Genomic DNA, 57671 nt, shown 5'->3' with positions numbered 1-57671 from the left:
CGCCGGCGATCAGCTCCGCGTAGTTGAAGTCGTCGCCCGTGTACATGCGCACGCCCGGCGGCAGGCGCCGGCGCATCGCGATCTCCTTGTCCTTGTCCAGCAGCGAGATCTTGATGCCGTCCACCTTGCTGGCGTGCGCGGCGATGATGCCGATCGCGGTGTCCATCGCGGCATCGACATCCTTGCTGCCCCAGTAACCCGCCAGCGCCGGGTCGAACATGTCGCCCAGCCAGTGCAGCACCACGGGCTGCTTCGCCTGCGACAGGATGCGGCCGTAGACCTTCTCGTAGTCCGCGGGCGACTTCGCCACGCGGGCCAGCGCGCGCGAGGCCATCACTATCAGCTTGCCGTCCAGCTTCTCGATGGCTTCCATCTGCTGCTCGTAGGCGCGGATCACGTCGTCGACGTTCTTCGCGTCTTCGGGCGCGAGGTGGTCGGTGCCGCAGCCCGAGGCAACCAGCGCACCGGGGACGTCGCGCGCCGCGTCCAGCGAGCGGCGGATCAGTTCCAGCGAGGTCGGCCAGTCCAGGCCCATGCCGCGCTGCGCCGTGTCCATGGCTTCGGCCACGCCCAGGCCCAGCGACCACAGGCGCTGCCGGTAGGCGATGGTCGCGTCCCAGTCGACCGCGGCCTGCAGCCAGGGATCGACGGCGGCCAGCGGGTTGGCCACCACGTGGGCGGCGGAGTAGGCGATGCGGTTGAACTTCACGCCCTGGGCGGGCTGCACCGGGGTGGAGCCGCGCAGCGTGTAGTTCTCCAGCGCGCCGGCCGGCGTGGGCAGTTGCAGGGTCGAGGCCATGGCGCGCGTCCTCAGAACTGCAGGGCGGGCACGTCGACGAAGCGGCGTTCCTTCCAGCTTTGCAGCGCGGCTTCCACCAGCTGCACGCCCTTGGCGCCTTCGGGAAGTGTCCACTTGTAGGGCGCGTCTTCCACCACGTGGCGGATGAAGGCTTCCCACTGGATCTTGAAGCCGTTGTCGTACACCTGCGTGTCCGGCACGTCCTGCCACTGCTCGCTGAAGTTCATGGTGTTCTTCACGTCCGGGTTCCACACCGGGCGCGGCGTGTTCACGCGGCTTTGCGCCTTGCACGACGTGAGGGTGGCGACGGCGGAGCCGTGCGTGCCGTCGACGTGGAAGGTCACCAGGTCCTCGCGGTTGACGCGGGTGGCCCAGGACATGTTCAGCTGCGCGATCACCGGCTCGCCGTTGTGGCCCACCAGTTCGGCGATGGCGTAGGCGGCGTCGTCGGCGGTGGCGGTGTAAGGCTTGCCGTCCTCGTCCCAGCGCGTCGGGATGTGGGTGGCGCCCAGGCAGGAGATGGACTTCACTTCGCCGAACAGGTTGTCCAGCACGTAGCGCCAGTGGCACATCATGTCCAGGATCATCCCGCCGCCGTCTTCGGCCCGGTAGTTCCAGCTCGGGCGCTGGATCGGCTGCAGGTCGCCTTCGAACACCCAGTAGCCGAACTCCAGCCGCAGCGACAGCATGCGGCCGAAGAAGCCGGCGCGGCGCAGCATGTCCAGCTTGCGCAGGCCGGGCAGGAACAGCTTGTCCTGCACGGCGCCGTGCTTGAGGCCCGACTTCTCGGCCAGCTTGGCGATCTCCACCGCCTCGCCCAGCGTGGTGGCGATCGGCTTCTCGCAGTAGACGTGCTTGCGCGCGCGCAGCGCCTTGGCCAGCAGCTTGGGGCGCATCTGCGTGGTGCCGGCGTCGAAGAAGACGGTGTCGTCCTGGTTCGCGAGCGCCGCATCGAGGTCGGTGCCCCAGCGCGCGATGCCGTGCGCCTTGGCCAGCGCCTCGATCTTCTCGGCGTTGCGGCCGATCAGGATCGGGTCGGGCATGACCTTGTCGCCGTTGGAGAGCGTCACGCCGCCCTGGTTGCGGATGGCGACGATGGAGCGGATCAGGTGCTGGTTCATGCCCATGCGTCCGGTGACGCCGTGCATGATGATTCCGAGACGTTGGGTGGGCATGGCTGCTCCTTGCTGGCTGGCGGTTATTGCTTGTGCACTTCGAGGCCGGCGGCCTTGACCAGTGCGGCGTTGGTCTTGATCTCTTCGCGCAGGTAGGCGTCGAACTCGGCGGGCTTGAGCGTCCAGGCGTCGGCGCCCAGGGCGGCGAAGCGTTCCTTGACCTCCGGCGTGGCCAGCGCCTTGACCACTTCGGCCTGGAGGCGGTCGACGATGTCCTTGGGCGTCCTGGCCGGCGCGAACATGCCGATCCAGAAGTTGAACTCGGAGCCGGGCACGCCCGCTTCGGCGGTGGTCGGCACGTCGGGCAGGGCGGCGGCGCGCTTGGGCGAGCCGACGGCCAGCGGCACCAGCTGGCCGGTCTTGATCTGGCCGATCACCGGTGCGATGGGCGAGAAGTAGTAGTCGACGCGGCCGGCGGCCACTTCGGTCACGGCTTCGGCGGAGCCCTTGAAGGGAATGTTCTGCGCGTCGATCTTCGCGGCCAGCTTGAACTTCTCGGCGTTCAGGTGGGTGGCGCTGCCCTGGCCGGCGGAGGCGAAGTTCATGCTGCCCGGCTTGGCGCGCGCGGCGGCCAGCAGCTCCTTGAGCGACTTGATGTTCTTCGAGGGCGCGATCACCAGCACGTTGGGCGTCGAGGAGATCGGCGTGACGGGCGCGAAGTCGGCCACCGTGTCGAAGGGCAGCTTGGCGAAGGTGTGCGGGCTGACCGTGTGCGAGGACGAGTGGATCATCAGCGTGTAGCCGTCCGGCGCGGCCGTCGCGACCGCGGCCTGGCCGATGGTGCCGCTGGCGCCGCCCTTGTTCTCGATCACGAGCGTGGTGCCCATGCTCTGGCCCATCTTGTCGCCGATGGCGCGGGCAATGATGTCGGTGGTGCTGCCGGCGGCAAAGGGCACGATCACGCGGATCGGCTTGCTGGGATAGCCGGACTGGGCAAAGGCGGCGAGCGGCAGGGCGAAAGCGGCGGCTGCAAGCGCACGGCGGGAAAGCTTCATCGGTCTTGTCTCCTGGGTTAATTCACTGTTTGGTGAATTATGGGGCGGAGCTTTGACGCATGCAAGCCCCGCGGGCGGGGTCGGGAATTAGCTGCGCAGCAGGTAGCCCAGGATCACGTCCGTCATGTGCGACAGCCGCTCGCTTCTCGCCTTGGGCGTCATCAGGTCGCGCCCGAAGATGGCCGACAGGGTGTGCGTGTTCGAGAGGTAGAAGTAGGCGATGCCGGCGATCGACACGTAGAGCTGCACCGGGTCAACGCCGCCGCGGAAGGTGCCGTCGCGGCGTCCGCGTTCCAGCACCGCCGCCAGCGTGTCCACCAGCGGCGAGTTGAGCTCGCGCGCCTTCTGCGAGCCTTCGAGGTGGCGCGCCCGGTGCAGGTTGGCGCTGTTCAGGAGCGTCATGAACTCCGGGTGCGCCAGGTAGTAGTTCCAGGTGAACTCGATCAGGCGGCGCACCGCCTGCGCCGGTTCCAGGTCCAGCAGGTGCAGCTGCGCCTCCTGCTCGCGGATGTCGCGGTAGGCCTGCTCCAGCACCGCCTGGAACAGCTTCTCCTTGTCCTCGAAGTAGTAGTAGATGAGGCGCTTGTTCAGGCCGGCCCGTTCGGCGATGCGGTCCACCCGCGCGCCGCCCAGGCCGTGCTCGGCGAATTCGTCCCGGGCCGCTGCTAGGATGGTGCTCTGGGAGCGGTCCGCATCGCGCGTGCGCTCTTCGGTGGCGGGGCTGGGGTCTCGAGCCATGTCCAGATAATTCACTAATCAGTTAATCGAGTCAAGCGCATGAACCCGTCCACACAGCTCGCCGGCCACCTGATTGTCGAGTGTCTCGTTGCACAGGGGGTGAGCCACGTGTTCGGCGTTCCGGGCGAGAGCTACCTGGCCGTGCTCGATGGCTTCCACCAGTATCGCGACAAGATCCGCTTCGTGATCAACCGGCAGGAAGGCGGCGCAGCCTACATGGCCGAGGCGGCGGGCAAGTTGTCGAACCGGCCGGGCGTCTGCTTCGTGACGCGGGGGCCGGGCGCCACCAACGCCTCGATCGGCGTGCACACGGCCTTCCAGGACTCGACGCCGATGGTGCTGTTCGTCGGCGACGTCGCCAGCGACCAGCGCGACCGCGAAGCCTTCCAGGAAGTCGATTACGGCGTGTTCCTGGGCCCCAGCACCAAGGGCATGGCCAAGCGGGTGGAGCGCATCGACGACCCCGACCGCATTCCCGAGTACGTGAGCCGCGCCTTCGCCACCGCCATGAACGGGCGGCCGGGGCCGGTGGTTCTGGTGCTGCCGGAAGACATGCTGACGAAGGAAACGGCGGCGCGTCCGCTGCCGCGCGTGGAAGCCGTCGAGGCCTGGAGCGATCCCGGCGCACTGCGCACCTTGCGCGAGATGCTGCTGGCGGCGAAGAAGCCCTTCGTGATCGCCGGCGGCGGCGGCTGGACGCCGCAGGCGGCGCAGGCGCTGCAGCGCTTTGCCGAGAACTGGAAGCTGCCGGTGGGCAACGCCTTCCGCTTCCAGGACTGCTTCGACAACCACCACCCGCAGTACGCGGGCGACGTCGGCATCGGCATCAATCCGAAGCTGGCCGCACGGGTGAAGGACAGCGACCTCATCCTCGCGATCGGCCCGCGCCTGGGGGAGATGACCACCGGGGGCTACACGCTGCTGAAGCCGCCGAAGGCCCAGCAGAAGCTGGTGCACATCCATGCCAGCGCCGAGGAGCTCCATCGCGTCTACCAGGCCGACCTGGCGATCAACGCCACGATGAACGCCGCCGCGCGCTCCCTCGAGGTGCTGAGCGCGCCACCGGAATTGCCCTGGGCCGACTGGACCGCCGCGGCCAACGCGGATTACCAGGGCAACCTGGTGCCGCAGAAGCTGCCGGGCGACATCGACATGCCGGCGATCGTGGCGCTGCTGCAGAAGCACCTGCCCGAAGACGCGGTGCTGACCAATGGCGCGGGCAACTTCGCGTCGTGGACGCACCGCTTCTTCAAGCACCATGGCCTGGCCAAGGGCCACAAGACCCAGCTGGCCCCCACCAATGGCGCGATGGGCTACGGCGTGCCGGCGGGCATCGCGGCCAACCTGCTGACCGGCCGCATCGCCCTGACGATGGCGGGCGACGGCGACTTCCTGATGAACGGGCAGGAGCTGGCGACGGCGGCGCAGCATGGCGCGCGCTCGATCATCGTGCTCTTGAACAACGGCACCTACGGGACGATCCGCATGCACCAGGAGCGCGAGTATCCGAAGCGGGTGCACGGCACGGCGCTGGCGAATCCGGATTTCGTCGGCTTGGCGAAGGCCTACGGCTACCACGGCCAGCGCATCACGAAGACCGCGGAGTTCGAGCCAGCGCTGCTGGCGGCGATCGAGCGCCAGCAGGGCACGCTGATCGAAGTGATGCTGGATGCGGAGGTGATCACGACGCGCGGGACGCTGAGCGGGATCACGGAAGCGGCCCTGAAGAAGAAGGGGTGAAGCCGCGGTTCGCCTGCGGCTCACCACGGCCTACGGTGGGTTCGAACGCGCAAGCCGGGGTTGCCACCCCGGCCTACGGAATCCCACTATGGTGCCTCGTAGGCCGTGGTGAGGAACGAACCGCGGCTGCCCGCCCTACAACGTAAACACGAACCCGTCGACGACCGCCCCTGGCGCCGAAACGCTGCGCAGGTGCCGCGATCCGTAGGTCGCGTTGTCCGGCACCAGCTCCGCCCGGTCCGTCAGCGCCACCAGCCCGCTGCCGAACATGCGCAGCAGCGAATCGTCGAAGCGCATCACCGAGATCGGCGCGACCGGCACGCCGTCTTCCACCCACAGGCAGGCAAAGCGCGTCATGCCCGTCATGCGGCAAGCCTGGCGGTCGCTGTAGTTCAGGTAGTGCAGGTCGCTGAGGTAGACGCCGGTGCCCAGCACCTTCAGCGCATCGGCGGCGGGCAGCGATCCCGGCGCCATCGCCAGCGCCTCCGGGCCTTCCTCCGCGTTGCCGTTGCTGGCCAGGCCGTACTCGCGGGCGCTGCGCGGCGACACCAGCGTGCCGGCCATGCGGCCCTCGGCGACCAGCGCGACCTGCGCGGGCTTGACGAAGCCGTCGTCCTGGAACGCAGGCGCCAGGCCGTTGGCGATGTCTTCCGTGAGCCGGACGGCGGGATGGAACTGCTGCAGCCCGCGCTGCAGCTGCACCAGGGTGCTGACGCCGGTGCGGGCCGCGCGCTCGCCGAAGCCGCCCCAGGACAGCGTGGCCAGCAGGTCCGCCACCGCCACCGGGCTGAAGCAGACGCGGTACGCGCCCGGCGCCAGCGTCTTGCGCGGGCGGCCCAGCACTTCCAGCTGCGCCCGCGCCCGCTCCATCCGCGCCGCCAGCTCGCGCGCGCTGAAGGCGGCGCCGGCGTAGGAGGACTTCACGGCCAGGTCGGCCTCGCGGTACAGGCACCACTCGAAGTGGAAGCTTTCCACCGCATGCCAGTTGCGCTGGCCGCGGCTGTCGGCGTAGCCGCGCACCATGGGCCCGGCAGCGTAAAAGCCGACGAGGTCGGTGCCGGCGCCGAGGCGCGTCACTTCCGCGATCAGTTCCGCCGGCGTGGGCAGGCTGCCGGTTGCCACGCGCTCGGTCGAGTGCACCGTGTCCGGCAGCAGCAAGAAAGGGTCTTCCGGCACCAGCGGCAACTGCCGCGCCAGCTGGTCCCGCTCGGCCAGCAGCAGCTTCAGGTCCGCGTCGGCATCGCCCGAAAGCGCGCAGGTGGAACTGGCGCGGCGCGAACCGGCCACCACGCTGACGGTGCCATAGCGCTGCTGCACGTGCGTCGCCTGGCGCACCAGTGCCTTGTTGAAGCGCAGGAAGTCCGAGTCTTCCGCCGAGAAGGAGAGGCTGGTGCGATCCAGCCCCGCCGGCAGCGTGCAGACGCCGGCGGCCAGTCGTTCGAAGTAGTCACGCATCAGGCGGCTCCCCCGAACACGGACACGCGCTCGAACTTGCAGGCCGGCGCAGCATGGCCGACGCGGATCACCTGGTTGGGCTCGCCCTTGCCGCAGTACGGCGTGCCCATGACCTGGAAGGTGCTCGCATCGCCCACCATGGCCAGGGAGCGCCAGAAGCTGGCCGAGATGCCGCGGTAGTTGGGCCGCTTGACCACCTCCGCCAACTGGCCCTTGCGGATGCGCTGGCCGTACTCGCAGCCGAACTGGAACTTGTTGCGCGAGTCGTCGATGCTCCAGGAAGCGTTGGTGCGCATCAGCACGCCGTCGTCGATGCTGGCGATCATCTGCTCCAGGGTGGAGTCGCCGGGCTCGACGTTGAGGTTGGCCATGCGGTCGATCGGCGCGCGGTTCCAGCTGCTGGAGCGGGAGTTGGCGACGCCGGCGATGTCGGACCGCAGGGCCCGCGCGCGGGCCTGCGACAGCGTGCCACCCAGCGGCCGCTGCAGGATGCCGTTGCGGATGATCCATTCGCGCCGCGCCGGCGTGCCGTCGTCGTCGAAGGCGTAGCTGGCGAACTGCGCGCTGACGTCGGGCGCGAAGCTCACGTTCAGCAGCTCGCTGCCGTAGCGGTAGTGGCCGAACATGTCGAGCGTGACGAAGCTGGTGCCGGCGAAGTTGCGCTCGTCGCCGAGGATGCGGTCCAGCTCCAGCGGGTGGCCGATGCTCTCGTGGATCTGCAGCATCATCTGGTCGGGCATCAGGAGCAGGTCCATCTCGCCGCTGGGGCAATTGGGTGCCTTCAGCAGCTCGAGCGCCTCGCGCGCGACGCGCGGGCCGTCCCCGGCAAAACGGGCGCGCTCCAGCACTTCCAGGCCGCCTTGCTGGCAGAAGCCGTTGTACTGGCCGGCGGCGGAGCGGGTCTGGGTCTCGCCGCCTTCGCTGGCCACGACCGTGAGGCCCGGCACCACGAAGTCCCAGTGCTGCTCGACGCGGCCGCCGTCGCCGGTGAGGAACAGCTGCTCGGTGCGGGTGGTCCACAGCGACGCGCTGCGGTCCACGATGGCGGCACCCAGGTTGGCGCCGGCGCACACGGCGCCCAGCAGCTCGTACTTCTCGGCCAGGCCCAGCGTCTCCACCGGGCGCTGCGTCGGCGACGCGTAGCGGCCTTCGGCGGCCTGCGCCAGCGCTTCGCGGCCGTCGACCAGGCTGTGCGGTGCGCAGGCCAGGGCGAGTTCCTTGGCCTGCGCAAAGGCGGCGCGCAGGCCGGCGGCGCTGAGGTCGCTGGTGGCGGCAAAGGCCTGGCCGCCGCCGGCGCAGACGCTCACCATGGCGCCGGCGTCGCGCTGGCGCCAGGGCGCTTCCGGCGCGTCGCGGCGCACGGTCAGCTGCTCGGCCTGTTCGCTGACGAAGCGCACCGACCAGGCCTCGGCGGCGGGGGCGGCGTCCTTGGCGATCCGTTCGAGATGATTCATCGGTCAGGGTCCTGAAACGAGAAAGGGCCGGTTCGCACCGGCCCTTCGAGAAGCGAGGCGAAGCCTGGCTTACTTGACGTGCTTGCCGATCAGGCCAGCCATCTCGAACATGGAAACCTGCGCCTTGCCGAAGAGTTCCTTCAGCTTGGCATCGCCGTTCACCATGCGCTTGTTGACGTTGTCCTGCAGCTTGTTCTTCTTGATGTAGGCCCAGAGCTTGCTGACGATTTCCGTGCGGGGCAGGGGAGCCGAGCCCACGACGGCGGCCAGCGCTGCGTCCGGGGTCAGGGGCTTCATGAACGCCGCGTTCGGGGTGCGCTTCTTGGCCGGGGCCTTCTTCGCAGCCGCCTTCTTCGCCGGGGCCTTCTTGGCAGCGGCCTTCTTCGCCGGAGCCGCCTTCTTCGCGGGAGCCTTCTTGGCCGCCGGCGCCTTCTTCGCCGGAGCCTTCTTGGCAGCGGCCTTCTTCGCCGGAGCCGCCTTCTTCGCCGGCGCCTTCTTCGCCGCCGTCTTCTTCGCAGTTGCCATGATCTGTTTCCTTCTAGAAGTTTAAGAACCACCAATGGAACTGCACTCCACTGGCACTGCGGATGCTAATGGAGAACGCGGCGCCGTAAAAGCGAAAAACGCGTTTTTTCATTGGGAAATGTTGCTTTTTCAGCGAGGCGCGGAGGCCGTTTTCCCTCTGAGGATCAGGAAAACGCCAATGAAGATCACGCCGCAGGCGAGCCATTCCCCTCTGGAAACGGCTTCTTTCCCAATGAAAACACCGAGCGCGAGCGCGATCACGGGGTTCACGAACGCGTAGCTCGTGGCCACCGCGGCACTCGCATTCGCCAGCAGGTAGAGGTACGCGCTGAAGGCGACGAGCGAGCCGAACACCACGAGATACGCCCACGCCGCGAGTGCCGCCGGCTGCGCGGGCCACGCGAACTGCTCACCCATCGCGAGAGAAACGAGCATCAACACCGCGCCGCCACACGACATTTCGCTCGCGAAGCCCATGGGGCCGGGGGCCAGCGGCAGCTTCGTCGTGGCGAGCACGGAGCCGAGCGACCAGGCGAGCGCCGCGCCCGCGATGCAGGCGAGGCCCGCCGGCGCCGCGGAAAAACTCGCGCCGCGCACGAGCCACAGCACGCCGGCCAGGCCCACGGCCATGCCCGCGAATTCCAGGCGGTGCGGCCGGCGGCCGAACAGCAGGCCCCAGCCGCAGGTGAGGATCGGGATGACGGCGATGAAGGCGGCGACCAGGCCCGAACCGATGTGCACTTCGGCGCTCGCCGTGAGGCCCATGCCGCCTCCCAGCATCAGCGCGCCGACCACCAGCGCGTTGCGCCATTGCCTGGCGGTGGGCAGCGGGGCGCGGCGCCACAGCATCAGGCCCATCAGCAGGCCGCCCGCCGTGAGGAAGCGGGTTCCCATCTGGAAGAAGGGCGGGAAGCTGTCCAGCGCGTAGCGGATCGCCAGGTAGGTCGAGCCCCAGACCAGGTAGCAGGCGAGCAGGGCGGGCAGCAGCAGCGGCGGGGCGGCCGGAGCGCGGCCGGCGGAGGGGAACGGGGTGGCGGCGGTCGTCATGGGCGGTGATCGTAGGGGGACCGTGCCGCCCCGGCCATGCATCATTCAAGGTCTGCAGTAGCATGTCGCCTTGTTTTTGAAGGTTGAAGCCCATGGCCACCGAAGTTCCCGAACTGGACGCCTATGACGCCCGCATCCTGGACGAGCTGCAGCGCGATGCGCGGATCTCCATGGCGGAACTGGGACGCAAGGTCCACCTGTCGCAGCCGGCGGTGACCGAGCGGGTGCGCAAGCTCGAGATGGCCGGCTACATCAAGGGCTACCGGGCGGTGGTGGACTACCAGCGCCTGGGCTACGGCATCCGCGCGCTGGTGCGGGTCGGGCGTGCCGAGTACGCGCGGGTGGTCAAGCTGATCGAGCAGACGCCGGAGGTGGTCAATGCCTTCAACGTCACCGGGGAGGACAGCTGGATCCTGGAAATCGCGGTGATCGACGTCGAGCACCTGGATGCGGTGGTGACGAAGTTCTGCCTGCTGACCGAGACGTCGACGGCGATCGTGTTGAACGTGCCGCGGGAGAATGCGAAGGTGTTGCCGGCGAAGCGGGAGGACATCAAGCCGGTGTTGAAGAAGGTGACCGGGCGGTAGGGCGCTAGCGCCGCACCGGCGCGGTCGCCAGGAGCACCCCCGCCAGCGCCGCCAGGAAAGCCACCAGCTGCAAGCCGCCCAGCTTTTCACCCAGGAACACCACCCCCACCACCGCCGCGCTCACCGGCAGCATCACCGTGAACACGCCGGCCTGCGCGGCCGGCACGACCTTCAGGCCGGTCATCCACAGCCACACGGTCCACACGCTGGCCGCCAGGCCGTAGAACAGCAGCAGCAGCCAGGTGCCCGGCGCGACCGCGCCGAAATCGAAGTGCAGGGCGCCCCACAGCCCCATCGGCGTCACCAGCGCCAGGCCCCACAGGTTGATCAGCGAGGTGATGCGCTTGGGCCCGAGCGCGCCGGTCAGCGCCTTGCCGATCACGGCATACGAGGCCTCGCACACCACCGCCGCGAACACCAGCAGGTTGCCCAGCCAGGCCAGCTGCACTTCCCGGGCAGAGCCCGCCGCGTGCGGACTGGCGACGGCCAGCAGGCCGATGCCGGCGGCGGCGCAGGCGATCGCCGTCCAGATGCGGCCCGAAATCGGCTCGCGCAGGAAAGCCCAGCTGAGGAGCGCGACGACGGCCGGGATCGCCGCCATGATCACGCCGGCCGACACCGCGCTGGTCATGCTCACGCCGAACAGCATGCAGATGGAGAACAGGAAGTTGCCGAGGAAGGATTCGAGGAACAGCAGGCCGCGCGTGCGCGGCGTCAGCGGCGGCTCGTTCGCCGGCTTGCGCAACCAGGGCAGCATCGCCAGCGCGCCGATGCCGAAGCGCAGCCACGCCAGCAGGAACACGGGGATGGCTGCCACCAGCGGCTTGGACAGCGCCACGTAGCTGCCCACCAGCGCCATGCTGAGCGCGAGGCAGGCATAGGCCGCGGGGCGGCTGGGAACGAGGCTCATCGACAATGGCGCCAGCAGAAAAGTCCGCCGCATCATGCCTGAAGCCCCCGAGCGCCTCGTCTTCGTCTACGGCACCCTGCGCCGCGGCGGGCGCAACGACATCAACCGCCTGCAGCCGGCGCCCGGCTACGTCGGCATGGGCGAGGTGCGCGGCCGGCTCTACCACTTCGACTGGTACCCGGGCCTCACCTTGGGCGGCGAAGAAGCGGTGACCGTGGTCGGCGAGGTCTACCGCATCACGCCGGAGCTCGAGGCCGTGCTCGATCGCATCGAGCAGATCGTGCCGGGCAACGACAGCGAGTACTTCAAGCGCGAGGTCGACGTGCTGGTGGAGGGCGGCACGCGCAGCTGCCTGCTGTACGAGATCAATGCGAAGCGCGTCATGGGCCGCACGCCAATCGGGCACGGCGACTGGATCCTGTTTCACCGGATGTGACCAGCGTTTCGCATCGTGAGATTCCTTGATGGTGCGCCGCCGCATTTTTTCTCGATACAAGAAACAGGTTTCCGCATTGCGGAAAGAAGATCGTAAGCCGTTGATTTCAAATGAAATAAAAATATGTCTTGTATAAGACATAAGAGCTGCAAAAGTCTTCTACAAGACTGCAGAATTCACTCCAGGCCAAACGATTCGACATCAACCCTGGAGAAGAGCAATGAGCAACTGGACCCACCTGACGCGTGAACAGCAGATCGCCCAACTGGAGAAGGACTGGGCCGAGAACCCGCGCTGGAAAGGCATCAAGCGCGGCTACAGCGCCGCCGATGTGGTCAAGCTGCGCGGCTCCCTGCAGATCGAGCACACGCTGGCCAAGCGCGGTGCCGAGAAGCTGTGGAACCTGATCAACACCGAGCCCTTCGTCAACACGCTCGGCGCGCTGACCGGCAACCAGGCCATGCAGCAGGTCAAGGCCGGCCTCAAGGGCATCTACCTCTCCGGCTGGCAGGTGGCGGGCGACGCCAACAGCAACGGCGAGATGTACCCCGACCAGTCGCTGTACTCGGTGGACTCGGTGCCGAAGGTGGTCAAGAAGATCAACGCGACCTTCGCGCGCGCCGACCAGATCCAGTGGCAGGAAGGCAAGGGCCCCGGCGACGAGGGCTACATCGACTACTTCGCGCCCATCGTGGCCGACGCGGAAGCCGGCTTCGGCGGCGTGCTGAACGCTTTCGAGCTGATGAAGGCCATGATCGAAGCGGGCGCCGCCGGCGTGCACTTCGAGGACCAGCTCGCTTCCGTCAAGAAGTGCGGCCACATGGGCGGCAAGGTGCTGGTGCCCACCCGCGAAGCCTGCGCCAAGCTGATCGCCGCGCGCCTGGCCGCCGACGTGATGGGCACGCCCACCATCCTGCTGGCCCGCACCGATGCCGAAGCCGCCGACCTGGTGACTACCGACGTCGACGAGACCGACAAGCCCTTCCTGACCGGCGAGCGCACGGTCGAAGGCTTCTACCGCAGCAAGAAGGGCCTGGAGCAGGCGATCAGCCGCGGCCTCGCCTATGCCGAGTACGCCGACCTGATCTGGTGCGAGACCGGCACGCCGGACCTGAAGTTCGCCAAGGACTTCGCCGACGCGATCCACGCCAAGTTCCCCGGCAAGCTGCTGGCGTACAACTGCTCGCCTTCGTTCAACTGGAAGAAGAACCTCGACGACGCGACCATCGCCAAGTTCCAGAAGGAGCTGGGCGCCATGGGCTACAAGTTCCAGTTCATCACGCTGGCCGGCTTCCACAGCCTGAACTACTCGATGTTCGAGCTGGCCTACGGCTATGCCCGCAACAACATGACCGCCTTCGTCGAGATGCAGCAGAAGGAGTTCGCCGCCGCCGACAAGGGCTTCACCGCGGTGAAGCACCAGCGCGAGGTGGGCACGGGTTACTTCGACGCGGTGACCACCACGATCGAAGCGAATGCGTCGACTGCGGCGCTGAAGGGATCGACGGAGGACGAACAGTTCTTCGAGGATCACAAGAAGGCGGCCTGATCGGCCGTTTTCCGGAAAAGCCCCGCTTGCGGGGCTTTTTTTCGCCTTGCCTTTTCCGCCGCCCTCCGTACAGTTGGGCTAACTGCCATGGAGGGAGTCCAGCATGAGCGATTCGACGGAAGAAACGACGGGCGCCTTCGACGCCAGCGCGCTGCAGCAGAACCGCTGTCCCGACTGCGGCGGCAGCGGCCAGCTGCACTTCGACAGCGAGAACATCAACGAGAACTTCGAGGTGGAAAAGCAGACCGTCATCACCGAGTGCCCTCGCTGCGGCGGCACGGGATACGTCAAGGCGAGTTAGAATGGAACGTATCTCCTGAGCAACAAGAGCGAGAAAGGCAACCCGGTTATGACACCGCGAACTACTTTCGAAAGGTCCACGGCCCGCTAGCGGCCGCGTAGTCGCGTGCACTGAGTTGCTCCAACCCAACGAAAAGCGCGGCTGCCCCCGCGCTTTTTTGTTGTCCGTTCTTCGCTTTCCACCATGATCCAGATCACGCTCCCCGACGGCTCCCACCGCCAATTCGAAAACCCCGTCACGGTGGCCGAAGTGGCTTCCTCCATCGGCGCCGGCCTGGCCAAGGCGGCGCTCGCCGGCAAGGTCGACGGCAAGGTCGTCGACACGGCCTACCGCATCGAGAACGATGCCAAGCTCGCCATCCTCACGGCCAAGGACCCGGAAGGCCTGGACGTGATCCGCCACTCGACGGCCCACCTGCTGGCCTATGCCGTCAAGGAGCTGTTCCCCGAGGCGCAGGTCACGATCGGCCCGGTCATCGAGAACGGCTTCTATTACGACTTCGCCTACAAGCGGCCCTTCACGCCCGAGGACCTGGCGGCCATCGAGAAGCGCATGGGCGAGCTCGCGGCCAAGGACGAACCGGTGACGCGCCGCGTGCTGCCGCGTGACGAGGCGGTGGCGCATTTCAAGTCCATCGGCGAGGCCTACAAGGCGGAGATCATCGGCAGCATCCCGCAGGGCGAGGACGTGTCGCTGTACGCCGAGGGCAAGTTCGAGGACCTGTGCCGCGGCCCGCACGTGCCGAGCACGGGCAAGCTGAAGCACTTCAAGCTGATGAAGGTGGCCGGCGCCTACTGGCGCGGCGACCACCGCAACGAGATGCTGCAGCGTGTCTACGGCACGGCCTGGGCCAGCAAGGAGGCACTGCAGCAGTACCTGACGATGCTGGAGGAGGCCGAGAAGCGCGACCACCGCAAGCTGGGCCGCGAGCTGGACCTGTTCCACATCGACGACGTGGCCCCGGGCGTGGTGTTCTGGCATCCCAAGGGCTGGGCGGTCTGGCAGCAGGTCGAGCAGTACATGCGCCAGGTCTACAAGGACACGGGCTACCAGGAAGTGAAGGGCCCGCAGATCCTGGACAAGAGCCTGTGGGAGAAGACGGGCCACTGGCAGAACTACCGCGAGAACATGTTCACGACGGAGTCGGAGAAGCGCGAGTACGCGCTCAAGCCGATGAACTGCCCGGGCCACGTGCTGATCTTCAAGTCGCAGCTGCGCAGCTACCGCGACCTGCCGCTGCGCTACGGCGAATTCGGCCAGTGCCACCGCAACGAGCCCTCGGGCGCGCTGCACGGGATCATGCGGGTGCGCGGCTTCACGCAGGACGACGGCCATGCCTTCGTCACGGAAGACCAGATCCTGGAGGAGTGCGTCGCGTACACGGCGAAGCTGCAGCAGGTCTACCGGGATTTCGGCTTCACGGAGATCCTCTACAAGGTTGCCACGCGGCCGGAGAACCGGGTCGGTTCCGACGAGCTCTGGGACAAGGCCGAACACGCCGTCATGGAATCGCTGCGGCGCTCCGGGGTGGATTTCGTGGTCTCGCCCGGCGACGGCGCCTTCTACGGCCCGAAGATCGAATACACGCTCAAGGACGCCCTGGGCCGGCAGTGGCAGTGCGGCACGATGCAGGTCGACTTCAACACGGCGGAGCGCCTGGGTGCGGAATATGTCACGGAGACGAGCGGCCGCGCCCACCCCGTGATGCTGCACCGGGCCATCGTCGGCAGCCTGGAACGTTTCATCGGCATGTTGGTCGAACACCACGCCGGAGCGCTCCCCGCCTGGCTCGCGCCGGTGCAGGCGGTGGTGCTGAACATCACGGAACACCAGGCCCCCTACGCCGAAGAGATCGCCAAAACGCTGAGGAATCAAGGGCTTAGGCTGCAGACGGATCTGCGCAACGAGAAGATTACGTATAAAATACGGGAGCACTCGCTGCAAAAGCCGCCTTACCTGCTTGTCGTCGGCGACAAGGAGATGGCGGCTGGTGCCGTCGCCGTGCGCGCCAGGGGCAACAAGGACCTGGGCGTGATGTCGCTGGAAGCTTTCTCCAAGCTGCTGGCCGAAGACATCGCCAACAAGCGCTGACGACGGGTTGCTTCATTTTTGAACAGGATAGAAGACCATCGCTACTGAATTTCGTGACCGCCGCCAACGCGAGGAACGCAAGCACCGCCTGAACCGGGAAATCATGGCCCCGGAAGTCCGCCTGAGCGGACCGAACAACGAGCCCCTGGGAATCGTCAGCCTGGCGGAAGCCCTGCGCATGGCCGGTGAGCTCGATGTGGACCTGGTCGAAATCGCCGCGACCGCCAGCCCGCCCGTGTGCCGGCTGATGGACTACGGCAAGTTCAAGTACCAGGAACAGAAGAAGGCGGCCGAAGCGAAAGCCAAGCAGACGGTCATCGAAATCAAGGAAATCAAGTTCCGCCCCGGAACGGATGACGGCGACTACAACATCAAGTTGCGCAATATCCGGCGTTTCCTGGCGGAAGGCGACAAGTGCAAGATCACGCTGCGCTTCCGCGGCCGCGAGATCACGCACCAGGAAATCGGCATGGCGCTGTTGAACCGCCTGCGCGACGACCTCGGGGACACCATCCTGGTGGAGCAGTTCCCCAAGCTGGAAGGCCGGCAGATGATCATGATGATCGCGCCGGGCAAGAAGAAGCCGGCGCCTGCCAAGCCGGCGACCGAAGCCGCACCGGCCCCCGCCGGCGCGACGACGGCGCAGTAGGAATTCAAAGCCATCACGGTTGGTCGCCGCGGTGGCGGTGATGGGAGAGCCTTTGGGCTTTCCGCGAAACCTTAGGGTTTCACAAGTGGCTCGGGGCCATCAAGGAGCGGGATTCATCCCGCGACGCCTCACGAGCACAAAAGTAGAAGGAGCATTCACATGCCCAAGATGAAGACCAAGAGCGGCGCCAAGAAGCGCTTCCGCGTTCGTCCCGGCGGGACGGTCAAGCGCGGCCAAGCCTTCAAGCGTCACATCCTGACCAAGAAGACCACCAAGAACAAGCGCCACCTGCGGGGTGCAGTCGCTGTGCATGAGACCAACATGGGTCACATGGCGCAGATGCTGCCGTTCGCGGGCCTGTAAACCACCAAGACTAGGAGAACACACATGCCTCGCGTCAAACGTGGTGTAACGGCACGCGCCCGTCACAAGAAGGTCCTCGCCCTCGCCAAGGGCTTCCGCGGCCGCCGCGGCAACGTCTATCGCATCGCCAAAGAAGCGGTGATGAAGGCGGGCCAGTACGCCTACCGCGACCGCCGCGCCAAGAAGCGCGTCTTCCGCCAGCTGTGGATCGCCCGTATCAACGCCGCCGCGCGTTCGAACGGCCTGACCTACAGCCAGTTCGCCAACGGGATCCGCAAGGCCGGCATCGACATCGATCGCAAGGTCCTGGCCGATATCGCCTATCACGACCCCGCGGCGTTTGCCGGCATCGTGGAGCAAGTCAAGGCCAAGCTGGCTGCTTGAGTTCACGACGGGCGGCGTTCGCGCCGCCCGGCCGACCAACAAGGCAATCTTCAGGGGCCAGGGCTTGCAAGCACTGGTCCCTTTTTCGTTTTCCCATGACCCAAGAATTCGACGCCATCGTCGCCTCCGCCCAGGCCGCCTTCACGGAGGCCCGGACGCCGGCCGACCTGGAAAACGCCAAGGCGCAGTACGTCGGCAAGTCCGGCCGCATCACCGAGCTGATGAAGGGCCTGGCCGCGCTGCCCGTGGACGAGAAGAAGTCGCGCGGTGCCGCCATCAACGTCGCCAAGCAGGCGATCGAGGCCGCGCTGAACGAGCGGCGCCAGGCGCTGGCCGACGCGGAACTGCAAACGCAGCTGAAGGCCGAGGCGCTGGACGTCTCGCTGCCGGGCCGCGTGCGCGAGCCGGGCGGCCTGCACCCGGTGTCGCTGACGCTGGAGCGCATCGAGCAGATCTTCGCCAGCATGGGCTTCGACGTGGCCGACGGTCCCGAGGTCGAGAGCGACTGGCACAGCTTCACGTCGCTCAACAACCCGCCGAACCATCCGGCGCGGTCGATGCAGGACACCTTCTACGTCGACATCGACGGCGACGACGGCATTCCCTACAACCTGCGGCCGCACACCAGCCCGATGCAGGTGCGCTTTGCCCACCAGCACATCAAGAAGTACGCGGAAGCCGTGCAGCGCGGCGAGCCGATGCCCGAGATCCGCGTGATCGCCCCGGGCCGCACCTACCGCGTCGACAGCGACGCCACCCATTCGCCCATGTTCCACCAGTGCGAAGGCCTGTGGCTGGGCGAGAACGTGAGCTTCAAGGACCTGAAGGTCGTCTTCACCGACTTCTGCCGCACCTTCTTCGAAAGCGACGACCTCGCGCTGCGCTTCCGTCCGAGCTTCTTCCCCTTCACGGAGCCGAGCGCCGAGATCGACATCCAGTTCCAGAGCGGGCCGCTGGCCGGCAAGTGGCTGGAGGTGGCCGGCTCCGGCCAGGTGCACCCGAACGTGGTGCGCAACATGGGGCTGGACCCGGAGAAGCACATCGGCTTCGCGTTCGGCATGGGCCCGGACCGGCTGACCATGCTGCGCTACGGCGTCAACGACCTGCGCCTGTTCTTCGAAGGCGACATCCGTTTCCTGAAGCAATTCCGTTAAGACATGCAATTCCCCGAGTCCTGGCTGCGCGCGTTCTGCAACCCGCCGCTGTCCACCCAAGAAATCGCCGACACCCTGACCATGGGCGGGCTGGAGGTCGAAGAGCTGCGGCCGCTCGCGCCGCCCTTCAGCAAGGTGGTGGTGGGCGAGATCAAGGAAGCCGTGCAGCACCCGAATGCCGACCGCCTGCGCGTGTGCCAGGTGGACGTGGGGCAGGGCGCGTTGCTCAATATCGTCTGCGGCGCGCCGAACGCCCGCGTCGGCATCCGCGTGCCGACCGCGCTGGTCGGCGCCGAGCTGCCGCCGGGCGAAGACGGCAAGCCTTTCGCGATCAAGCTGGGCAAGCTGCGCGGCGTCGAGAGCCAGGGCATGCTGTGCTCGGCGCGCGAGCTGAAGCTGAGTGAGGACCACGGCGGCCTGCTGGAACTGGCAGCCGATGCGCCCCTCGGCCAGGACGTGCGCCAGGTGCTGAACCTCGACGACCACGTCTTCACGCTCAAGCTCACGCCCAACCTGGCGCATGCGCTGTCGGTGTACGGCGTGGCGCGCGAGCTGTCGGCGCTGACCGGCGCGCCGCTGCAGGAGCCGAGCTTCCCGCCGGTGCAGCCCACGCACGACGGCAAGTTGAAGGTCAAGGTGAGCGCGCCCGACCTCTGCGGCCGTTTCTCGGGCCGGGTGATCCGCAACGTGAACACCCAGGCGAAGACGCCGCAGTGGATGGTCGAGCGCCTGGCCGGCTGCGGCCAGCGCAGCGTGACCGCGCTGGTCGACATCTCCAACTACGTGATGTTCGAGTTCGGCCGGCCCTCGCACATCTTCGACTACGACAAGATCCACGGCGGCCTGGACGTGCGCTGGGGCCGCCCCGGCGAGCAGCTGAAGCTGCTGAACGGCACCACCATCAGCGTCGACGAGAAGGTCGGCGTGATTGCCGACGACCGCGAAGTCGAGTCGCTGGCCGGCATCATGGGCGGCGACGCCACGGCCGTGAGCGACGCCACGAAGAACGTCTACGTCGAGGCCGCGTTCTGGTGGCCCGAGGCCGTGCAGGGCCGTTCGCGCCGCTTCAACTTCTCCACCGACGCCGGCCACCGCTTCGAGCGCGGCGTCGACCCGAGCCAGACCGTCGACCACATCGAGCACATCACGCGCCTGGTCCTCGACATCTGCGGCGGCGAGGCCGGCCCGATGGACGACCAGGTCGCGCAGCTGCCGCAGCGCGAGCCGGTGCAGTTGCGGGTGGCGCGCGCCGCCAAGGTGATCGGCATGCCCATCACCGAAGCGCAGTGCCTGGATGCCTTCCAGCGGCTGGGCCTGCCCGCCGCGGGCAAGAACGGCGTGATCACGGTCGCGCCGCCGCTGTACCGCTTCGACATCGCGATCGAGGAAGACCTGATCGAGGAAGTGGTGCGCGTCGTCGGCTACCAAAAGCTGCCGACCACGCCGCCGCGGGCGCCCATCACGGCCAAGCTGCCGCCGGAGAACCGCCGCAGCCGCTTCGCGGTGCGCCGCCTGCTGGCCGGCCTGGGCTACCAGGAAACCATCAACTTCAGCTTCGTCGACAAGCGCTGGGAGCAGGAACTGGCCGGCAACGCCGACCCGATTGCGCTGCTGAACCCGATGGCCAGCCAGATGAGCGTGATGCGCTCCTCGCTGTTCGGCTCGCTGCTGCAGGTGCTGAAGCACAACGTCGACCGCAAGGCCGAACGGGTGCGCGTGTTCGAGGTCGGCCGCGTGTTCGCGCGCGATGCCTCGGTGCAGACCACCGACACCACGGTGCGCGGCGTGCGCCAGCCGATGAAGGTCGCCGGCCTGGCCTATGGCGACCCCGATGGCCTGCAGTGGGGCCACAAGGGCCGGCAGGTCGATTTCTACGATCTCAAGGGCGACGTCGAGGCGCTGCTGGCGCCCTTGCAGGCAGAGTTCGTGGCGGCGGAACATCCGGCGCTGCACCCCGGCCGCTGCGCCGCCATCCGAGTCGGCGGCCGGCAGGTCGGCGTGCTGGGTGAACTGCACCCGCGCTGGCGCCAGCAGTGGGAGCTGCCGCACACGCCGCTGCTGTTCGAGATCGACCTGGACGCGGTCGCCGCGCGCCGGGTGCCCGAATTCGAACCGGTGCCCAAGTTCCAGCCGGCCGAGCGCGACCTGGCGATCATCGTCGGCGACCAGGTGACGCACGGCGCGCTGATGGAGGCCATCCGCAGTGCCGACACCGGCGGCCTGCTGCGCGATGCGTTGCTGTTCGACGTCTACAAGCCGCAGCAAGCCACGGCCGGCATGGCCGCGGGCGAGAAAAGCCTGGCCGTGCGCTTGACGCTCGCCAGCGCCGACGCCACACTGACCGACGACCAGATCGAGGCCGCCGTGCGGGCGGTGGTGGAGCGCATCGCTTCCCGGCTCGGTGGGCGCCTGAGGGGATGAGCCTGTGGCGGACCTGACAACAACAAGATTGCCGAAGGAAGAGGACACCATGGAGTTTGCCGTCGAGAGCCTGGAGACGCCCGCGTTGACCAAGGCCCAGCTGGCGGAGCTGCTGTTCGAGCAGATCGGGCTGAACAAGCGCGAGTCGAAGGACATGATCGACGCCTTCTTCGACCTCATCGCCGGCAGCCTGGTCGACGGCGCGGACGTGAAGATCTCCGGCTTCGGCAACTTCCAGATCCGCACCAAGGCGCCGCGCCCGGGCCGCAACCCTCGCACCGGCGAAGCCATCCCGATCGATGCCCGGCGCGTGGTCACCTTCCACGCCAGCCACAAGCTCAAGGAGCAGATCCAGGGCAACGGCGGCGGCGCGGGCGACGCCGCCTGACGGCCGCGGCCGGCCGCTGATCGCCGGACGCAACAAAAAGCAACGCCTCCCGGGGACGGGCCACTGCCCGGCTTTGCAGCTTCCGCCAGTTAGAGTAACCTTCGAGCTTTCTCTCCTAGTAGATTGATTTCAATGGAGAAAGCCCTCCCGGCAATCCCCGCCAAGCGCTACTTCACCATCGGTGAGGTCAGCGAGCTGTGTGGCGTCAAGCCCCACGTGCTACGGTATTGGGAGCAGGAGTTCACCCAGCTGCGGCCCATGAAGCGGCGCGGCAACCGGCGCTATTACCAGCACCACGAGGTGCTGATGATCCGGCGCATCCGGGACCTGCTGTACGACCAGGGCTTCACGATCAGCGGCGCGCGCAACAAGCTGCAGGAGATCGTGCAGGTGGAGCGCGACAAGCGCCGCGCCGGCGAGGTGATGCTCGATGGCGTGGACGTGATCGAGGTGGAGGACTCCACCTTGATGGACAGCACCTTCGGCGATTCGATGATGCTGGAGGAAAGCGAGCGCGACGCGATGACCCAGAAGCTGCAGCTGTTGAAGCGCGAACTGTTCGAAATCCGCGACCTGCTCAGTACCGTGCATTAAGGCGGTTATAATCGAGGGCTTCGGCGTGTAGCGCAGCCTGGTAGCGCACTTGCATGGGGTGCAAGGGGTCGCGAGTTCGAATCCCGCCACGCCGACCAAAGCCACGAAAGCCCGGTTTCCGCAAGGAGGCCGGGCTTTTTCGTTGCCGCATGTGCGTTGCCGCACGTGCCGCGGCACCGCAGCTTGCTCCATTCGCGATGCCTCCCGCATACAATGGCCGGGCATGGCCTCCGTCGTATTCGCTGACCTGGTCGGAAGCACCGGCATCTTCGAGCGGCTCGGAGACGAGACCGCCGGCCGCTTCGTCACCCAGTTGACAACAGCACTTGCCAAGATCTTCGAACAGCACAACGGCCGGGTGGTCAAGCTGCTGGGCGACGGCCTGTTCGTGGTCTTTCCGCACGAAGGCGAGGCCGTCACGGCCTGCATCGCCATCCAGGAAAGGCTGCAGCAGAAGCCGGTCTACCCCGGCGGCATGGGCCAGCCCGTGCAGATGCAGATGGGGATCGAGTCCGGCGAAGTGGTGGAGATCGAAGGCGACTGCTACGGCGACGCCGTCAACAGCGCCGCCCGCCTGGCCGACCTGGCCGGCGCCGACCAGATCCTCACCTCGCAGCGCGTGCGCGACGCGCTCGCACCCGAGCAGCAGCGCAAGCTGCGCAGCCTGGGCCCCATGTACCTGCGCGGCAAGCAGGAAGTGACCGAGATCTTCCGCGTCGACTGGCAGCCGCAGCGCGACGTCGAGGCCACCGTGATGGGCGTCTCGATGTTCAAATCCTCCGCCGAAGCGGCGCTGCACGTCACCGCCAACGGCCAGACCCTCACGCTGCTGCCGCACGGCGAGCGCCTGACGATGGGCCGCGGCACCACCGCCAACCTGGCCATCAACGATGGCCGCGTCTCGCGCATCCACGCCACGCTGGAGTGGAAGGGCGGGCACTTCATCCTGAACGACGTCTCCAGCTTCGGCACCTGGGTCTACTTCGGCAACCAGACCGAGCCGGTCGTCCTGCGCCGCACCGAGTGCTACCTGGTCGGCAACGGCCAGATCGCCCTGGGCTGCGACCGCAACGCGGAAGCGGCGCCGCTCGCCAGCTTCGCCGTCACCGCGTAGTGCCGCTGGAGCTGTCCGTTTCGGGTCCCGGCCTGGATGCCCGCTGCGCGCTGGCGCCGGGCGAACCCGCGCTGGTGCTCGGGCGCGACGCCGACTGCCCGGTCTGCCTGCCCGCGCCGCAGAAGAACATCTCGCGCCGCCACCTGGGCGTCTGGAACGAGGACAACACGCTGCACTTCGAGGTGCTGTCCGCGACCGCCGGCATCGAGGTCGACGGCGCAGCCTATCCCCCCGGCGCGAGCGGCAGCCTGGCGCCCGGCCAGGTCCTCGTGCTGGGCGACTACCGCATCAGCGTTTCCTTCGAGCCCGACACGGTGGTCACGCCGCCCGACCCCTGGGCGGACTTCGAGAAGGAAGCCGCGCAGCTGGTGGCCTCGGTTTCGGCGACCCAGCCGCTGGAGGAGGACCCGTTCGGCGAATGGGGCTTCCAGAGCACCTTCGCCCCGGGCACGCCGATGGGCGCGCTCGACGCGGGCGGCCTGGCCCAGGGCGGCCTGGCCTCCTTCTTCAACGGCCTGGGGCTCCCGGGCGCCAAGGCCGAAGACCTCACGCGCGCCGAGCTCGAAGCCATGGGGCGGCTCACGCGCACCGCGCTGCAGGGACTGCTGCAAGCCGTGCAGGCGGCCTCCGCGAGCCGCCAGCCGGCCGGGGCCGACGACCGCACGACGCTGGAAGCCCCGGCGGTGAATCCCTTGCGGATGGAGACGCCGCTGGAAAGCAAGCTCTGGTACCTGTTCGGCGGCCAGGCCGCGGCCGCCGGCTGCATCGCGCCGGACCGCGCCGTCGGCGAGCTGGTCGACCAGCTGATGGCGCACGAGCGCGCCATGGGCGAGGCGCTGCAGGAAGCGCTGGCCGGCGTGCTCGAGGAGTTCGCGCCGGACGCGCTCAAGGCGCGCCTGCTTGCCGGCGGCAGCAAGCTGTTCGAGTCGGCGCGGGCCTGGGACGCCTATGCGAAGGACTATGCGGAGCACGCCGCCATGCGCGAGGCCTGGATCCGCGTCCTCCTGGACCGGCACTTCGCCCCGGCCTATGCCCAGGCCCTGCTGCGTGTCAAACGCCACACCGGGGGGCCCCCGCGTGGATGACTTAAGGGGGCGCGCGCAGGGGCAGGGCTAGAATAGGTTTCCTTTGTTACCCACACGGCACGCGCAGAAGTGACTCTCAAAAAGCTGGGTCGGTATGAACTGCTCCGCGTCCTGGGCAAGGGGGCGATGGGGGTGGTCTACGAGGGGCGCGACCCCAACCTGGACCGGCGCGTCGCCATCAAGACCGTCAAGGTCGAGAACCTGTCCGAGGAAGCCGCGGCCGAATACGAGCACCGCTTCCGCACCGAGGCGCGCTCCGCCGCCCGGCTGCAGCACCCCAACATCGTCAGCGTCTACGACTCCGACCGCGACGCCGACGTCGCCTTCCTGGTCATGGAGTACATCCAGGGCGACGACCTCAAGCACCACCTGGATCGCGGCGTCCGCTATTCGCTGGAGCAGTCGCTCAAGATGATCCGCGACCTGCTGAGCGCGCTGGACTACGCGCACAAGCAGGGCATCGTGCACCGCGACATCAAGCCGGCCAACCTGCTGCTGGAGCCGGGCGGGCGCGTGAAGCTCACCGACTTCGGCGTGGCCCGCATCCAGGATTCGGGCGAAGCCACCCGCACCCAGGGCAGCATGGTCGGCACGCTGAAGTACATGGCGCCCGAGCAGGTGCAAGGCCAGAAGATCGATTCGCGGGCCGACCTGTTCTCGGTGGGCGTGGTGCTGTACCAGCTGCTGACGGACCAGCGCCCCTTCGACGGCGACAACGACTTCTCCATCATCCACCAGATCATCGGCCACGAGCCGCCGCCGCCCAGCACCGTCAACGCGCGGCTGCCCGCGGCGCTGGACGCCGTGGTGGCGCGCGCGCTGGCGAAGTCGCGCGACGAGCGCTTCGCCACTGCGCGCGATTTCGCGGTGGCCCTGCAGGCCGCCATCCGCCGCGCCGAGGACCAGACGGTGCTGCCGCCGCAGAACCCGCAGCGCAAGGTGGAGACCGCGCTGTCGCGCCCGCTGAGCGTGCCCGGCACGCTCCCGCCCGGCACGGTGCCCGGCGGCCTGTCCATGCCGGGCGGGTCCACCTCGGTCACCCAGGAACTCGAGCTGGTCTACTGGAAGGACGTCAAGGACTCGACCGACCCCGAGGACCTGCAGGGCTTCCTGGACAAGTTTCCGACCGGCATCTACGCCGACCTGGCGCGCCGCCGCCTGCGGAAGCTGGTGGGCGGCGACGGCACGACCAACATCACCGCGGTGGGCACGCTGCCGCCGCGGGCTGCCCCCGCCATGCCACCGGCCGCTGCGGCCCCCGTGGCCGGCGCCGGCGCGCTGGCCACCAGCGGCACCAGCACGATGTTCCCCGACTACGACGCCACCCGCGCGCACTCCGCTGCGGCTCAGGCCGTCAGCGAGGGCACGGGCCTGAAGCCTTCGGACTGGGTGGAGCAGGAATACACCCGCACGCGCAGCGACAGCGAGTTTCCTTCGACCGTGATGGAAGTGCGGCCCGAGGATGCAGCCGCCGCGGCCGGCGCCGCTGCCGCGCGCAAGACTTCGTCCGGCAGCACGCGGGCCGGCACCAAGGCCGGTGGCACCCAGGCGGGTGTGAAGCCCGCGCGCAAGAAGCCGCCGATCGCGGTGCTGGCCGGCATCGCCGCCGTGGCGGTCGCCGGCATCGTGCTGGCCCTCACCATGGGCCGCGGCGCCGACAAGACGGTCGCGGTGACGGAGCCGCCGCCGCCGGTGGTCGCGCCCGCTGCTCCCGCGGGCGGAAGCACCGCAGCGCCGGCGGATGCGCCGGCCGTGGTCGCGGCCGCGCCGCAAGCCGCGCCCCAGCCGGCCCCTGCGCAGGGCCTGCCGCCGGTCCCGGCCGAACAGATGGTGAACGCGCCGGCGCCCGCACCCGCGCCGGCCCCGGCGGTGACGGCTGCAGCGCAACCGAAGGCCAAGACCAGCCAGCCCCGCGCGGCGCCCAAGGGCGCCTTGCCGTCGCCGGTGGTGGAGCAGCCGGTGCGCGCGCCGACCACCACCATGGGCGCTCTGCCCAAGGTCGACCCCGAGCCGCCACGCTCCGCGCCGGCGCAGGTGGTGGCCGCGAACAATTCGAATTTCCAGGCCGTCGAGCAATGCCGCGACCGCATCTTCCTCGCCAAGGAAGTCTGCCTCGCCGAGCACTGCGACAAGGCCGGCGCGCGCAACCACCCCTTGTGCGTGAAGCGGCGCGAGGAAGCGCGCATCCGCGAGGAAAGCCGCGCGAACCGCGGGCCGCAGCAGGCGCCCTAGACGATGTCCAGCGTGTGCACGCCGAAGTGGCCGGCGGCGCGATCGCGGAAGAACTGCTCCAGCGTTTCCCTCACCGTGCGGAAGGCGATCTCCTCCCAGGGGATCTCTTCCTCGGTGAACAGTCGCGCCTCGATGGTTTCGTAGCCGGGATCGAACACGTCGCTCAGCAGCCGGGCGCGGTAGAACAGGTGGACCTGGCCCACGCGCGGCACGCTCAGCACCGTGAACAAGCCTTCCATCTCGATCTGCGCGCCGGCCTCTTCATGGGTCTCGCGCGCCGCGCCCTGCTCGGTGGTCTCGTTCAGCTCCATGAAGCCCGCCGGCAAGGTCCACTTGCCCCAGCGCGGCTCGATGTTGCGCTTGCACAGCAGCACCTTGTCGCCCAGGTAGGGCACGGTGCCCACCACGTTCAAAGGGTTCTCGTAGTGGATGGTGTCGCAGGCCGGGCAGACGGCGCGCTCGTGCGTGTCGCCGTCGTCGGGAATGCGGTACACGACGGCGGTGCCGCAGTTGCGGCAATGCTTGATGGGGCTTCGGATGGGAATGGACATCGGACACGACGAGGGCCCCGACGGGGCCCTCGTCCTTGAGGCGCTGCGATCGATTATCAGGCTTTCTTCGCGGGCGCCAGGGCGGCCGGCGCGGCGCTCGTCTTGCCGTGCTTCTCGATCAGCGCGCGGGCGGTCTCCAGCAACTTGCGCCCGTCGTGGCCGCGCTTGTTCATGTCCTCCACCCACTCCACCTCGATCTGCCGCGAGCGGCGGCGGAATTCCTGGGCCTCGGCGGCGCTGACGGTGAAGATGGTGTTGCCGCGGTCGGTGGCCGCCTTGCGCCCGGCGGCGTCGCCGCCCTGCTGCACCTTGCCCAGCCAGCCGGAGGTGGCCGAGCCCGAGTTGGCGTCGATCACCTTCTTCAGGTCGGGCGGCAGGCTTTCGTACTTGGGCTTGTTCATCGCCATCACGAAGGTGGTGGTGTAGAGCGAGCCGCCGGCGGGGTCGAATTCCGCGTGGTACTTGGTGAGTTCGTGCACCTTCACCGAAGGCACCACCTCCCAGGGGATCACGCAGCCGTTGATGGTGCCCTTGGAGAGCGCGTCGGGGATCTGCGGCAGCGGCATGCCCACCGGCGTGGCGCCCAGGGCGCCCACCAGCTTGGTCACCTGGCGCGTGGGCGCGCGCACCTTCAGGCCGCGCATGTCGTTGACCGAATGCACCGGCTTGTCGGCGGTGTGGATCACGCCCGGGCCGTGCACGTGCAGGGCGATCACCTGCGTGTCCTTGAACTCGTCCGGCGCCAGCGTCTGCACGTATTCCCAGTACGCCTTGGACGTGGCCTCGGCGTTGTTCATGATGAAGGGCAGCTCGAACACCTCCACGCGCGGGAAGCGGCCGGCGGTGTTGCCGGGCAGGGTCCAGACGATGTCGACCACGCCGTCGCGCGCCTGGTCGTACAGCTGCACCGGCGTGCCTCCCAGCTGCATGGCGGGATAGGCCTCGAACTTGATGCGGCCGCCCGAATCCTTGCTCACCTTGTCCATCCAGGCCTTGTGCATGTTCAGCCACACGTTGGACGTGGGCGCCATGAAGGTGTGGAACTTGAGGGTGACAGCCTGCTGCGCGAAGCCGGCCAGCGCCGCGCCGCCCAGGGCCGTGGCCGCGCCGGATTTCAGGAGGGTACGTCTCTGCATCATGGTGTTCTCCAGGGAATGCAGGAACTTAACGCAGCGCCGCCGTCCCCAGCCTTGGGGCCAACCCTCAGCCTATGTACTTCACCAGCCAGAGCGAGATCGGCGGGAAGAGCAGCAGCACGATGGTGCGGATGGTGTCGCTCACCAGGAAGGGCATCACGCCGAGGTAGCTTTCCCAGATGGGCACGCCCTTGGCCATGCCGTTGACCACGTAGACGTTCAGGCCCACGGGCGGCGCGAGCAGGCCGAAGCCCACCGTCATCAGCACCATGATGCCGAACCAGATCGCCGTGTATTCCCTGGACATGCCGAAGTCGAGCGACATCACCATGGGGAAGAAGATCGGGATGGTCAGCAGGATCATGGACAACTCGTCCATCACCGCGCCGAGCACCACGTAGAACAGCAGGATGGCGGCCACCACCATCACCGGCGACAGGCCCCAGCTGCCCACCACCGCGGCCAGCTGGCCCGGCACCTGGGTCAGGGCCAGCGCGGCGTTCATCACGTCGGCGCCGATGAAGATCATGAAGATCATCGCCGAGCCTTCGGCGGTGGCGTAGAAGCAGTGCTTGAACTTCTGCCACGTCATCTCGCGCTTGAGGAGCGCGGCGATGAAGGTCGAGGCCGCGCCCACGGCCGCGCCTTCGGTGGGCGTGAAGAGGCCGCCGTAGATGCCGCCGAAGACCAGCCCGAAGATCAGGGCGATGGGAATCACGCCGCTCAGCGCGTTCAGCGTCATGCGCGTGGCTTCCTCCCGCTCGGGCGCGTGGCCCGGCACAACGCGCACGTAGATGGCGATGGCGATCATGTAGCCGACCATCGCGATCAGCCCGGGGATCATGGCCGCGGCGAACAGCTTGGCGATGTTCTGCTCCGCCAGGATGGCATAGATCACGAGCGGCACCGAAGGCGGGATCAGGATGCCCAGCGTGCCGCCGGCAGCCAGCGTGCCGGTCGCGAGCCGCCCGGAGTAACCGTGCCGCTTCATCTCCGGCAGCGCCACCGAAGTGATCGTCGCCGCCGTGGCCACCGAGGACCCGCAGATGGCGCCGAAGGCCGCGCAGGCCATCACGGCCGCCATGGCGAGGCCGCCGCGGAAGCGCGACATCACCGCGCTGGCGAACTCGAACAGCGCCTTGGAAATGCCGCCCTGGGTGGCGAAATGCCCCATCAGGATGAACAGCGGGATCACCGACAGGTCGTAGCTGGCGAAGCGCGCGAAGGCCTGGGTGTTGAGGAAGCTTTCCAGCGGCGCCAGCCCGGACTGCAGCACGTAGCCGATGCAGCCCGCGATGAACATGGAGATGGCGATCGGCGTGCGGATCGCCATCAGCAGCAGCATCACGCCGAAGATCAGCCCGGTCAGGGCGAGCGGGCTCATTCCTCCACCTCGGGGAAACCGAAGCAGGCCTGCCAGATGCCGATGAGCGCCGTGAGCACCAGCGGCGGCACCATGGCGGCGTACACGATCCATTCGGGGAAGCCGAGCATCATGCTGGTGGACTGCGCCCGCCAGGCGCTCATTCCACCGTAGCCCGCGCGCCAGGCCAGCAAGGCCAGCGACAGGCCCAGGAGCAGGGCGCCGAAGCGGTCCAGCGCCGCATTGGCGCGGGCGCCGACGCGCGCGGTGAAGAAGTCCACGATGATGTTGCCGCGCCGGACCTGGCACCAGGGCAGGAAGAGGGCAATGGCTGCGCCGGCGACCACCCCCGTCAGTTCGAAATCACCCACCAGCGTGGTGCCGGTGGTGTTGCGCCCCACCAGGCTGGCGCAGGTCATGAGGGTGATGCCGGTGAGCAGGAAGCCGGCCAGGATGGCGCAGAACTTCGCCAGTCGTTCCAGAACGCGCAAACGGACCTCCGTCGTTTTCGTTTGCGCGGATTATGCGGGCGCGTCAGGCAATCCTGATGCGCAGTTCCCCGACCCCCGTCACGCCGCCGACCAGCGTATCGCCGGCCACGACCGCGGCAACGCCTTCGGGCGTGCCGGAGTAGATCAGGTCGCCCGGCTGCAGCTCCCAGGCGGCGGAGAGGTGCTCGATGGTTTCGCCGATGTTCCAGATCAACTTGTTGACGTTGCTGCGCTGGCGGTCCTTGCCGTTCACCTGCAGCCAGATCTCCGCGTTTTCCACGTCGCCCGCCTTGGCGGCCTCGACGATCGGGCCGATGGGCGCCGACTGGTCGAAGGCCTTGCCGATGCACCAGGGGCGGCCCTGCTTCTTCATCTCGCCCTGCAGGTCGCGGCGCGTCATGTCGAGGCCGACGGCGTAGCCGAAGATGTGCTGCTTGGCGTCGGCCGCCTTGATGTTCTTGCCGCCCTTGCCGATGGCCACCACCAGTTCGATCTCGTGGTGCAGGTCCTTGGTCAGCGGCGGGTAGGCCATGGTGCCGGTCTCGCCCGCGGGCACCACCACCAGCGCGTCGTTCGGCTTCAGGAAGAAGAAGGGCGGCTCGCGGCCGGTGAATCCCATCTCCTTGGCATGCTCCACGTAGTTGCGGCCCACGCAGTAGATGCGGCGCGCGGGAAAGCGCTCGGCGCGGCCGACCACCGGCACGCTGGCGGCCGGCGCGGGGTTGAAGACGTAGCTCATGACAACCTTTCTTCTCTGTGAATGCCCAGGGCCTGGTGCACCGGGCGGTCTGAAAAACTGAACAGCACGCAGCCGCTGCCCGAGGAGAGGCGGGCAGTGTGCCACGACGGCACCACGAAGTGATCGCGCGGGCCGAAGGCGTAGCGCACTTCGCTTTCCCCTTGCCCGACCACGATTTCGCCGCTGCCTTCGACGACGCTGTACACCGCGCCATCGGTCTGGCGCCACGCCTTGCCGGCGAAGCCGGCCGGCAGCCGCTGCATGAAGGTGGCTATGGTGGGCATGGGCCAGCCGCCGGTGAGCGGGTTGACGTAGCGCAGCTTGACGCCGTCCCAGGCGTCGACGGGGGCGCTGCGTTCCAGCTGGTCGAGGGCCTCGCGGCTGCGCTCGTAGGGATAGCTGAAGATCGGCGAGGTCGCACCGTACGGCGATTCGTGCCGCACCGGCGCCATGTTGTGGCCGAAGCGCGCGAAGCTGGTGCCTTCGGGGCGGTTCACCTGCTGCGAGCGGTCGGCGTTGTTCTCGGCAAAGCCGGCATCGAAGAAGCGGACCATCGGGATGTCCAGGCCGTCGAGCCACACCACCGGGCCGTCGGCTTCGCTGCCGTGGTCGTGCCAGGTCCAGCTCGGCGTGATGATGAAGTCGCCCGGGCGCATCGTCGTGCGCTCGCCGTCGACCGCTGTCCAGGCGCCGCTGCCCTCGACGATGAAGCGCAGCGCGCTTTGCGTGTGGCGGTGGCTGGGCGCGATCTCGCCGGGCAGGATCAGCTGCAGGCCCGCGTAGAGCGATTGCGTCACCGCCGACTGCCCGCGTAGCTTGGGATTCTCGAGGATCAGCACGCGGCGCACCGCTTCCTCCGCCGTGATCGCCTCGCCGGCGCGCATCAGGAAGGGCCGCACCTCGTCGTACTTCCACAGCGCCGGGGCGCAGGGCGTCGCCGGTTTCTGCGGCACCAGCGCATGCAGCACCTCCCACAGCGGCGTGAGGTCGTGCGGGCTCATGTCGCGGTACAGCTGCTGGCGCGTCTGCGCCGTGCGATCCGGGGCGTTCATGCTTGTCTCCTTACCAGCTGCGGCCGAGGTAGGCGCCGTTCTTTTCCAGCTGCGATTGCAGGGCGGCGACGTCGACGGCCGCGGCGCTGGCCTTCGCCTTCAGGGCCAGGTCTGCGGCGACGCCGGCGGCCTCCCCCATGACGAAACAGGCGCCGGTGACGCGGGCAGCGGATTGCGCTTCGTGGCTCATCGAGGCGCAGCGGCCCGCCACCCAGACGTTGTCCAGGCCCTCGGGCACCGTCATGCGGTAGGGCAGCTGGTTGAAGCCGCGGCTGCCGGGCGCGGTCCAGCGGAATTCGACGTCGCCCTTCAGGTGCAGCTCCAGCGGCCAGCCGTTGACGCCGATGGTGTCGGCGAAATCGGCGCAATCGAGCACGTCGCGCTCGGTCAGCTGGTAGAGGCCGCGCACGCGCCGCGTCTCGCGAATGCCCACCTGCGGGGCGATGTCGACGATGTAGCTGTTCTCGAAGCCCGGCACTTCCCGCAGGAAGCCCGACACGTTGGCGATCTGGCGCCGCCCGAGGACTTCGGCCTCGCTCAGCTCGCGCGCATCGGTGCCGTCCATGGCGTTGCCGTCGCGGTTGGCCAGCTGCGTGAGGTTCACGCGCCACTCGATGCCGCTTTTCTGCGGCCGCACGATCGGCGTCTTGCGCGGGAATTTGTAGCGATGCTGCGCCTCGGCTTCCAGCATCAGCTGCGGGATCACTTCCCAGGCCTTGCCGGCGCGCGCCGGGTCGATGCCGTTGAGCCGGAACATGGTCGAGGGGTACAGCATGTTGCCGTGGCCGTCGCCCTTGTCGTAGGGCGCGCCGGCCCAGGCGGCGAGGTCGCCGTCGCCGGAGGCGTCGATGAAGGCCTGGCCCAGCACCGCCTGCCGGCCCGACTTGGTCTCGACCAGCAGGCCCTGCACTCGGCGCGCACCATCCATGACGACGCCCGCGCCCAGCGCGTGGAACAGGATGTCGACGCCGGCCGACAGCAGCAGGTCGTCGGCGGCGATCTTGTAGGCCGCGGTGTCGTAGGCCTGGGCCACGGTCCTGCCGAACAGGTTGTGCGGCGCGTTCAGGCCGCCCAGCCTGGCGATGCGTTCCAGCAACTGGTCGGCCACGCCGTGCACCACCTGGCGGATGTCGCCTTCCACGTTGGCGTGCAGGCCGCAGAAATTGGTGACGCCGGCGGCCGTGCCCATGCCGCCGAGGAAGCCGTAGCGTTCGACCAGCAGGGTCTTGCGGCCGCTGCGGGCCGCAGCCACGGCGGCGGCCATGCCGGCCGGGCCGCCGCCCAGGACGACGACTTCGTATTGGCCATACACGGGCGTCTGGCGGGCGGGTTCGGTGATGTGCTGCGGGTTCATGGGCAATTGATAAGCATACATACGAATGAGCCCGCCTGCAAGCCGGACGGCGCGGCTACACTGCCGCGCATGGCGAAAGGCTTCGATTTCCGGCAGGCGCCGGGGCACCTGATCCGGCGCGCGCACCAGGTGTCGGTGGCGATCTTCATGGAGGAGACCGCGGCTTACGACATCACGCCCGTGCAGTTCGCCATCCTCAACGCGCTGATCGAGGACCCGGGCGAGGACCAGGTGACGCTGGCGCGCAAGGTGGCCTTCGATCCGGCCACCTTCGGCTCGGTGATCACGCGGCTGGAAGCGCGCGGCTGGGTGCGGCGCGAGCCCGACGCGGTCGATCGCCGGCGCAAGCTGCTGTCGGTGACGAAGGAGGGCGCCGAGGTGGCGCAGCAGACGCGGCGCGCGGTCGGCAAGGTGCAGCAGCGGATCCTGGGGCCGCTGGAAGGCGCGGAGCGCGAGCAGCTGCTGGCGCTGTTGTCGCGCCTGGTGGCCGGCCACCAGGATGCGGCCGCGCCGGAAGTCTGATCAGGCGCCGTCCGACTTCGTCACCAGCTCGAAATGCTCCACCAGCGGTGGCTGGGCGAAGAAAGGGCCGATGATCGCGCGCCACTCGGTGAACAAGGGGCCCTGGCGGAAGCCCACCGTGTGGTCCTCCAGCGTGTCCCAGAAGATCTGCAGCACGAAGCGCTCGGGCGTCTCGATGCACTTGTTGACCTTGTAGCCCTGCATGCCCTTGGCGCGCGAGGCCACGGTGCGCAGCGCGCGGGTGATGGCCTCCTCGAATTCGGCCTGGCGGCCGGGCTGGATGCGGATGTCGGCGATCTCGAGAATCATGGGTTCCTGCTCCGGGAAATTGTTGTGGTTCCGGGTACCGATTGTGCGCGGAGCTAGATGCGGGAGAAATACTCGCGCCGCTGGAACTCGTCGGGATCGGCGGCCTCCTCGAAGCGCCGTTGTTCGCTCTCCTTGATGCGCACGAAGTAATCGACGAAGGAGGCGCCGAAGGCGGTGCAGAGGCCGGGATCCGCGCGCAGGGCCTGAAGCGCCTCGCCCAGGCTGGTCGGCAGCCGCTCGCCGGCGCTGCCATAAGGCGCATCGGTGGCGGCCGGCGCCCGCAGCCCGCGCGCGATGCCGTCCAGGCCCGCATGGACCTGCGAGGCGAGATAGAGATACGGATTGGCAGCCGGTTCGCCGATGCGGTTCTCGATGCGCGTGCCGCGGTCGCCGCATTCGCCGATCACGCGCAGCATGGCGCCGCGGTTGTCGCGGCCCCACAGCACCGCTTGCGGCGCGAGCGCGTTGGGGCGGAAGCGGCCGTACCCATTGGCCGTCGGCGTGCAGAAAGCCGCCATGCCGCGCGCATGCGCCAACAGGCCGGCGAGATAGCGCTCGCCGGTCTCCGACAGCGTGTGGTCCGCCCGCGCCGGCGTGCTGCCCGGCGCGGGCGCGTCGCGCAGGAAGGCGTTGCGGCCCGTGCGCGCATCCACCAGCGACTGGTGCAGGTGCCAGCCGCTGGACATGATGTTGGGAAAGGGCGGCCGGCACATGAAGGTGGCGTGGTAGCCGGCGCGGCGCAGGGCCTGCTTCACGGCGCTGCGGAACAGCACCATGTTGTCGGCGGCCGTGAGCGCGTCGGTCACGTCGAACACCGCTTCCACCTGGCTGGGACCCAGCTCGATCTCCAGCGACAGCAAGGGCAGGCCGAGCGCCTGCGCGGTGCGCTGCACGATGCGCAGCGGCTCCTCGGCGAGGTCGGCCCAGCCTTCGGCCAGCAGGTTGTAGCCGGGATGGACGAGGCTCACGCGCGGCGGGGCGCCGGGCCAGTCGGCCAGTTGCGGGTCGAGCTGCGCCTGTGTGTCCTCGATGCGGTAGATGTGGAACTCGACCTCCAGGCCGCATTGCATCGCGAAGCCGGCGTCCGCCAGCCTGGCCAGCGCGCGCTGCAGGACGCGCCGGGTGTCCAGTTCCACCGGCGTGCCGTCCTGGAACCAGGGTTGCCCTTGCACCCAGCCAGTGGCCGCGGCCCAGGGAAGTTGCCGGAAGCTCGCCGGGTCGGCCAGCAGCAGCAGGTTGTTGGCAAAGCCGAAGCCGGGCAGGCCGGCGGTGCCACCCGGCTCGAAGACTTTCCAGGCCGTGCGGTCCGAGGTGTCCTTCAACAGCAGCGTGCTGACGAGTCCCACGCCCTCGTGCAGCGCCTTCTCGAAAGCAGATGCGACCAGCGTCTTGCCGCGCAGTACGCCGTGCAGGTCACACCAGGCAAAGCGCACCAGCTCGATGCCGCTGGAGGCCAGCAGGTGGCTCGCATGCTGCAGCGCCTGTTCGCGGGCGGCGTCGTGCAGGCCGCAGCGCGCGGCGAAACTCACGCGGTTTCCGCCTTCTCGGGCTGCGCCAGCCAGGGCGCGCCGGCCCGCTTGGCCTGCACGCGTTCCTGCCACCACGTGCCCCAGGTGCCGGCGGGCGCGATGCCGTCCACGGTGTCGGGGCCGCGCATCCGGTCGGCTAGCGAAGGGTCGGCCGCGCCGGGCGCGGCACCGCCCGCCTGCACGGTCTCGATCGCCTTCAGCAGCATGCGCCGGTTGGCGACGATCACCTTGTCGCTGGTGCCCAGGTGCTCGCGCGTGCGGTCCTGGATCGGGCCCATGCTTTCCACCGCCCACTGGTCGTGCACGTTGATGTCTTCCTCGCCCATGCCCAGGTAGGTCTGCGTGCGCTGCTCCGCGGGATCGAAGCCCCAGTTGTCGTGGCGGCCGGACTTCGGCACGTAGTCCGGCAGCGAAATGAACTGCAGCCGCTGCTGCCGCATCGCTTCCTTGTCGACCGGCCCGGCGAAGCTGGTGAAGACCGAGTACCAGTAGGTGCGCGTGTCGTCGACCGGCACGTGCATCTGCGTGATGGTCAGCGTCTCCGAAAGCGGGATGACGAAGGTGTGCGGAAAGATCGCCTGCGTGATGCGCACGTGCGTGAGCGCGTCGGTCATCGGGCGCAGCGCGGTGAGCTGCAGGCCCCAGGGCCGGGATTCGAAGGAGATCTCGGGGCGGTGGAACTCGCGCATGATCCGCGTCATCGGCCACTTCTCGCCCTCGAAGGCGCCGGCGCTGGCGCTGCGAAACTGGCGGCCGGCTGCGTTGTCGCCGATCGCGTCGAGCGGCGCGTCATTGAGGAAGCGGTGCAGGAAGGACGGATGCGCCGGATCGATGCCGACCTCGAAGGCCTGCAGCCAGTTGCAGTTCCACAGGCCCTTGAAGGCAAAGGTGTGCGTCGCCGGGGCGGTGAAGCAGTCGAAGGCAGGGAAGGGCGGCGGTGCCTGGCCTTCCTCGCCGAACCACGCGAACAGGATGCCGCTGCGCTCCAGCACCGGGTAGTTGCGCTGCCGGATGCGTTCGCACAGCTTGCTGCCCACGGGTTCCGCCGGCGTTTCCAGGCAGCGGCCGGTGGCGTCGAACTTCCATCCGTGGAAAGGGCAGCGCAGGCCGTCGCCTTCGTGGCGGCCGAAGGCGAGGTCGGCGCCGCGGTGCGGGCAGGCGCGATCCAGCAAGCCCCAGCGGCCTTCGGCATCCTTGAAGAGAACCAAGTCCTGGCCCAGCACGCGCAGCGCCTTCACCGCTCGCTGCGCCATGCGTGGGTCCAGGCGCGCGTCGAATTCATCGACCAGCGCGACCGGCTGCCAGTAGCGGCGCAGCACCGCGCCGCAGCCCGTGCCCGGGCCGATGCGGGTCATCAGCTCGCTATGGTCGGCCCTCATGCCAGGGCTTGCCGCAGCTGCGACGCGCAGAGTTGCACGGCGGCGTTGGCTTCGTCGAGGACCCGGCCCATGGTGATGAAGCCGTGGATCTGCCGCTCGAAGTTCACCAGCGTGGAGCGCGTGCCCGCCGCGGACAGCGCGTGCGCATATTGCAGGCCTTCGTCGCGCAAGGGGTCGTAGCCGGCGGTCAGCACGAAGGCGGGCGGCAGGCGCGAGAGATCGGGCTGCAGCAGCGGCGAGGCGCGCCAGTCGAGGTCCTGCGCCTTGTCGGGGATGTAGTGGTCATGGAAGTAATCCATGGTGTCCTGGGTCAGCAGGTAGCCCTGGCCGTTGCTGGTGTGCGAGGGCCAGCGGCGGCGCTGGTCGGTCGCCGGGTAGATCAGCAGCTGGAAGGCGAGCGGCAGGTCGCCCGCGTCGCGCGCCGCGATGGCGACGACCGCGGCCAGGTTGCCGCCGGCGCTGTCGCCGCCCACCGCCATGCGGCTCGCGTCAACCTTCAGCGCCGCCGCGTTGGCGCGCACCCAGCGCGCAGCCGCGATGGCGTCGTCGACGGCGGCCGGGAAGCGATGCTCCGGTCCCATGCGGTAGTCCACCGCGATGACGGCGCAGCCGGACTGGTTGCAGAGCTGGCGGCACAGCGTGTCGTGGGTGTCGAGATCGCCGATCACCCAGCCGCCGCCGTGGTAGTAGACGAGCACCGGCAGGACGTCGGCGGCGGCGCTGCCCAGCGGGCGATAGCTGCGCAGCGGGATGCCCCGCGCCTCGAGGTCGCGCACGGCGCCGATCTCGGGCGGATCGGGCTGCGTGAAGGTGCGCCGCTCGCGGTACCAGGCGCGGGCCTGGGCCGGCGTGAGCGTATGCGTCGGTGGCACGCCTTTCTCTTCGATCAGTCGCAGCAAGGCCTGGGCCTGGGGGTGCAGCATGTCGCTTGTCTCCGCTGTTTTCGCGAGTGTAGGGTTTATGCTTGAAGGCATGAAGCTGTTCAACTACTTCCGCTCCTCCGCTTCGTTCCGGGTGCGTATCGCGCTGGCCTTGAAGGGCCTCCCCTACGACTACGTGCCCGTGCACCTGGTGAAGGGCGAGCACAAGCAGGAGAAGTACGCCGCGGTCTCGGCCTCGGGCCTGGTGCCTGCGCTGGAGCTCGATGACGGCCGCATCCTGTCGCAGTCGATGGCCATCATCGAATACCTCGACGAGACGCATCCGCAGCCGCCGCTGCTGCCCGGCGACGCGGTGGCGCGGGCTCAGGTGCGGGCGCTGGCGCAGCTGATCGCCTGCGAGATCCATCCGCTGAACAACCTGCGGGTGCTGAAGTACCTGGTGCGCGACCTCAAGGTGGAGGAGGAAGCGAAGAACGCCTGGTACCGGCACTGGGTGCGCGACGGCCTCGAGAAGTACGAGCAGGAGTTGCAGCGCCTGCCTGCCGGCCGCTACAGCTTCGGCAACACGCCGACGCTGGCCGACTGCTGCCTGGTGCCGCAGATCTTCAACGGCCAGCGCTTCAGCGTCGACTTCAGCGGCCTGCCGCGCACGATGGCGGCCTTCGAGGTCTGCATGCTGCATCCGGCCTTCCTGAACGCGCAGCCCTCGAACTGCCCGGACAACGAGGCCTGAGCCCATGCTGAAGCCCGACTGGCCCGCGCCCGCCGCGGTGCGCGCCGCCTGCAGCACGCGCGACGACGACGGCGTGTCGGTGTCGCCCTCGTATGCATCGCTGAACCTCGGCGACCATGTCGGCGACGACCCGCGCGCCGTCGCCGAGAACCGCGTGCGCTACGGCCGCATGCTGGGCGCGCAGCCGGTGTTCCTGAAGCAGGTGCACGGATGGGGCGTGGAGCGGCTCACGGCCGCGAGCCGCGACGGCGCCGAGGCGGATGCCTGCTTCACCACCGAGCCGGGCGTCGCCTGCACGATGATGGTGGCCGATTGCCTGCCGGTGCTGCTGGCCGATCGCCAGGGACGGGTGGCCGGCGCGGCGCATTGCGGCTGGCGCGGACTCGCGGGCGGCGTGCTGGAGTCCCTGTGGACGGCCATGGGGCCGGCGATGGCGAACGAGGGCGACCAGGTCCTGGCCTGGCTGGGCCCTTGCATCGGTCCCGACGCCTTCGCGGTGGGCGCCGAAGTGCGCGACGCATTCGTGGCCTCCGATGCCGGCGCCGCAGCCAGCTTTCGGCCCGCTGCGGAATCCGGCAAGTTCTACGCCGACCTGCAGGGCCTCGCGCGGCGCCGCCTGCGCGCCCTGGGCATCCACGCCGTCGACGGCAACGACGGCAGCACCGCGTGGTGCACGGTCAGCAACCCCTCAAGGTTCTTTTCGCACCGGCGCGACCGGGTCAGCGGGCGTTTCGCCGCCAGCGTCTGGCTCGCCTGAGGCAGCCGCCGCCTGTTCGCGCCGTTCGCGCGCAGCACGCCGCGCCGATCTCCCCATCAGGTAAACCACGAGCGCGATGGGCCCCACGCCGTACAGAAAAAAGGTGAAGATGGCGCCGAGCAGGCTGCCATTCGGATGGTTCGCTTCGGCCACCGCCATGAGCAGGGCGACATAGAGCCAGCCGATGACCGTCAGGAGCAGAACCATGGACCTCCCAAGAAAATGTTGCAGCGCAACATTTTTGATGTGATACTTCGGGAAAGCCCGAACAAGACGGCAGGAGACATGCATGAATTCTGAAGCCAACTGGGCTGCGGCCGCCCAGCAATTCCAGCAGCAGCTGGGCCAGTACTGGGGCAAGGCGCTCCAGTCCTTCCAGGACGCCACGCCTGCCGTCGGCGCCATCCCGTCCCTCCAGTTCTCTCCCGACAAGCTGCGCACGCTGCAGGAAGCCTACGTGCGCGAGGCGACCGAGCTGTGGAACAACGGCTTGGCCGGCCCGGCCGTCAAGGACAAGCGCTTTGCAGGCGATGCCTGGTCGCGCAACCCGGTGGCTGCCTTCACCGCCGCCGTCTACCTACTGAACGCGCGCACGCTGCTCGGCCTGGCCGAAGCCGCCGACGCCGATCCCAAGACCAAGGCCAAGCTGCGCTTCGCCGTCGAACAGTGGATGGCCGCCTCCGCGCCCAGCAACTTCATGGCGCTCAATGCCGAGGCGCAGCAGAAGGCGCTGGAGACCAAGGGCGAGAGCATTGCCCGCGGCATGCAGAACCTGCTGGCCGACCTGCAGCAGGGCCACGTCTCCATGACCGACGAGAGCGCCTTCGAGGTCGGCCGCAACGTGGCCACGACCGAAGGCGCGGTGGTGTTCGAGAACGAGCTGTTCCAGCTGGTCGAGTACAAGCCGCTCACGAAGACGGTGTACGAGCGGCCCTATCTCGTGGTGCCGCCCTGCATCAACAAGTTCTACATCCTCGACCTGCAGCCGGAGAACTCGCTGATCCGCTACCTGGTCGAACAGGGCCACCGCACCTTCGTCGTCAGCTGGCGCAATCCGGATGCCTCGCTGCAGGACAAGACCTGGGACGACTACATCGAGGACGGCGCGCTCAAGGCGATCTCGGTGACGAAGGAGATCGCCGGCGCCAAGCAGATCAACGCGCTGGGCTTCTGCGTGGGCGGCACCATCCTCGGCACCGCGCTGGCGGTGGCCGCCGCGCGCGGCGAGAAGCCGCTGGCCTCGGCGACGCTGCTGACGACCTTCCTCGACTTCTCCGACACCGGCATCCTCGACGTCTTCGTCGACGACGCCTTCGTCAACTTCCGCGAGATGCAGCTGGGCAAGGGCGGCCTGCTGAAGGGCCAGGAGCTGGCCTCCACCTTCAGCTTCCTGCGCCCCAACGACCTGGTGTGGAACTACGTGGTGGGCAACTACCTCAAGGGCGAGACGCCGCCACCCTTCGACCTGCTGTACTGGAACAGCGACTCCACGAACCTGCCGGGGCCGATGTACACCTGGTACCTGCGCAACACCTACCTGGAGAACAACCTGGTGAAGCCGGGCAAGGCGGTGGTGGCGGGTGAGAAGGTGGACCTGTCCAAGGTCGACATCCCGGTCTACCTCTACGGTTCGCGCGAGGACCACATCGTCCCGATCGCCGGCGCCTACGCCTCGGTGAAGCACCTGCCGGGCAAGAAGCGCTTCGTGATGGGCGCGTCGGGCCACATCGCCGGCGTGATCAACCCGCCGAGCAAGAACAAGCGTTCCTACTGGACCAACGACAAGCTGCCCGCCACCTTCGAGCAGTGGCAGGCGGGCGCCAAGGAGCATCCGGGCAGCTGGTGGACCGACTGGTCGCAATGGCTCAAACCCCATGCGGGCAAGCAGGTCCCGGCTCCCAAAACCTACGGCAAAGGCGCAAAGTACAAGGCGATCGAGCCGGCGCCTGGACGCTATGTAAAGGCGAAAGCCTGAAGGGCGCGCAGCGTCCGCAGGCTTTCGTCCCCGCGCAGGCGGGGACCCATCGAGTGAATTCACTGGAGAGACAAATGGAAGACATCGTCATCGTTTCCGCCGTCCGCACCGCCGTCGGCAAGTTCGGCGGCTCGCTCGCCAAGGTGCCCGCCACCGAACTGGGCGCCACCGTCATCAAGGAAGCGCTTGCGCGCGCCAAGATCGATCCGTCGCAGGTGAGCGAAGTGATCATGGGCCAGGTCCTGGCCGCCGGCGCCGGCCAGAACCCGGCACGCCAGGCACTGCTGAAAGCGGGCCTGCCCAAGGAAGTACCGGGCCTGACGATCAACGCCGTCTGCGGCTCCGGCCTCAAGGCCGTGATGCTGGCGGCGCAGGCCGTGGCCTGGGGCGATGCCGAGATCGTGGTGGCCGGCGGCCAGGAAAACATGAGCGCCGCGCCGCACGTGCTGATGGGTTCGCGCGACGGCCAGCGCATGGGCGACTGGAAGATGCAGGACACCATGATCGTCGACGGCCTGTGGGACGTCTACAACCAGTACCACATGGGCGTGACCGCCGAGAACGTGGCCAAGGAGCACAACATCGACCGCGCCGCGCAGGATGCGCTGGCGCTGGGCAGCCAGCAGAAGGCCGCCAAGGCGCAGGAAGCCGGCAAGTTCAAGGACGAAATCGTCGCCGTGTCCATTCCGCAGAAGAAGGGCGACCCGGTCAGCTTCGACAGCGACGAGTTCATCAACAAGAAGACCAATGCCGAAGCGCTGGCCGGCCTGCGTCCCGCCTTCGACAAAGCCGGCTCGGTGACCGCGGGCAATGCTTCCGGCCTGAACGACGGCGCGGCCGCCGTGGTGGTGATGAGCGCGAAGAAGGCCAAGGAACTGGGCCTGAAGCCGCTGGCCACCATCAAGGCTTTCGGCACCACCGGCCTCGACCCCAAGGTGATGGGCATGGGCCCGGTGTCGGCCACCAAGAAGGCGCTGCAGCGCGCGGGCTGGAAGGCGAGCGACGTCGACCTGTTCGAGCTCAACGAAGCCTTCGCGGCCCAGGCCTGCGCCGTCAACAAGGCGCTGGACATCGACCCGGCCAAGGTCAACGTCAACGGCGGCGCGATCGCCATCGGGCACCCGATCGGTGCGTCCGGCGCGCGCATTCTGGTGACGCTACTGCACGAGATGCAGCGGCAGGACGCGAAGAAGGGCGTGGCTGCGCTCTGCATTGGCGGCGGCATGGGGGTTTCCCTCGCCGTGGAACGCGCCTGAGCGCGCAGAATCATCCGGACCTAACGAGACAAAGGGGAAAGAACATGGCCCAGGACAAGGTGGCATACGTGACCGGCGGCATGGGCGGCATCGGCACCGCGATCTGCCAGCGCCTGCACAAGGAAGGCTTCAAGGTCATCGCCGGCTGCGGGCCGACGCGCGACCACGCCAAGTGGCTCGGCGAGCAGAAGGCGCAGGGCTTCACGTTCTACGCATCGGTCGGCAACGTCGGCGACTGGGATTCGACCGTCGCCGCCTTCGCGGCCGCCAAGCAGGAACACGGCAGCATCGACGTGCTGGTGAACAACGCCGGCATCACGCGCGACCGCATGTTCCTGAAGATGACGCGCGAGGACTGGGACGCGGTGATCGAGACCAACCTCAACTCCATGTTCAACGTCACCAAGCAGGTGGTGGGCGACATGGTGGAAAAGGGCTGGGGCCGCATCATCAACATCTCGTCGGTGAACGGCGAGAAGGGCCAGGCCGGGCAGACCAACTACTCCGCCGCCAAGGCCGGCATGCACGGCTTCTCGATGGCGCTGGCGCAGGAACTGGCGAACAAGGGCGTGACGGTCAACACCGTCAGTCCCGGCTACATCGGCACCGACATGGTCAAGGCGATCCGCCAGGACGTGCTGGACAAGATCGTCGGCACGATCCCGGTCAAGCGCCTGGGCGAACCGAGCGAGATCGCGTCCATCATCGCCTGGCTGGCCGGCGATGAAAGCGGCTACACCACCGGCGCGGATTTCTCCGTGAACGGCGGCCTGCATATGGGCTGACGGGCGCAGCCCCTCAAGGACAAAGCCCGCCTCGGCGGGCTTTGTTTTGTCCGTTGCACGGGCTTTGTTACGTCAGGTCTTCGATGATGAGGTGCCGGTACTTCTGCCCGTAGGAGATCCGGGCTTCCTTCAGCACTTCCATCACGTGCGTCGATTGCCGCGCCGACGGCGCGTAGACCAGCAGCGCATGGTGACCTTCGCGCGCCAGTTGGCTGAAACGATGCGCGGTGTCTCCTTCGGTCCCCGCCGACGGCATGTGGTCCTCGTCGTCGTCGCCGTCGATGCCCAGCACCTCGCGCAGGAATTCCTCCGGGCTGGCGTGGCAGATCGCTTCCTCGTCGAGGCCGACTTCGTCCAGGCGCCGCGCCGCGTCGCGCGCGTCGTGCTCGGTGGGAAACATCAGGACCATGTGGCCGGTGGGATAGAACACGCCTCCCAGGGTGGTCATTCCCGGCTCGAGATGGAAAGTGCGCATGGCCGTCCTCCTTGGCTACGGTGCCAGCATAGGCCGCAGCCGGCGGCGTCACTTGATACCCATGACCCGAGCAGGCTCGTCGAAGCTGTTTTCTGCTCGGCAGTGGTGTTGCGAAACATTTCCGCCATCCAACGGCCGTAACCAATTGATGCGATGTGCCCTTAGGGCGCTGGCTTAGGATGGCTCGGCGGGGATAGTCATCCGCGAGGTCTTTGCCCTAACCGGGAGTCGGCTCACCTCCGACGTTAGGCACTTCAGGGGGCGCGTTCCGTGGTGGCGGAGCACGCAGGTTCTGAGGAGGCGCGCCATGCGCAACTCTGCCAAGTCGATCACCGGTTTCCTGGCCGCCAACGCCGCGCGCCGGCGCCAGGCCCGTGCCGTCCCGAGCCATCTGCTGCTCGTCCTGGTCAACCGGTGCTCCTTCCAGCTGTTCCGCTGGCTCGGTGCGCGTTGGGCGGCTTTCCAGCGCTGGCGCAAGGCCCGGTCGCAGGAGCAGAGCACCCACATGGAATTCGAGGCCCTGGAGCCTCGGGTGCTTCTGTCCGGCGACTTCGCACCCGCCGTGGCGGACAGCGCGGCGGCGGGCCCGAACCAGGTCCAGCGACTCGCCGAACCCCCAGCCATCAACCTGCTGCTGGCCGCGGACGTTGCAGCGGCCACCGTGCAGGTGACGGGCGCGGGCAGCGCGCAGCTGGTCGACCAGGGCGCCGGCCTGGGGCTGATGCTCACGGGAACCAACGCGGACAGCATCGTGACGCTGCAGCCGCGGACGGCGGGCAGCCATGTGCTGCTGACGGGCATCACGGCGGACTCGGCGGTCGGGCAGCTGTCGCTGGCGAATGCCGACCTGCAAGGCTCGGCGCGGCTCGCGGGCGGCGTGGGGACGCTGGTACTGGGCGACGTGGTCGGGGCGACGATCCAGGTCGCGGGCAGCGGCGACTTTTCCCTGCAGGCCCATCGCATGCACAACAGCTTCGTCGACGCGGCCGGCGCCGTGGCGGCGATCAGCGCCGACAGCTTCACGGCGGATGCGGCCGGCGGCGCCAGCATCCGGGCTGCCGGCCTCGACAGCCTGAGGTTGGCGGGCCAGATGAGCGGCGACCTGTTCGTCCTGGGCGGCAGCCGGCTGCGCGACGCCCTCGGGACCGTCGACGTGGCGGGCGCGGTCACGCGCGGCCTGTGGACGGTGGAAGGCCGGGGCCGCACGATCAACGTGCAGAGCACCGGGGCGGAGTGGCGCATGAACATCGGCGGCACGCTGCTGGAGTTCGCGACGGCCGGCGACGCCTCCGGCAGCATGGCCATGGCGAGCGTGCAGCAATTGAGCATCGGCGGCTCGATGCGCAACCTGGTCGTCTATGTGGGCGCCGATCTCGGCGGCGACGCGGCGCTCGGCGGCAGCGGCGACAACGCCGACCACTTTGACGCGGGCCGTCTGGCGCGGCTGCGGGTCGGCGGCGCGATCGTCGACAGCAGCGTCTACATCAGCATCGACCCCGTCGACGGCGTGTTCGGCAACGGCGACGACCTCGACCTCGGCACGGCAGTCCAGCGGGTCCAGGAAATCGTCTTCACCACCGCGGGCCAGCCGCAGCTGCGATTGGTCGCGCCCGGCTTCCCGACGACCGTGAACTTCGGCGGCCAGAACCTCGATCCCGACAACCAGGCCGCCCTGGACAACACCAAGACGGAAAAGCACGCCCCGGTGGTGAGCGCCAAGCTGCGCAACGACACCGGCGTCGCCGCCGACGATGGCCTCACCAGCGATCCTTCCATCGCGCTGACGGTGACCGACGCCGGCAAGGTGACCGTGGAGGGGCGTGCCGCGGGTCAACCGTTCCAGGCGATCGTGCCCGTGAAGCTGGACGGGGACCGCTATGTGGTCACCGCCGAAATATTGAACCGCCTCAATGGCGGCAGGCTGCCGGACGGCAGCCTTGCGTTCGAGTTCCGGGCCACCGACAAGCCCGGCAACGTGTCGAATCCTGCGGGTGTCCAGTTTACGCTGGACACCTCGCCGCCGGTGCTGACGCGGCTGGCCGTCGACGCTTCCAATGGCACCGACCTGAGCACCACGGCCGACGTCGTCAAGGTGATCGGAGTCGCCGAAGCCGGCCTCGCCGTCACCTTGCGCCGCACGCTCAACGGCCCGGCGCTGGCAACGACGAGCACCGCCGCCGATGGCAGCTTCTCCTTCGACCGCGTCAGCGTGCCCGTGCTGGGCGCCAACGGCTTCGTCCTGGTGCTGACCGACCGCGCCGGCAACCGCCTGGACCGCGACTTCGCGATCACCCGCACGGCCGCCGATGCGGTCGCGCCAGTAGTGACCGCTGCCCTGCAGGCGGACACCGGCGCGTCGGCCAGCGATGGCGTGACGCGTGAGGCGGCGGTGACGGGCACCGCCACCGACAACGTGGCGGTCACCCGGCTCGAAGCCATGCTGGACCCGTCCCCCACGTCCGTCTTCAGCAACGTCACTGCGTCCTTGCAGTCCGGCGGGGCCTTCGTGCTGTCGGCGTCGCAGCTGGCCGGCCTGGCCGGCGGCACGCTCGTCGATGGGGCCCACACCCTGCGGTTGCGCGCGACCGACGCCGCCGGCAACAGCACGTCTCGCGATCTCGTTTTCACGCTCGACCGCGTGGCGCCGGCCATCTCTAGCTTCGACCTCGCGCCGGCCTCCGACAGCGGTACCGCGGGCGACCAAGTCACCAATGCGAGCGCCGTGAGCCTCACTGGCCGCAGCGAAGCGGCGGCAACGGTGACGCTGGTGCGCGGAACCACCACCCTGGCTGCGACGACGGCGGCGGCCGAGGGCAGCTTCACGTTCAATGGCGTGGCGCTGGCCCCGGGCGCCAACGCCTTCGACGTGGTCAGCACGGATGCAGCCGGCAACGGCACGACCCGCTCCTTCGTCTTCACGCGCGATGCCACCGCGCCGACCCTGAACGCCGCATTGCAAAGCGACACCGGCGCGTCGGCCAGCGATGGCGTGACGCGTGAGGCGGCGGTGACGGGCACCGCCACCGACAACGTCGCGGTCACCCGGCTGGAAGCGATGCTGGACCCGTCCGCCACGTCCGTCTTCAGCAACGTCACCGCCTCCCTGCAGTCCGGCGGGGCCTTCGTCTTGTCGGCGTCGCAGCTGGCCGGCCTGGCCGGGGGCACGCTCGCCGACGGGGCGCACACCCTGCGGCTGCGCGCGACCGACGCCGCCGGCAACAGCACGTCGCGGGACGTCGCCTTCACGCTCGACCGCGTGGCGCCGGCCATCCCCAGCTTCGACCTCGCGCCGGCCTCCGACAGCGGAACCGCGGGCGACCAGGTCACCAATGCCAGCACCGTGAGCCTCACCGGCCGCAGCGAAGCGGCGGCAACGGTGACGCTGGTGCGCGGGACCACGCCCCTGGCCGTGACGAATGCGGCGGGCGACGGCAGCTTCACGTTCAATGCCGTAGCGCTTGCGCCGGGCGCCAATACCTTTGGCGTGGTCAGCACGGACGCCGCCGGCAACAGCACGACCCGCTCCTTCACCTTCACGCGGGACGCGAGCGCGCCGACCCTGAACGCCGCCCTGCAAAGCGACACTGGCGTGTCGCCCGGCGATGGCGTGACGCGCGAGGCCGCCATCGTCGGCAGCGTCGCGGACGATCGTGGCGTCATCCGCCTGGAAGCCGCACTGGATCCAGCCGCTGGCTCCGCGTTCACCAACGTCACCGCCAGCCTGCAGCCCGATGGCAGCTTCCTGCTGCCGGCCGTGCAGATCGGCGCGCTGGCTGGCGGGTCGCTCGCCGACGGAACGCACGTCCTGCGCTTGCGCGCCAGCGATGCGGCTGGCAACAGCACCACGCGGGACGTGACCTTCACGCTCGACACCGGCGTGCCGCCGGTGAGCAGTTTCGGCCTGGCGCCGGCTTCGGACAGCGGCACGCCGGGTGACCGGCTGACCAATGCCGCGACCGTGACCTTGCAGGGGAGCACCGAAGCGTCGGTGCCGCTCACCTTGATGCAGGGAACGACGGTGGTCGGCACGGCCAACTCCGCCGGCGATGGCAGTTTCGCCTTCGCCAGCGTGGCCCTTGCGCCCGGCGTCAACGCCTTCCAGCTGGTCGCCGTCGATGCGGCCGGCAACAGCGCCACGCGCAGCTACAGTTTCAGCCGTGACAGCGACGAGCCGGAAGGCGAGGTCGCGCTGCAGAACGATACGGGCGTCTCCGCGACCGATGGCATCACCAGCGACCCGGCTTTTGCGGGCGTCCTGACCGACGCCAGCGGCCTGGTCCGGTTCGAAGCCGCCCTCGACGGGACCGGTGCGCCGGTCTTCAGCGACGTCAGCTCCGCGCTGCAGGGCGACGGCAGCTTCGTGCTGACCGCCGCGCAGCTGGCGCTGCTGGCCGGCGGCACGCTTGCCGACGGAACGCACACGCTGCATCTGCGCGCCACCGATGGCGCGGGCAACACCGGCGCGGGCGACTTCGCCTTCACCCTCGACCGCGTGGCGCCCGCGATCGCCAGCCTGGACCTGGCCGCGGCCTCCGACAGCGGCGCGCCCGGCGACCAGCTGACGAATGCGGCCGCCGTCACGGTCAACGGCGTCGCCGAAGCGGCGGCGCGCCTGACGCTGATGCGCGGCACGACCCTCCTGGGCACCACGACGGCGGCCGCGGACGGCAGCTTCAGCTTCAGCAGCGTGGCCCTGGCCGAAGGAAGCAATGCCTTCAGCGTGACGGCGCTCGATGCCGCCGGCAACAGCAGCACGCGCAGCTTCAGCTTCACGCGGGACAGCGTGCAGCCGGAAGGCAGAGTCGCCTTGCGGAACGACACGGGCAGCTCCGCGTCCGACGGCTTGACCACCGATCCCACGCTGGCGGGCAGCGTCTCGGACAACGCGGGGGTGGTGCGCCTGGAAGCAGCGCTCGATCCGGCGGGCACGCCGGTGTTCACGGACTTCAGCTCCGTGCTGGACAGCCACGGCGACTTCGTCCTGTCGCCCGCGCAGCTGGCCGCGCTGGCTGGCGGCACGCTGGCCGACGGAACCCACACGGTGCGCATGCGTGCCACCGACCGCGCCGGCAACAGCAGCTCGGGCGACGTCACGTTCACGCTCGACCGGTCGGCGCCGGTGGTGGCGAGCTTCGACCTGGCCCCGGCCTCCGACACCGATCCGGCGGGCGACCACAGCACGCGCCAGTCCACTGTCACGCTCCAGGGTATCGCCGAAGCCGGCGCGCAGCTGACCCTCACGCGGGGCGCCCTCGTGCTCGGCTTCACCACCGCGGCCGGCGACGGCAGCTTCAGCTTCGGCGGCATCGCGCTGGAGGCCGGCGCCAATGCGCTGGACCTGCGGGCCACGGACGCGGCCGGCAACAGTGCCAGCCAGGCTTACACCTTCACCCGCCAGGTCGGCGACGCCACCGCACCCGTGCTGACCGCGGCGCTGCAGTCCGACACCGGCCGGTCGGCAAGCGACGGCGTCACGCGCGACGCGGGCATCGCGGGCCGGGCCAGCGACGACACGGCGGTCACCGCCTTCGAGGTCGCGCTCGATCCTGGGTCGGCGCCGCTGTTCTCGGACGCGATGGCGCAGCTGCAGGCCGACGGCACCTTCACCTTCACCCACGCGCAGCTGGCCACCCTGGCGGGCGGCACGCTGGCGGACGGGACCCACGTCCTGCGCCTGCGCGCCACCGACGCGGCCGGCAACAGCAGCGTGCGCGACGTGACCTTCACGCTCGACACCCAGGGCCCGGCGGCCGCCAGCATCGGCGTATCCGCGGCCGACGCGTTCGACGGTTTCGACGACCAGACGGCGGCTGCGATCGTGCAGCTGCGCGGCACGATCGAGGAGGGTGCGGACCTGGGCCTGGCCTCGCAAGGCCTCACGGCCCGCGCCGGCGCCGGGGGCGTGGTCGTCCTGCCCGACGTGGCGCTGGCACCCGGGGCCAACGCACTGGACTTCACCCTCACGGACGCCGCCGGCAACAGCACCCCGGTCTCGCGCACCATCACGCGGGTGGCCGCCACCGGCTCCGACGCGGTGCTCACCTGGTCGAACATCGCCCTGCGCGCGATCCAGCGTGACGTCACCGACGTCCCGATCGCCACGCGCCTGCTGGCCATGGAAAGCCTGGCGGTCTACGACACGCTCGCCGCGATCGAAGGCACCCCGGCCTACATGGTCCACCTGAGCGTCTCCGGACCGGTCTCGGCGCAAGCGGCAACGGCCGTCGCCGCCCACCGCATCCTCACGCTGCACTTCCCCGGCCAGCAGCCGGCGCTGGATGCCGCCCTGGCGTCCAGCCTCGGTGCCATCGCCGACGGTGCGGCCAAGGACACCGGCATCGCGCTCGGCCGCGCGGTGGCCGACGCGATCTGGCAGCTGCGCCTGCACGACGGCTACGACGCCTTCGTCGACTTCCCCGGCAGCCAGGACGTCGGCCTGTGGCGTCCGGTGGGACCGATGTTCATGCTGGCCCAGGACCCGCAGTGGAAGGACGTGACGCCGTTCGCGCTGGACGCGGGTTCGCAGTTCCGGCTGCCGCCGCCGCCCGCGCTCGACACCGCGGCCTATGCCGCGGCCGTGGAAGAAACCAAGGCCCTCGGTTCGGCCACGGGCAGCGTGCGCACGGCCGACCAGACCCAGCAGGCCCATTTCTGGGCCGATGGCGGCGGCAGCTACACGCCGCCGGGCCATTGGAACCAGATCGCCGCCGAAGTCGCGCTGGCGCATGGCAACAGCCTGAGCGCCAACGCGCGGCTGTTCGCTCAGTTGAACGTCGCGCTGGCCGACGCCGCCATTGCCTGCTGGGACACCAAGTACACCTGGGACCTCTGGCGCCCGGAAACCGCCATCACGAACGCGGGCCTGGACGACAACCCGGCCACCAGCGCCGACGAAGCGTGGCGTCCGCTGCTGCTCACGCCGCCGCACCCCGAATACGTTTCCGGCCACTCCACCTTCAGTGCGGCGGCCGCCAGCATCCTGGCAGCCACCTTCGGCGAGAACACCAGCTTCTCCACCACCAGCGTGACCCTGCCCGGCGTCACCCGCAACTTCACTTCCTTCACGCAGGCCGTGGACGAGGCCGGCCGCAGCCGCATCTACGGCGGCATCCACTACCAGTTCTCCAACGAAGGCGGGCAGGCCCTGGGACGCGAGGTGGCGGACGCCGTGCTGCAACGCTTCGCCAAGTCGCAGGACACGCAGGCGCCCAGTGTGCTGCTCCAGGACACGCCGGCTGCGGCCCACGCCAACATCGCGATCAGCGGGCAGGTGCTGGACAACCTGTCCGGGGTTGCCGCCGCCCAGTACCGCGTCGACGGCGGCCCGCTGCAGGACATCGCGCTGGGCAGCGACTTCCGCTTCACCATCACCACCAGCCTGGCGCTGGACGGCAGTGCGGACGGCACCCACACGGTCACGCTCATCGCCCGCGACGCCGCCGGCAACATCAGTGCCGGCCTGACACGCAGCTTCGTGCTCGATACCAGTGCCCCCGTGGTCACGCTCACGAGCGTGCCGGACAACGCAACGCTGGTGGCCGGCACGCGCCTTGCCGGCACCGCCGACGGCGGCATTTCGGGCCTCACCCTGCTGAACTACACGATCGACGGCGGGCCCGCGCGCAGCATCGCTTTCGACGCCGCCCAGAGCAGCTTCGACCAGGTGCTGCCGTACGGCAGCGTCGACATCGGCGAACACGTCCTGCGCGTGAACGCCCGCGACGCCTCGGGCAACGCGACGACCCTGACGCGCACCTTCGTCGTCGACGCGCTGGCCCCCTTCGTGGTGACCGACCTGTCGCCGGCCGAGGGGGCGGCCGAGGTCGGCGTGACGGTCCGGCCCCAGGTGCGCTTCTCGCGCGCCGTGAACGCCGCCACGCTGACCGCGGACTCCTTCTATGCCACCGGTCCGGACGGCAGCCGGCTGGCGACGACCATCGTCCCGGCGCTGGACGGCACCTATGCCTGGCTGTTCTTCAACACGCCAATGCCTGGCTCCTCGCAGGTGACCGTGCACCTGGAAGGCTCGCTGATCCGCGGCGCCGCCGACGGCATCTTCCTCGATGCCGACAACGACGGCGTGGCCGGCGGCACCCGGACCGCCAGTTTCACCACCGTCAGCACCACGACGCTGGCCGGCACCCGCCTGGTCGGCCGCGTCGTCGATCCCGGCCCCGACCTGCAGCCGATGACTTTCGACGACATCCGCCGCGGCCCCGACGGGATCATCCACACGCCCGACGACGTCTTCCTGAACCCCATCGCGCATGCCAAGGTCTACATCCTCGGGCGCGAAAGCGAGTTCGTGTACACCGATGCGCAGGGGATGTTCACGCTGGAGAACATCCCGGCGGGCGCGGTCAAGCTGGCGGTGGACGGCCGCACGGCGACCAACGCGCCGGCAGGTGTCTTCTTCCCCGAGATGGTGATGCACATCGACCTCGATGCGGGGGTCACCAACACCGTCATGGGCAGCATGGGTGCGCAGGCCGAGCAGGACGCGAATGCCGACCGGCAGGAGGTCTACCTGCCGCGCGTGCAAGCCAGCGTGCTGCAGTCCGTGAGCGACACGCAGGCGACCGTGGTGACGGTCACCGACGGCGCTTCCGCGCCCCAGCTGACCGCGGAGGAACGCCAGGCCCTGACCCTGACCATCCAGCCGGGCACCGCCATCGGGGAATCGGGGGAAATCCTCACCAACGTGAAGGTCGGCATCAGCACGGTGCCGCCGGACCTCGTGCGCGACATGCTGCCGCCGGGCGTCCTGGAGCACACCTTCGACATCACCATCCAGGCGCCGGGCGTGGCCACGTTCGCGACGCCGGTGAAGATCACGCTGCCCAACGTCTTCAATGCCGCGCCGGGTTCCAAGCTCAACATCCTGAGCTTCGACCACACCACCGGGATGCTCGTCATCAACGGCACCGGCACTGTTTCCGAAGACGGGCTCACTGTCGTCTCGGACGACGATTCCGGCATACGCGCGCCGGGCTGGCACGGCCTCACGCCACCCGGCGGCTGCGGCGGATCGGGCGGCCCGCCGCCGGAGCCCACGCCGGTGGACCCGAGCGAGCAGGTGATCACGAATCCGGCGCAGGCGCTGGCCTTCATCACCGGCGATGCCGCGGGCCAGAGCATCTTCAGCCGGCAGTGGAACGCGCCGCCGCCGCTGCCGAACCAGCCGCCGCCGCCGCCGATCCCGGATTGCGACGTGCCGCCGCACCATCCCGGCAGCAACCAGGACCCGTTCATCAACGTGACGATCGAGCTCGATGGGCCGCTGGCGGACTTCGCCAAGCAGACCGGCGACCTTGGCATCGTGGGACAGTCGTTCACGCTGTCGCCTGGCGGGCCCTCCAAGACCTTCGCCGTGGCCGCGAAGAGCTACGTGGAGATGTTCGGCGCCAACGGCATCGCGAACCTCAACCGCGACCAGTTGTACGGCTCGAAGATCAAGATCACGACGATCGAGCAGAAGAGCAACGGCGACCGCATCCGGACCATCGACACCTTCTACGTCGACCGCTGGGTCGACGTGGTGGATGCGCCGGTGGCCGCCACGCTAAGCGGGAACACGGCGGCGTTCCTGCGCGCCGACACCGACGGGATCGCGCGCCAGAAGAACGTCGACCTGCACCTGGCATCGGCGCCGACGACGTTCGACGGCCCGGCGATCACGCCCTTCGACCTGAGCGGCAGTTTCTCCGGCACCCAGACGGCGGTCTGGAAGTTCGACCCGTTCCTGACCGGGGCGCGCACCGACAGCTTCAGCATCGTGGTGACGGACCCGACCGATGGCGACATCACCGTGGGCACGATCGTCACCAAGGGGACGGCGACGGATCCCACCACGATCAGCGTCAACGAAAGCGACTACAAGACCGAACTGGAGCGCGTGATCCGGGCCCTGCAATCGGCCGTCAGCGCGGGCGCGGATGCGACCCTGGGCACCGCCGACGACGTCACCCGCGTGGTCTACGATTACGGCGGCGGCCTGACCGACGCCACGCTCCCCGGTGCCGACGGCTTGCCGGGCACGGCCGACGACGTGGCGATCAAGCAGATCACCAATGCGGCCAAGCTGCGCATCGCGGCGGCGCCGTTCCTGGCGCAGTTCGCGAACTTCCTGCCGGGACAGGCGTACACGCAGGCCCAGATGGATGCCATGCTGGCCACGGAGGCGACGGCGCTGAAGGATGCCGTGGCGGCCGACTACTCGCCGGTCTCGGCGGATTACCAGGTCGTCAGCGGCAACTTCCTCGCGGACGTGAAGATGACGTGGGTCGACCTCGGCTCGGGCTTGTTCGGCGAGGCGAACTACGACACCCAGGGCAACGACAGTTACCTCAAGGGCTTCCTCGCGATGCGTCCGCTGGCGGGCGCCCCGACCCTGAGCCAGGCCGCGCTGGAATATGCGCTGGTCGAGTCGCTCAACGCGAGCGTCTCCAATGCCGGCAAGTTCGCGGTCGCCATCAACATCAACTGGACGAGCGGCGCGACTTTCGCGCAATACCTGGCCAACACGGTCAGCCACGAACTGGCCCACACCTTCGGCCTCAACGATGCCTACCTGAACGTGGCGCCGTTCGGCAATATCAACCCGCCCAACGACATCATGCGGGCCGGTGGCGCAGCCGACGCGGATCTCACGTTCGCCGCCCAGAACATTGCCCTGTTGCGCGCCGCGCTCGGCTTGCAGGCGGACGGGGACACGCCGCTGACCGCCGAACTGGCGATGTACCGCAACAACATCAACCTGCCGGGCAGCACCGCCGGCGCGCGGGACCCGCAGATGGGTTCGCCGATGCCCGAACTGGGCATCCGGCTGGCGGCGCAGGACCTGCTGCCCAACACGGCGCTTTCCTTCGGCGAAGTGGCGGCCGACGGCCTGGGCGGCGCGCAGTCGACGCTGACCCTGACGCTGACCAACACCGGCTACGAGACGCTCGACCTCGACTCGCTCAGCCTGGACCATGGTGACCGGGGCTTCCGCATCGTCAGCACCGGGATTGCCGGCAGCACGCTTGCGCAGGACCAGTCCACCTCGCTGGTGCTGGCCTTTGATCCCGCCGTGCGGGGCCAGGCCGAAGACGGCCTGACCATCGCGACCAACGGCGCGTCCGTGCCGTCCTTCCACATCGCGCTGGCGGGCACGGCCATCAGCGCCACGCCGCTCGCGCGGGTGGCCGTGGGCGGGAACAATTTCGGCGGCATGACGCTCGGCGCGACCGCGCACCAGCGCGCCAACGTGTTCTCCATCTCCAACGACGGCAGCATGCCGCTGGTGATCTCCGGCATCACGATGACCGAAGGCTCCGGCGCCTTCGGCCTGCTGGGCGTCCCCGCGGACCTGGCGACCACGCCCATCACACTTGCGCGCGGCGAGAGCTTCTCCTTCGGCGGGACCTTCGCGGCCGACCAGCTGGGCCTGCTGCGCGGCCTGGTCAACGTCGTGACCAACGATCCCGCGCAGCCGAACCTGCGGCTGTCCCTGGTGGGCACCGGGACGACGTCCCTGCCCACGGTGCAGTGGGGCAACGACTATTTCGCGATCAACAACCCGGACCTGCCTTCCGTCCCGGCCTTGCGCGCGACCAGCGATGCCGCGGGCAACTTCAGCATGTTCCTGCCGGCGCAGCAGCATTACCACATCGCCGGCTTCGACCCCGCCACCGGCTTGGTGACCCACAGCTACGGAACCACCGCCCGTTCGGGCGGCGGCACCGACTTGACGGCCACGATGGTGTTCGGTGCCAGCACGCAGCGGGACTCCGACGGCGACGGCCTGCCCGACGACGTCGAGTTCGCGATCGGCACCGGGCCGGGCGTCAGCGACACCGACAAGGACGGCCTGGACGACTTCACCGAGATCCAGCAGGGGCTGGATCCCCTGGGCGGATTGGGCATCCCGGTGGGCGTCGTCTCCGCGGCCAGCCTCAGCGGGTCGGCCGCCGCCGTGGCCGTGATCGGGTCGACCGGCGATCCCTCGGTGGTGACGGCGCTGGTGGCGACCGACAACCATGGCCTGGCCGTGGTGGATGCCTCCCGCATGACGCGGCCCGCCGTCCTGGCGGAACTCGACCTGCCCGGCACCAACACCGACGTGGCCGCGGATGCGCAACGCGGCATCGCGGCGGTGGCCGGCAACGAAGCCGGGCTGCATCTCGTCGACATCAGCAATCCGGCTGCGCCGGTGCTGCTGCAGACCGTGGCGCTGGCCCATCCGGTCACCCACGTGGTGGCGCGTGACGGCCTGGCCTTCGCCAGCTCCGGCAACAGCATTGCCATGATCGACCTGAACACCGGCGAAGTGCGGACCACGCTGGAACTCGGCGCGAGCGCCAACGGCGTGCTCGACCTCGACCTGGAAGGCGGCAACCTGTATGCGGTGGACGGAACCGGCAGCCTGCGTTCCATCGCCATCACCGGCAACACGCTGACGATCCGCAACGCGCTGCAGCTGCCGGCCTGGGGCGGCAAGGTGTTCGTCGGCGGCGGCGTCGCCTACATCGGCGCCGGCAACGGCGGCATCGCCGGCTTCGTGACGGTGAACATCGCCGACCCGGACCACCTGCAGCTGCTGTCCGGCGTGGACAACAACGCGGTCGCCGGCACCGCGCTGGCCCTCAACGGCTCCGGGCTCGCGGTCGGGGTCGGCAGCAGCAGCTTCGTGTTCGGCGCCTTCCGGGCGCTCGACGTGCTCAGTGCGGCGGATCCGGCGAATACCGGCAACCTGGTCACGCGAATCAACCTGCCGGAAGTGCCGCGCGACCTCGCGCTGGCCAACGGCCTGGCCTTCGTCGCCGACGGCACCGGCGGCCTGCAGGTGGTGAACTACGCGGCCTTCGATACCAACGGGGTGCCGCCGACCCTGTCCATCACCGCCGACGGCGCCGACGCCGATGCGGCGACGCCCGGGGTGCAGATCCTGGAAGGCCGACCGATCCGCGTGGTGCCCACGATCACGGACGACGTCCAGGTCCGCAACGTGCAACTGCTGGTCAACGGGCAGGTGGTGTCCAGCGACGTCGCCTTCCCCTGGGAACTGTTCGCCCAGGCGCCTCTCGTCGCCGGCGGCAGTACCACGATGACCTTGCAGGTGCGGGCCACCGACACCGGCGGGAACGTGGGACTCTCCAACGTGCTGGCGGTGTCCGTGGTGCCCGACACCTTCCCGCCGCAGCTGCAGGTCATCAACCTGGAAGAGGGCGCGCGGCGCTTCTTCCTGCGCTCGGTCGAACTGACTTTCGACGAGCCCCTCGACACCGCGCGGCTGGCGGCGACCGGCGGCAGCCTGCTGCGAGCGGGCGCCGATGGCACGTTCGGGACGGCCGACGACGTCGTGGTGCCGGTGCGGCTCGACACCCGGGCTTTCGGGCAGTCGGTGAGCTTCGTCGTCGACGGCTACCTGCCGCCCGGCGAGTACCGCTTCACGCTCCCGGCCAGCGCAGTGAGCGACCGGGCCGGCAACGTGCTGGTGGGCGACATCGTCCGCAGCTTCAGCATCCGGCCCGCCAGCGACGTGCGGGCGGCGCTCGGCGTGCCGGAGATCCTCACGGCGCCTTCGGCCAACCCGGGGCAGCAGATCGGCATTTCGGTGCCGTTCGACCCGGCCACCGCGCGCGCGCAGTTCACCGTCTCCGACGGCAATGGCAATGTCGGCACGCGTGTCGTCGGCATCACCCGCTTCGACGCGGCGCGCGGCGTCGCCGTCTTCACCGTGCCCATCGACGCCATCACCGGCGATGCGACGGTCTTCTCGCAGGTGGGCGGCACGCGCACCGACTTCGCCGACGGCACCTTCCCCTTGCAGGTGCTGCCGGTCATCACCGACCTGCAGGTGGAGTCCCTGTGGGGCGATGGCTCCAATGCGACCCTGCTGATCGCAGGCACCGGCTTCGTGGACGGCGCTGCCAGCGAGTACCGCTTCGGCAGCGAGGTGGTGCTGGATGGCAGCCCGAACGACGGTCCGGACGTGTTCGGCCGAGGCGACCCGTTCTACGGCTACGTGCCCAACGGCTACGTGCGGGTGACGGTGCCCTTGAGCGACGGTGTGTTCGGGCCGGTGAGCATCCGCACGGCCGGCGGCACGAGCGCGAGCTACAGCGTGAACCTGTCCTCGGTGACGAGCACGGCCCTGCGCGGCACGGCGGCGAACGCGGGCGAGGCTTCGGCCAATGCGGGCCAGGCGATCACCT

At 68.8% G+C, this 57671-nt stretch carries 45 protein-coding genes and 1 tRNA gene (1 of these 46 running past the window's edge); 24 read left to right on the top strand and 22 right to left on the bottom strand.

The features are described from left to right. The 4 genes from LZ009_RS06880 to LZ009_RS06865 all read right to left on the bottom strand — a co-directional run. Window positions 1–799 carry the 5' portion of a dihydrodipicolinate synthase family protein gene (locus LZ009_RS06880; protein WP_275697168.1) on the bottom strand. The gene continues 386 nt to the left of window position 1, outside the view, so only the first 799 of its 1185 coding nucleotides appear in the window; the start codon lies at window positions 797–799; its stop codon lies beyond the left edge, outside the window. 11 nt (window positions 800–810) lie between these two features. Further along, window positions 811–1974, bottom strand: a complete 1164-nt coding sequence (locus LZ009_RS06875; protein ID WP_275697167.1) for a Gfo/Idh/MocA family protein — start codon at window positions 1972–1974, stop codon at window positions 811–813. 23 nt (window positions 1975–1997) lie between these two features. Further along, entirely contained in the window at window positions 1998–2969 is a 972-nt protein-coding gene (locus tag LZ009_RS06870; protein ID WP_275697166.1) for a tripartite tricarboxylate transporter substrate binding protein, read from the bottom strand. Window positions 2970–3056: 87 nt separating this feature from the next. Beyond that, the gene (locus LZ009_RS06865; protein ID WP_275697165.1) at window positions 3057–3707 is read right to left on the bottom strand and encodes a TetR/AcrR family transcriptional regulator; all 651 of its coding nucleotides are present in this window, start codon (window positions 3705–3707) and stop codon (window positions 3057–3059) included. A gap of 39 nt (window positions 3708–3746) precedes the next feature. Between LZ009_RS06865 and LZ009_RS06860 the strand changes: the two genes are divergently transcribed. After that, the gene (locus LZ009_RS06860) at window positions 3747–5447 is read left to right on the top strand and encodes a thiamine pyrophosphate-binding protein (protein WP_275697164.1); all 1701 of its coding nucleotides are present in this window, start codon (window positions 3747–3749) and stop codon (window positions 5445–5447) included. A 135-nt stretch (window positions 5448–5582) separates the two neighbouring features. On the opposite strand, the gene LZ009_RS06855 is transcribed toward LZ009_RS06860, so the two are convergent. The 4 genes from LZ009_RS06855 to yedA form a co-directional block, all read right to left on the bottom strand. Further along, window positions 5583–6902: a metallopeptidase TldD-related protein gene (locus LZ009_RS06855; RefSeq protein WP_275697163.1), complete on the bottom strand. Its 1320-nt coding sequence runs from the start codon at window positions 6900–6902 to the stop codon at window positions 5583–5585. After that, window positions 6902–8356 (bottom strand): TldD/PmbA family protein, encoded by a 1455-nt coding sequence (locus LZ009_RS06850; protein ID WP_275697162.1) that lies wholly within the window; start codon window positions 8354–8356, stop codon window positions 6902–6904. The genes LZ009_RS06855 and LZ009_RS06850 overlap by 1 nt, the downstream gene beginning before the upstream one ends. Before the next feature lie 69 nt (window positions 8357–8425). Continuing rightward, window positions 8426–8881: an SWIB/MDM2 domain-containing protein gene (locus LZ009_RS06845; protein WP_275697161.1), complete on the bottom strand. Its 456-nt coding sequence runs from the start codon at window positions 8879–8881 to the stop codon at window positions 8426–8428. A gap of 129 nt (window positions 8882–9010) precedes the next feature. After that, window positions 9011–9928: a drug/metabolite exporter YedA gene (yedA, locus tag LZ009_RS06840; protein WP_275697160.1), complete on the bottom strand. Its 918-nt coding sequence runs from the start codon at window positions 9926–9928 to the stop codon at window positions 9011–9013. Between the two features lie 92 nt (window positions 9929–10020). Here yedA and LZ009_RS06835 point away from each other — a divergent pair, with 92 nt between their 5' ends. Continuing rightward, complete coding sequence (locus tag LZ009_RS06835; protein ID WP_275697159.1) at window positions 10021–10515, top strand: Lrp/AsnC family transcriptional regulator; 495 nt, start codon at window positions 10021–10023, stop codon at window positions 10513–10515. Between the two features lie 4 nt (window positions 10516–10519). Here LZ009_RS06835 and LZ009_RS06830 read toward each other — a convergent pair whose 3' ends face one another. Continuing rightward, window positions 10520–11425 (bottom strand): DMT family transporter, encoded by a 906-nt coding sequence (locus tag LZ009_RS06830; protein ID WP_275697158.1) that lies wholly within the window; start codon window positions 11423–11425, stop codon window positions 10520–10522. Window positions 11426–11459: 34 nt separating this feature from the next. On the opposite strand from LZ009_RS06830, the gene LZ009_RS06825 reads away from it, so the two are divergent. From LZ009_RS06825 to LZ009_RS06755, 15 genes are all read left to right on the top strand, one after another. Continuing rightward, window positions 11460–11861: a gamma-glutamylcyclotransferase family protein gene (locus LZ009_RS06825; protein ID WP_275697157.1), complete on the top strand. Its 402-nt coding sequence runs from the start codon at window positions 11460–11462 to the stop codon at window positions 11859–11861. A 238-nt stretch (window positions 11862–12099) separates the two neighbouring features. Further along, entirely contained in the window at window positions 12100–13410 is a 1311-nt protein-coding gene (gene aceA / locus LZ009_RS06820) for an isocitrate lyase (protein WP_275697900.1), read from the top strand. A 103-nt stretch (window positions 13411–13513) separates the two neighbouring features. After that, the gene (locus LZ009_RS06815; protein WP_275697156.1) at window positions 13514–13711 is read left to right on the top strand and encodes a hypothetical protein; all 198 of its coding nucleotides are present in this window, start codon (window positions 13514–13516) and stop codon (window positions 13709–13711) included. A gap of 183 nt (window positions 13712–13894) precedes the next feature. After that, a complete protein-coding gene (thrS, locus tag LZ009_RS06810; RefSeq protein WP_275697155.1) occupies window positions 13895–15802 on the top strand; it encodes a threonine--tRNA ligase in 1908 nt (635 codons plus the stop codon). A gap of 37 nt (window positions 15803–15839) precedes the next feature. Next, window positions 15840–16451, top strand: coding sequence for a translation initiation factor IF-3 (gene infC / locus LZ009_RS06805; RefSeq protein WP_275697899.1), 612 nt, complete (start codon window positions 15840–15842; stop codon window positions 16449–16451). Between the two features lie 159 nt (window positions 16452–16610). Further along, window positions 16611–16814, top strand: coding sequence for a 50S ribosomal protein L35 (rpmI, locus tag LZ009_RS06800; protein WP_013901101.1), 204 nt, complete (start codon window positions 16611–16613; stop codon window positions 16812–16814). 24 nt (window positions 16815–16838) lie between these two features. Continuing rightward, on the top strand, window positions 16839–17198 hold the full coding sequence (rplT, locus tag LZ009_RS06795; protein ID WP_275697154.1) for a 50S ribosomal protein L20: 360 nt from the start codon (window positions 16839–16841) through the stop codon (window positions 17196–17198). A gap of 95 nt (window positions 17199–17293) precedes the next feature. Next, a complete protein-coding gene (pheS, locus tag LZ009_RS06790) occupies window positions 17294–18352 on the top strand; it encodes a phenylalanine--tRNA ligase subunit alpha (RefSeq protein ID WP_275697153.1) in 1059 nt (352 codons plus the stop codon). 3 nt (window positions 18353–18355) lie between these two features. Beyond that, window positions 18356–20773 carry a phenylalanine--tRNA ligase subunit beta gene (pheT, locus tag LZ009_RS06785; protein ID WP_275697152.1) on the top strand — a complete coding sequence of 806 codons (2418 nt, stop codon included), beginning with the start codon at window positions 18356–18358 and terminating at the stop codon, window positions 20771–20773. Between the two features lie 49 nt (window positions 20774–20822). Then, window positions 20823–21161, top strand: a complete 339-nt coding sequence (locus LZ009_RS06780) for an integration host factor subunit alpha (RefSeq protein WP_275697151.1) — start codon at window positions 20823–20825, stop codon at window positions 21159–21161. A gap of 132 nt (window positions 21162–21293) precedes the next feature. Next, window positions 21294–21755, top strand: coding sequence for a MerR family transcriptional regulator (locus LZ009_RS06775; protein ID WP_275697150.1), 462 nt, complete (start codon window positions 21294–21296; stop codon window positions 21753–21755). A 21-nt stretch (window positions 21756–21776) separates the two neighbouring features. Then, window positions 21777–21853 (top strand) — tRNA-Pro (locus LZ009_RS06770). 125 nt (window positions 21854–21978) lie between these two features. Continuing rightward, entirely contained in the window at window positions 21979–22869 is an 891-nt protein-coding gene (locus tag LZ009_RS06765; RefSeq protein ID WP_275697149.1) for an adenylate/guanylate cyclase domain-containing protein, read from the top strand. Next, a complete protein-coding gene (locus tag LZ009_RS06760) occupies window positions 22869–23954 on the top strand; it encodes a type VI secretion system-associated FHA domain protein (protein ID WP_275697148.1) in 1086 nt (361 codons plus the stop codon). The genes LZ009_RS06765 and LZ009_RS06760 overlap by 1 nt, the downstream gene beginning before the upstream one ends. A gap of 69 nt (window positions 23955–24023) precedes the next feature. Further along, on the top strand, window positions 24024–26186 hold the full coding sequence (locus LZ009_RS06755) for a serine/threonine-protein kinase (protein WP_275697147.1): 2163 nt from the start codon (window positions 24024–24026) through the stop codon (window positions 26184–26186). Here the strand turns inward: LZ009_RS06755 and LZ009_RS06750 are convergent. The 7 genes from LZ009_RS06750 to LZ009_RS06720 all read right to left on the bottom strand — a co-directional run bounded on the left by LZ009_RS06750 (window position 26183) and on the right by LZ009_RS06720 (window position 32872). Then, on the bottom strand, window positions 26183–26731 hold the full coding sequence (locus tag LZ009_RS06750; protein ID WP_275697898.1) for an NUDIX hydrolase: 549 nt from the start codon (window positions 26729–26731) through the stop codon (window positions 26183–26185). The genes LZ009_RS06755 and LZ009_RS06750 overlap by 4 nt on opposite strands. Window positions 26732–26793: 62 nt before the next feature. After that, the gene (locus LZ009_RS06745; RefSeq protein WP_275697146.1) at window positions 26794–27876 is read right to left on the bottom strand and encodes a TRAP transporter substrate-binding protein; all 1083 of its coding nucleotides are present in this window, start codon (window positions 27874–27876) and stop codon (window positions 26794–26796) included. 64 nt (window positions 27877–27940) lie between these two features. Continuing rightward, window positions 27941–29257: a TRAP transporter large permease gene (locus LZ009_RS06740; protein ID WP_275697145.1), complete on the bottom strand. Its 1317-nt coding sequence runs from the start codon at window positions 29255–29257 to the stop codon at window positions 27941–27943. Next, on the bottom strand, window positions 29254–29727 hold the full coding sequence (locus LZ009_RS06735) for a TRAP transporter small permease (protein WP_275697144.1): 474 nt from the start codon (window positions 29725–29727) through the stop codon (window positions 29254–29256). Before LZ009_RS06735 ends, LZ009_RS06740 begins: the two co-directional genes overlap by 4 nt. A 43-nt stretch (window positions 29728–29770) precedes the next feature. Beyond that, window positions 29771–30466: a fumarylacetoacetate hydrolase family protein gene (locus tag LZ009_RS06730; protein WP_275697143.1), complete on the bottom strand. Its 696-nt coding sequence runs from the start codon at window positions 30464–30466 to the stop codon at window positions 29771–29773. Further along, entirely contained in the window at window positions 30463–31518 is a 1056-nt protein-coding gene (gtdA, locus tag LZ009_RS06725) for a gentisate 1,2-dioxygenase (protein WP_275697142.1), read from the bottom strand. The genes LZ009_RS06730 and gtdA overlap by 4 nt, the downstream gene beginning before the upstream one ends. Window positions 31519–31528: 10 nt before the next feature. Further along, the gene (locus tag LZ009_RS06720; protein WP_275697141.1) at window positions 31529–32872 is read right to left on the bottom strand and encodes an FAD-dependent oxidoreductase; all 1344 of its coding nucleotides are present in this window, start codon (window positions 32870–32872) and stop codon (window positions 31529–31531) included. A 69-nt stretch (window positions 32873–32941) separates the two neighbouring features. Between LZ009_RS06720 and LZ009_RS06715 the strand changes: the two genes are divergently transcribed. Then, entirely contained in the window at window positions 32942–33394 is a 453-nt protein-coding gene (locus LZ009_RS06715; RefSeq protein ID WP_275697140.1) for a MarR family winged helix-turn-helix transcriptional regulator, read from the top strand. Here the strand turns inward: LZ009_RS06715 and LZ009_RS06710 are convergent, their stop codons facing one another. The 4 genes from LZ009_RS06710 to LZ009_RS06695 are packed head-to-tail and all read right to left on the bottom strand — an operon-like array spanning window position 33395 to window position 37534. Continuing rightward, complete coding sequence (locus LZ009_RS06710; RefSeq protein WP_275697139.1) at window positions 33395–33703, bottom strand: antibiotic biosynthesis monooxygenase family protein; 309 nt, start codon at window positions 33701–33703, stop codon at window positions 33395–33397. Between the two features lie 53 nt (window positions 33704–33756). Then, window positions 33757–35232 (bottom strand): glutamine synthetase family protein, encoded by a 1476-nt coding sequence (locus LZ009_RS06705; protein WP_275697138.1) that lies wholly within the window; start codon window positions 35230–35232, stop codon window positions 33757–33759. Then, the gene (locus LZ009_RS06700; RefSeq protein ID WP_275697137.1) at window positions 35229–36611 is read right to left on the bottom strand and encodes a Rieske 2Fe-2S domain-containing protein; all 1383 of its coding nucleotides are present in this window, start codon (window positions 36609–36611) and stop codon (window positions 35229–35231) included. Before LZ009_RS06700 ends, LZ009_RS06705 begins: the two co-directional genes overlap by 4 nt. Then, window positions 36608–37534 carry an alpha/beta hydrolase gene (locus tag LZ009_RS06695; RefSeq protein ID WP_275697136.1) on the bottom strand — a complete coding sequence of 309 codons (927 nt, stop codon included), beginning with the start codon at window positions 37532–37534 and terminating at the stop codon, window positions 36608–36610. Before LZ009_RS06695 ends, LZ009_RS06700 begins: the two co-directional genes overlap by 4 nt. Window positions 37535–37583: 49 nt before the next feature. On the opposite strand from LZ009_RS06695, the gene maiA reads away from it, so the two are divergent. Both maiA and pgeF read left to right on the top strand, forming a co-directional pair. After that, a complete protein-coding gene (gene maiA / locus LZ009_RS06690; protein ID WP_275697135.1) occupies window positions 37584–38225 on the top strand; it encodes a maleylacetoacetate isomerase in 642 nt (213 codons plus the stop codon). A gap of 4 nt (window positions 38226–38229) precedes the next feature. Continuing rightward, window positions 38230–38982 (top strand): peptidoglycan editing factor PgeF, encoded by a 753-nt coding sequence (gene pgeF / locus LZ009_RS06685; RefSeq protein WP_275697134.1) that lies wholly within the window; start codon window positions 38230–38232, stop codon window positions 38980–38982. On the opposite strand, the gene LZ009_RS06680 is transcribed toward pgeF, so the two are convergent. After that, window positions 38914–39189: a hypothetical protein gene (locus LZ009_RS06680; protein WP_275697133.1), complete on the bottom strand. Its 276-nt coding sequence runs from the start codon at window positions 39187–39189 to the stop codon at window positions 38914–38916. The genes pgeF and LZ009_RS06680 overlap by 69 nt on opposite strands. A gap of 82 nt (window positions 39190–39271) precedes the next feature. Between LZ009_RS06680 and phaC the strand changes: the two genes are divergently transcribed. From phaC to phbB, 3 genes are all read left to right on the top strand, one after another. Further along, window positions 39272–40957, top strand: a complete 1686-nt coding sequence (gene phaC, locus LZ009_RS06675; protein WP_275697132.1) for a class I poly(R)-hydroxyalkanoic acid synthase — start codon at window positions 39272–39274, stop codon at window positions 40955–40957. Window positions 40958–41031: 74 nt separating this feature from the next. Next, the gene (locus tag LZ009_RS06670) at window positions 41032–42213 is read left to right on the top strand and encodes an acetyl-CoA C-acetyltransferase (RefSeq protein ID WP_275697131.1); all 1182 of its coding nucleotides are present in this window, start codon (window positions 41032–41034) and stop codon (window positions 42211–42213) included. Window positions 42214–42257: 44 nt separating this feature from the next. Continuing rightward, window positions 42258–42998, top strand: a complete 741-nt coding sequence (phbB, locus tag LZ009_RS06665) for an acetoacetyl-CoA reductase (protein ID WP_275697130.1) — start codon at window positions 42258–42260, stop codon at window positions 42996–42998. A gap of 67 nt (window positions 42999–43065) precedes the next feature. Here the strand turns inward: phbB and LZ009_RS06660 are convergent, their stop codons facing one another. Then, complete coding sequence (locus tag LZ009_RS06660; protein ID WP_275697129.1) at window positions 43066–43473, bottom strand: RNA-binding protein; 408 nt, start codon at window positions 43471–43473, stop codon at window positions 43066–43068. Between the two features lie 307 nt (window positions 43474–43780). Between LZ009_RS06660 and LZ009_RS06655 the strand changes: the two genes are divergently transcribed. Beyond that, a partial coding sequence (locus LZ009_RS06655; protein WP_275697128.1) for an Ig-like domain-containing protein occupies window positions 43781–57671 on the top strand: 13891 nt, incomplete at its 3' end.

Source organism: Ramlibacter paludis, assembly GCF_022012305.1.
Classification (GTDB): Bacteria; Pseudomonadota; Gammaproteobacteria; order Burkholderiales; family Burkholderiaceae_C; genus Ramlibacter; species Ramlibacter paludis.
This window is presented reverse-complemented; position numbering and strand designations above follow the sequence as displayed.

Excerpts from the sequence above, each read along its gene's own strand:
- rpmI (WP_013901101.1), top strand. The coding sequence starts at position 16,611 with ATGCCCAAGATGAAGACCAAGAGCGGCGCCAAGAAGCGCTTCCGCGTT.
- LZ009_RS06825 (WP_275697157.1), top strand. The coding sequence starts at position 11,460 with ATGCCTGAAGCCCCCGAGCGCCTCGTCTTCGTCTACGGCACCCTGCGC.
- LZ009_RS06670 (WP_275697131.1), top strand. The coding sequence starts at position 41,032 with ATGGAAGACATCGTCATCGTTTCCGCCGTCCGCACCGCCGTCGGCAAG.
- LZ009_RS06860 (WP_275697164.1), top strand. The coding sequence starts at position 3,747 with ATGAACCCGTCCACACAGCTCGCCGGCCACCTGATTGTCGAGTGTCTC.
- yedA (WP_275697160.1), bottom strand. The coding sequence starts at position 9,928 with ATGACGACCGCCGCCACCCCGTTCCCCTCCGCCGGCCGCGCTCCGGCC.
- pheS (WP_275697153.1), top strand. The coding sequence starts at position 17,294 with ATGACCCAAGAATTCGACGCCATCGTCGCCTCCGCCCAGGCCGCCTTC.
- pheT (WP_275697152.1), top strand. The coding sequence starts at position 18,356 with ATGCAATTCCCCGAGTCCTGGCTGCGCGCGTTCTGCAACCCGCCGCTG.
- LZ009_RS06870 (WP_275697166.1), bottom strand. The coding sequence starts at position 2,969 with ATGAAGCTTTCCCGCCGTGCGCTTGCAGCCGCCGCTTTCGCCCTGCCG.
- LZ009_RS06865 (WP_275697165.1), bottom strand. The coding sequence starts at position 3,707 with ATGGCTCGAGACCCCAGCCCCGCCACCGAAGAGCGCACGCGCGATGCG.
- LZ009_RS06780 (WP_275697151.1), top strand. The coding sequence starts at position 20,823 with ATGGAGTTTGCCGTCGAGAGCCTGGAGACGCCCGCGTTGACCAAGGCC.
- LZ009_RS06740 (WP_275697145.1), bottom strand. The coding sequence starts at position 29,257 with ATGAGCCCGCTCGCCCTGACCGGGCTGATCTTCGGCGTGATGCTGCTG.
- LZ009_RS06700 (WP_275697137.1), bottom strand. The coding sequence starts at position 36,611 with ATGAGGGCCGACCATAGCGAGCTGATGACCCGCATCGGCCCGGGCACG.
- LZ009_RS06715 (WP_275697140.1), top strand. The coding sequence starts at position 32,942 with ATGGCGAAAGGCTTCGATTTCCGGCAGGCGCCGGGGCACCTGATCCGG.
- LZ009_RS06815 (WP_275697156.1), top strand. The coding sequence starts at position 13,514 with ATGAGCGATTCGACGGAAGAAACGACGGGCGCCTTCGACGCCAGCGCG.
- LZ009_RS06765 (WP_275697149.1), top strand. The coding sequence starts at position 21,979 with ATGGCCTCCGTCGTATTCGCTGACCTGGTCGGAAGCACCGGCATCTTC.
- gtdA (WP_275697142.1), bottom strand. The coding sequence starts at position 31,518 with ATGAACGCCCCGGATCGCACGGCGCAGACGCGCCAGCAGCTGTACCGC.
- rplT (WP_275697154.1), top strand. The coding sequence starts at position 16,839 with ATGCCTCGCGTCAAACGTGGTGTAACGGCACGCGCCCGTCACAAGAAG.
- LZ009_RS06835 (WP_275697159.1), top strand. The coding sequence starts at position 10,021 with ATGGCCACCGAAGTTCCCGAACTGGACGCCTATGACGCCCGCATCCTG.
- LZ009_RS06875 (WP_275697167.1), bottom strand. The coding sequence starts at position 1,974 with ATGCCCACCCAACGTCTCGGAATCATCATGCACGGCGTCACCGGACGC.
- LZ009_RS06720 (WP_275697141.1), bottom strand. The coding sequence starts at position 32,872 with ATGAACCCGCAGCACATCACCGAACCCGCCCGCCAGACGCCCGTGTAT.
- LZ009_RS06855 (WP_275697163.1), bottom strand. The coding sequence starts at position 6,902 with ATGCGTGACTACTTCGAACGACTGGCCGCCGGCGTCTGCACGCTGCCG.
- LZ009_RS06660 (WP_275697129.1), bottom strand. The coding sequence starts at position 43,473 with ATGCGCACTTTCCATCTCGAGCCGGGAATGACCACCCTGGGAGGCGTG.
- LZ009_RS06695 (WP_275697136.1), bottom strand. The coding sequence starts at position 37,534 with ATGCTGCACCCCCAGGCCCAGGCCTTGCTGCGACTGATCGAAGAGAAA.
- maiA (WP_275697135.1), top strand. The coding sequence starts at position 37,584 with ATGAAGCTGTTCAACTACTTCCGCTCCTCCGCTTCGTTCCGGGTGCGT.
- LZ009_RS06850 (WP_275697162.1), bottom strand. The coding sequence starts at position 8,356 with ATGAATCATCTCGAACGGATCGCCAAGGACGCCGCCCCCGCCGCCGAG.
- LZ009_RS06710 (WP_275697139.1), bottom strand. The coding sequence starts at position 33,703 with ATGATTCTCGAGATCGCCGACATCCGCATCCAGCCCGGCCGCCAGGCC.
- LZ009_RS06830 (WP_275697158.1), bottom strand. The coding sequence starts at position 11,425 with ATGAGCCTCGTTCCCAGCCGCCCCGCGGCCTATGCCTGCCTCGCGCTC.
- LZ009_RS06745 (WP_275697146.1), bottom strand. The coding sequence starts at position 27,876 with ATGATGCAGAGACGTACCCTCCTGAAATCCGGCGCGGCCACGGCCCTG.
- phbB (WP_275697130.1), top strand. The coding sequence starts at position 42,258 with ATGGCCCAGGACAAGGTGGCATACGTGACCGGCGGCATGGGCGGCATC.
- thrS (WP_275697155.1), top strand. The coding sequence starts at position 13,895 with ATGATCCAGATCACGCTCCCCGACGGCTCCCACCGCCAATTCGAAAAC.
- LZ009_RS06680 (WP_275697133.1), bottom strand. The coding sequence starts at position 39,189 with ATGGTTCTGCTCCTGACGGTCATCGGCTGGCTCTATGTCGCCCTGCTC.
- LZ009_RS06730 (WP_275697143.1), bottom strand. The coding sequence starts at position 30,466 with ATGAGCTACGTCTTCAACCCCGCGCCGGCCGCCAGCGTGCCGGTGGTC.
- LZ009_RS06845 (WP_275697161.1), bottom strand. The coding sequence starts at position 8,881 with ATGGCAACTGCGAAGAAGACGGCGGCGAAGAAGGCGCCGGCGAAGAAG.
- pgeF (WP_275697134.1), top strand. The coding sequence starts at position 38,230 with ATGCTGAAGCCCGACTGGCCCGCGCCCGCCGCGGTGCGCGCCGCCTGC.
- LZ009_RS06775 (WP_275697150.1), top strand. The coding sequence starts at position 21,294 with ATGGAGAAAGCCCTCCCGGCAATCCCCGCCAAGCGCTACTTCACCATC.
- phaC (WP_275697132.1), top strand. The coding sequence starts at position 39,272 with ATGAATTCTGAAGCCAACTGGGCTGCGGCCGCCCAGCAATTCCAGCAG.